This is a genomic window from Enterobacter sp. DVT3837 (assembly GCF_056238685.1).
The window spans coordinates 2,016,350-2,072,383 of record NZ_JBWDLA010000001.1 but is presented as its reverse complement, the minus strand read 5'-3'; the positions used below and the strand labels follow the sequence as shown (position 1 = coordinate 2,072,383).

Annotated in this window: 60 protein-coding genes, 2 tRNA genes, 1 other RNA gene and 1 pseudogene (2 of these 64 only partly in view); 23 read left to right on the top strand and 41 right to left on the bottom strand. The window is 53.6% G+C overall.

Annotated features, from left to right (window positions below; genetic code table 11):
• The 4 genes from rnpB to AC0XWG_RS10150 all read right to left on the bottom strand — a co-directional run.
• Positions 1-51: RNase P RNA component class A (gene rnpB, locus AC0XWG_RS10165), an RNA gene on the bottom strand; it reaches 326 nt to the left of the window's first position.
• Between the two features lie 59 nt (positions 52-110).
• Complete coding sequence (gene garR, locus AC0XWG_RS10160; RefSeq protein WP_108091064.1) at positions 111-1,001, bottom strand: 2-hydroxy-3-oxopropionate reductase; 891 nt, start codon at positions 999-1,001, stop codon at positions 111-113.
• A gap of 21 nt (positions 1,002-1,022) precedes the next feature.
• Positions 1,023-1,793 carry a 2-dehydro-3-deoxyglucarate aldolase gene (gene garL / locus AC0XWG_RS10155; RefSeq protein WP_128348175.1) on the bottom strand — a complete coding sequence of 257 codons (771 nt, stop codon included), beginning with the start codon at positions 1,791-1,793 and terminating at the stop codon, positions 1,023-1,025.
• 21 nt (positions 1,794-1,814) lie between these two features.
• A protein-coding gene (locus tag AC0XWG_RS10150; RefSeq protein ID WP_223216367.1) for an IS1 family transposase occupies positions 1,815-2,512 on the bottom strand; the annotation gives its coding sequence in 2 pieces (ribosomal slippage) (positions 1,815-2,263 and positions 2,263-2,512; 699 coding nt in all).
• A gap of 56 nt (positions 2,513-2,568) precedes the next feature.
• Between AC0XWG_RS10150 and AC0XWG_RS10145 the strand changes: the two are divergent.
• A pseudogene (locus tag AC0XWG_RS10145) lies at positions 2,569-4,041 on the top strand (alpha-galactosidase); the annotation flags it as partial.
• A gap of 19 nt (positions 4,042-4,060) precedes the next feature.
• Here AC0XWG_RS10145 and AC0XWG_RS10140 read toward each other — a convergent pair.
• Complete coding sequence (locus AC0XWG_RS10140; protein WP_108091073.1) at positions 4,061-5,041, bottom strand: Fic family protein; 981 nt, start codon at positions 5,039-5,041, stop codon at positions 4,061-4,063.
• A gap of 4 nt (positions 5,042-5,045) precedes the next feature.
• The gene (rsmI, locus tag AC0XWG_RS10135) at positions 5,046-5,909 is read right to left on the bottom strand and encodes a 16S rRNA (cytidine(1402)-2'-O)-methyltransferase (protein WP_108091074.1); all 864 of its coding nucleotides are present in this window, start codon (positions 5,907-5,909) and stop codon (positions 5,046-5,048) included.
• A gap of 62 nt (positions 5,910-5,971) precedes the next feature.
• Between rsmI and AC0XWG_RS10130 the strand changes: the two genes are divergently transcribed.
• The 4 genes from AC0XWG_RS10130 to dolP are packed head-to-tail and all read left to right on the top strand — an operon-like array spanning position 5,972 to position 9,696.
• Positions 5,972-8,146, top strand: a complete 2,175-nt coding sequence (locus AC0XWG_RS10130) for a penicillin-binding protein activator (RefSeq protein ID WP_475680553.1) — start codon at positions 5,972-5,974, stop codon at positions 8,144-8,146.
• Positions 8,104-8,499, top strand: coding sequence for a YraN family protein (locus AC0XWG_RS10125; protein WP_028017062.1), 396 nt, complete (start codon positions 8,104-8,106; stop codon positions 8,497-8,499). Before AC0XWG_RS10130 ends, AC0XWG_RS10125 begins: the two co-directional genes overlap by 43 nt.
• A 21-nt stretch (positions 8,500-8,520) precedes the next feature.
• Positions 8,521-9,111, top strand: a complete 591-nt coding sequence (gene diaA, locus AC0XWG_RS10120; RefSeq protein WP_003861754.1) for a DnaA initiator-associating protein DiaA — start codon at positions 8,521-8,523, stop codon at positions 9,109-9,111.
• A 9-nt stretch (positions 9,112-9,120) separates the two neighbouring features.
• Positions 9,121-9,696 (top strand): division/outer membrane stress-associated lipid-binding lipoprotein, encoded by a 576-nt coding sequence (dolP, locus tag AC0XWG_RS10115; RefSeq protein WP_028017061.1) that lies wholly within the window; start codon positions 9,121-9,123, stop codon positions 9,694-9,696.
• A 36-nt stretch (positions 9,697-9,732) separates the two neighbouring features.
• Here dolP and AC0XWG_RS10110 read toward each other — a convergent pair whose 3' ends face one another.
• Together AC0XWG_RS10110 and AC0XWG_RS10105 are read right to left on the bottom strand one after the other, a co-directional pair.
• Positions 9,733-10,770 carry a permease gene (locus AC0XWG_RS10110; RefSeq protein ID WP_128348183.1) on the bottom strand — a complete coding sequence of 346 codons (1,038 nt, stop codon included), beginning with the start codon at positions 10,768-10,770 and terminating at the stop codon, positions 9,733-9,735.
• Positions 10,771-10,810: 40 nt separating this feature from the next.
• Positions 10,811-11,455, bottom strand: a complete 645-nt coding sequence (locus tag AC0XWG_RS10105) for an NAD(P)H-binding protein (RefSeq protein WP_049007614.1) — start codon at positions 11,453-11,455, stop codon at positions 10,811-10,813.
• Between the two features lie 103 nt (positions 11,456-11,558).
• Here AC0XWG_RS10105 and AC0XWG_RS10100 point away from each other — a divergent pair, with 103 nt between their 5' ends.
• Entirely contained in the window at positions 11,559-12,101 is a 543-nt protein-coding gene (locus AC0XWG_RS10100) for a type 1 glutamine amidotransferase domain-containing protein (protein ID WP_128348208.1), read from the top strand.
• Here the strand turns inward: AC0XWG_RS10100 and AC0XWG_RS10095 are convergent.
• Complete coding sequence (locus AC0XWG_RS10095; RefSeq protein ID WP_028017058.1) at positions 12,081-12,515, bottom strand: YhbP family protein; 435 nt, start codon at positions 12,513-12,515, stop codon at positions 12,081-12,083. The two genes, AC0XWG_RS10100 and AC0XWG_RS10095, sit on opposite strands and share 21 nt — an antisense overlap.
• Positions 12,516-12,529: 14 nt before the next feature.
• Here AC0XWG_RS10095 and AC0XWG_RS10090 point away from each other — a divergent pair, with 14 nt between their 5' ends.
• Entirely contained in the window at positions 12,530-12,859 is a 330-nt protein-coding gene (locus AC0XWG_RS10090; protein ID WP_475680771.1) for a GIY-YIG nuclease family protein, read from the top strand.
• Here AC0XWG_RS10090 and AC0XWG_RS10085 read toward each other — a convergent pair.
• Both AC0XWG_RS10085 and ubiT read right to left on the bottom strand, forming a co-directional pair.
• Entirely contained in the window at positions 12,846-13,349 is a 504-nt protein-coding gene (locus AC0XWG_RS10085; protein ID WP_028017056.1) for a GNAT family N-acetyltransferase, read from the bottom strand. The genes AC0XWG_RS10090 and AC0XWG_RS10085 overlap by 14 nt on opposite strands.
• Positions 13,343-13,867, bottom strand: a complete 525-nt coding sequence (gene ubiT / locus AC0XWG_RS10080) for a ubiquinone anaerobic biosynthesis accessory factor UbiT (protein WP_028017055.1) — start codon at positions 13,865-13,867, stop codon at positions 13,343-13,345. The genes AC0XWG_RS10085 and ubiT overlap by 7 nt, the downstream gene beginning before the upstream one ends.
• 211 nt (positions 13,868-14,078) lie before the next feature.
• Here ubiT and ubiU point away from each other — a divergent pair, with 211 nt between their 5' ends.
• From ubiU to AC0XWG_RS10065, 3 genes are all read left to right on the top strand, one after another.
• On the top strand, positions 14,079-15,074 hold the full coding sequence (gene ubiU, locus AC0XWG_RS10075) for a ubiquinone anaerobic biosynthesis protein UbiU (protein WP_028017054.1): 996 nt from the start codon (positions 14,079-14,081) through the stop codon (positions 15,072-15,074).
• A 7-nt stretch (positions 15,075-15,081) separates the two neighbouring features.
• Complete coding sequence (locus tag AC0XWG_RS10070) at positions 15,082-15,960, top strand: U32 family peptidase (protein ID WP_108091078.1); 879 nt, start codon at positions 15,082-15,084, stop codon at positions 15,958-15,960.
• A gap of 89 nt (positions 15,961-16,049) precedes the next feature.
• Positions 16,050-17,051: a luciferase-like monooxygenase gene (locus AC0XWG_RS10065; RefSeq protein ID WP_108091079.1), complete on the top strand. Its 1,002-nt coding sequence runs from the start codon at positions 16,050-16,052 to the stop codon at positions 17,049-17,051.
• A gap of 57 nt (positions 17,052-17,108) precedes the next feature.
• On the opposite strand, the gene mtr is transcribed toward AC0XWG_RS10065, so the two are convergent.
• The 12 genes from mtr to AC0XWG_RS10005 form a co-directional block, all read right to left on the bottom strand.
• Positions 17,109-18,353: a tryptophan permease gene (mtr, locus tag AC0XWG_RS10060; protein WP_028014544.1), complete on the bottom strand. Its 1,245-nt coding sequence runs from the start codon at positions 18,351-18,353 to the stop codon at positions 17,109-17,111.
• A gap of 142 nt (positions 18,354-18,495) precedes the next feature.
• On the bottom strand, positions 18,496-20,385 hold the full coding sequence (locus AC0XWG_RS10055) for a DEAD/DEAH family ATP-dependent RNA helicase (protein WP_028017050.1): 1,890 nt from the start codon (positions 20,383-20,385) through the stop codon (positions 18,496-18,498).
• On the bottom strand, positions 20,378-20,458 hold the full coding sequence (gene yrbN / locus AC0XWG_RS10050; protein WP_097533792.1) for a protein YrbN: 81 nt from the start codon (positions 20,456-20,458) through the stop codon (positions 20,378-20,380). Before yrbN ends, AC0XWG_RS10055 begins: the two co-directional genes overlap by 8 nt.
• Positions 20,459-20,565: 107 nt before the next feature.
• The gene (gene nlpI, locus AC0XWG_RS10045; protein WP_008501476.1) at positions 20,566-21,450 is read right to left on the bottom strand and encodes a lipoprotein NlpI; all 885 of its coding nucleotides are present in this window, start codon (positions 21,448-21,450) and stop codon (positions 20,566-20,568) included.
• Between the two features lie 108 nt (positions 21,451-21,558).
• On the bottom strand, positions 21,559-23,697 hold the full coding sequence (gene pnp / locus AC0XWG_RS10040) for a polyribonucleotide nucleotidyltransferase (RefSeq protein WP_028017049.1): 2,139 nt from the start codon (positions 23,695-23,697) through the stop codon (positions 21,559-21,561).
• 242 nt (positions 23,698-23,939) lie between these two features.
• Positions 23,940-24,209, bottom strand: a complete 270-nt coding sequence (gene rpsO / locus AC0XWG_RS10035; RefSeq protein WP_003861789.1) for a 30S ribosomal protein S15 — start codon at positions 24,207-24,209, stop codon at positions 23,940-23,942.
• Positions 24,210-24,363: 154 nt separating this feature from the next.
• Positions 24,364-25,314 (bottom strand): tRNA pseudouridine(55) synthase TruB, encoded by a 951-nt coding sequence (gene truB / locus AC0XWG_RS10030; protein WP_475680552.1) that lies wholly within the window; start codon positions 25,312-25,314, stop codon positions 24,364-24,366.
• On the bottom strand, positions 25,314-25,718 hold the full coding sequence (gene rbfA, locus AC0XWG_RS10025) for a 30S ribosome-binding factor RbfA (RefSeq protein WP_003024988.1): 405 nt from the start codon (positions 25,716-25,718) through the stop codon (positions 25,314-25,316). The genes truB and rbfA overlap by 1 nt, the downstream gene beginning before the upstream one ends.
• 89 nt (positions 25,719-25,807) lie before the next feature.
• Complete coding sequence (gene infB, locus AC0XWG_RS10020) at positions 25,808-28,498, bottom strand: translation initiation factor IF-2 (protein WP_028017047.1); 2,691 nt, start codon at positions 28,496-28,498, stop codon at positions 25,808-25,810.
• A 24-nt stretch (positions 28,499-28,522) separates the two neighbouring features.
• Positions 28,523-30,025, bottom strand: a complete 1,503-nt coding sequence (gene nusA / locus AC0XWG_RS10015) for a transcription termination factor NusA (RefSeq protein ID WP_028017046.1) — start codon at positions 30,023-30,025, stop codon at positions 28,523-28,525.
• 28 nt (positions 30,026-30,053) lie between these two features.
• Positions 30,054-30,506, bottom strand: a complete 453-nt coding sequence (gene rimP, locus AC0XWG_RS10010; RefSeq protein ID WP_475680551.1) for a ribosome maturation factor RimP — start codon at positions 30,504-30,506, stop codon at positions 30,054-30,056.
• Between the two features lie 207 nt (positions 30,507-30,713).
• Positions 30,714-30,790, bottom strand: a tRNA-Met gene (locus tag AC0XWG_RS10005).
• Between the two features lie 286 nt (positions 30,791-31,076).
• Between AC0XWG_RS10005 and argG the strand changes: the two genes are divergently transcribed.
• Positions 31,077-32,423, top strand: a complete 1,347-nt coding sequence (argG, locus tag AC0XWG_RS10000; protein WP_028017045.1) for an argininosuccinate synthase — start codon at positions 31,077-31,079, stop codon at positions 32,421-32,423.
• 116 nt (positions 32,424-32,539) lie between these two features.
• Here the strand turns inward: argG and AC0XWG_RS09995 are convergent.
• The 6 genes from AC0XWG_RS09995 to rlmE form a co-directional block, all read right to left on the bottom strand.
• A tRNA-Leu gene (locus tag AC0XWG_RS09995) sits at positions 32,540-32,626 on the bottom strand.
• Between the two features lie 9 nt (positions 32,627-32,635).
• Positions 32,636-32,968, bottom strand: a complete 333-nt coding sequence (gene secG / locus AC0XWG_RS09990) for a preprotein translocase subunit SecG (protein ID WP_023309338.1) — start codon at positions 32,966-32,968, stop codon at positions 32,636-32,638.
• 223 nt (positions 32,969-33,191) lie between these two features.
• A complete protein-coding gene (gene glmM / locus AC0XWG_RS09985; protein WP_028017044.1) occupies positions 33,192-34,529 on the bottom strand; it encodes a phosphoglucosamine mutase in 1,338 nt (445 codons plus the stop codon).
• Positions 34,522-35,370: a dihydropteroate synthase gene (gene folP / locus AC0XWG_RS09980; RefSeq protein WP_475680550.1), complete on the bottom strand. Its 849-nt coding sequence runs from the start codon at positions 35,368-35,370 to the stop codon at positions 34,522-34,524. The genes glmM and folP overlap by 8 nt, the downstream gene beginning before the upstream one ends.
• A gap of 98 nt (positions 35,371-35,468) precedes the next feature.
• The gene (gene ftsH / locus AC0XWG_RS09975; protein WP_028017042.1) at positions 35,469-37,403 is read right to left on the bottom strand and encodes an ATP-dependent zinc metalloprotease FtsH; all 1,935 of its coding nucleotides are present in this window, start codon (positions 37,401-37,403) and stop codon (positions 35,469-35,471) included.
• A 102-nt stretch (positions 37,404-37,505) separates the two neighbouring features.
• Complete coding sequence (gene rlmE / locus AC0XWG_RS09970) at positions 37,506-38,132, bottom strand: 23S rRNA (uridine(2552)-2'-O)-methyltransferase RlmE (protein WP_003861812.1); 627 nt, start codon at positions 38,130-38,132, stop codon at positions 37,506-37,508.
• A gap of 127 nt (positions 38,133-38,259) precedes the next feature.
• On the opposite strand from rlmE, the gene yhbY reads away from it, so the two are divergent.
• Positions 38,260-38,553: a ribosome assembly RNA-binding protein YhbY gene (gene yhbY, locus AC0XWG_RS09965; protein WP_003861814.1), complete on the top strand. Its 294-nt coding sequence runs from the start codon at positions 38,260-38,262 to the stop codon at positions 38,551-38,553.
• Between the two features lie 151 nt (positions 38,554-38,704).
• Here the strand turns inward: yhbY and greA are convergent, their stop codons facing one another.
• Positions 38,705-39,181 (bottom strand): transcription elongation factor GreA, encoded by a 477-nt coding sequence (greA, locus tag AC0XWG_RS09960; RefSeq protein ID WP_028017041.1) that lies wholly within the window; start codon positions 39,179-39,181, stop codon positions 38,705-38,707.
• A 225-nt stretch (positions 39,182-39,406) separates the two neighbouring features.
• Here greA and dacB point away from each other — a divergent pair, with 225 nt between their 5' ends.
• From dacB to pmrB, 3 genes are read left to right on the top strand one after another with little or no spacing between them, the layout of a single operon-like run.
• A complete protein-coding gene (gene dacB / locus AC0XWG_RS09955) occupies positions 39,407-40,840 on the top strand; it encodes a serine-type D-Ala-D-Ala carboxypeptidase (RefSeq protein WP_475680549.1) in 1,434 nt (477 codons plus the stop codon).
• 2 nt (positions 40,841-40,842) lie between these two features.
• A complete protein-coding gene (gene pmrA, locus AC0XWG_RS09950; RefSeq protein WP_028017039.1) occupies positions 40,843-41,505 on the top strand; it encodes a two-component system response regulator PmrA in 663 nt (220 codons plus the stop codon).
• Positions 41,502-42,545 (top strand): two-component system sensor histidine kinase PmrB, encoded by a 1,044-nt coding sequence (gene pmrB, locus AC0XWG_RS09945; RefSeq protein WP_028017038.1) that lies wholly within the window; start codon positions 41,502-41,504, stop codon positions 42,543-42,545. Before pmrA ends, pmrB begins: the two co-directional genes overlap by 4 nt.
• Positions 42,546-42,580: 35 nt before the next feature.
• On the opposite strand, the gene cgtA is transcribed toward pmrB, so the two are convergent.
• The 4 genes from cgtA to rplU all read right to left on the bottom strand — a co-directional run bounded on the left by cgtA (position 42,581) and on the right by rplU (position 45,419).
• Positions 42,581-43,753, bottom strand: a complete 1,173-nt coding sequence (cgtA, locus tag AC0XWG_RS09940; RefSeq protein ID WP_028017037.1) for an Obg family GTPase CgtA — start codon at positions 43,751-43,753, stop codon at positions 42,581-42,583.
• A gap of 15 nt (positions 43,754-43,768) precedes the next feature.
• Complete coding sequence (locus tag AC0XWG_RS09935; RefSeq protein ID WP_028017036.1) at positions 43,769-44,734, bottom strand: DMT family transporter; 966 nt, start codon at positions 44,732-44,734, stop codon at positions 43,769-43,771.
• Positions 44,735-44,830: 96 nt separating this feature from the next.
• Positions 44,831-45,088 carry a 50S ribosomal protein L27 gene (gene rpmA / locus AC0XWG_RS09930; protein WP_004385076.1) on the bottom strand — a complete coding sequence of 86 codons (258 nt, stop codon included), beginning with the start codon at positions 45,086-45,088 and terminating at the stop codon, positions 44,831-44,833.
• A gap of 19 nt (positions 45,089-45,107) precedes the next feature.
• Positions 45,108-45,419, bottom strand: a complete 312-nt coding sequence (rplU, locus tag AC0XWG_RS09925) for a 50S ribosomal protein L21 (RefSeq protein WP_003025032.1) — start codon at positions 45,417-45,419, stop codon at positions 45,108-45,110.
• A 257-nt stretch (positions 45,420-45,676) separates the two neighbouring features.
• Here rplU and ispB point away from each other — a divergent pair, with 257 nt between their 5' ends.
• Together ispB and sfsB are read left to right on the top strand one after the other, a co-directional pair.
• A complete protein-coding gene (gene ispB, locus AC0XWG_RS09920) occupies positions 45,677-46,648 on the top strand; it encodes an octaprenyl diphosphate synthase (protein ID WP_475680548.1) in 972 nt (323 codons plus the stop codon).
• Positions 46,649-46,878: 230 nt separating this feature from the next.
• Positions 46,879-47,166: a DNA-binding transcriptional regulator SfsB gene (gene sfsB / locus AC0XWG_RS09915; protein ID WP_028017034.1), complete on the top strand. Its 288-nt coding sequence runs from the start codon at positions 46,879-46,881 to the stop codon at positions 47,164-47,166.
• Positions 47,167-47,227: 61 nt separating this feature from the next.
• On the opposite strand, the gene murA is transcribed toward sfsB, so the two are convergent.
• From murA to mlaF, 7 genes are all read right to left on the bottom strand, one after another.
• Positions 47,228-48,487, bottom strand: coding sequence for a UDP-N-acetylglucosamine 1-carboxyvinyltransferase (gene murA, locus AC0XWG_RS09910; RefSeq protein ID WP_028017033.1), 1,260 nt, complete (start codon positions 48,485-48,487; stop codon positions 47,228-47,230).
• Between the two features lie 50 nt (positions 48,488-48,537).
• Positions 48,538-48,792, bottom strand: a complete 255-nt coding sequence (ibaG, locus tag AC0XWG_RS09905) for a BolA family iron metabolism protein IbaG (RefSeq protein WP_008501458.1) — start codon at positions 48,790-48,792, stop codon at positions 48,538-48,540.
• 126 nt (positions 48,793-48,918) lie between these two features.
• A complete protein-coding gene (gene mlaB, locus AC0XWG_RS09900) occupies positions 48,919-49,212 on the bottom strand; it encodes a lipid asymmetry maintenance protein MlaB (protein ID WP_049007565.1) in 294 nt (97 codons plus the stop codon).
• Entirely contained in the window at positions 49,212-49,847 is a 636-nt protein-coding gene (gene mlaC, locus AC0XWG_RS09895; protein WP_028017031.1) for a phospholipid-binding protein MlaC, read from the bottom strand. Before mlaC ends, mlaB begins: the two co-directional genes overlap by 1 nt.
• A gap of 18 nt (positions 49,848-49,865) precedes the next feature.
• Positions 49,866-50,414, bottom strand: a complete 549-nt coding sequence (gene mlaD, locus AC0XWG_RS09890; RefSeq protein WP_049007571.1) for an outer membrane lipid asymmetry maintenance protein MlaD — start codon at positions 50,412-50,414, stop codon at positions 49,866-49,868.
• A 4-nt stretch (positions 50,415-50,418) separates the two neighbouring features.
• On the bottom strand, positions 50,419-51,201 hold the full coding sequence (gene mlaE, locus AC0XWG_RS09885) for a lipid asymmetry maintenance ABC transporter permease subunit MlaE (RefSeq protein WP_010436044.1): 783 nt from the start codon (positions 51,199-51,201) through the stop codon (positions 50,419-50,421).
• A gap of 7 nt (positions 51,202-51,208) precedes the next feature.
• Positions 51,209-52,021, bottom strand: coding sequence for a phospholipid ABC transporter ATP-binding protein MlaF (gene mlaF / locus AC0XWG_RS09880; protein ID WP_024906354.1), 813 nt, complete (start codon positions 52,019-52,021; stop codon positions 51,209-51,211).
• Positions 52,022-52,248: 227 nt separating this feature from the next.
• Between mlaF and AC0XWG_RS09875 the strand changes: the two genes are divergently transcribed.
• The 6 genes in view from AC0XWG_RS09875 to lptB are tightly spaced (at most 14 nt apart) and all read left to right on the top strand, a layout consistent with a single transcriptional unit that may run on beyond the window.
• Positions 52,249-53,226 (top strand): calcium/sodium antiporter, encoded by a 978-nt coding sequence (locus AC0XWG_RS09875; RefSeq protein WP_028017029.1) that lies wholly within the window; start codon positions 52,249-52,251, stop codon positions 53,224-53,226.
• 13 nt (positions 53,227-53,239) lie between these two features.
• Positions 53,240-54,226 (top strand): arabinose-5-phosphate isomerase KdsD, encoded by a 987-nt coding sequence (kdsD, locus tag AC0XWG_RS09870; protein WP_049007564.1) that lies wholly within the window; start codon positions 53,240-53,242, stop codon positions 54,224-54,226.
• Between the two features lie 14 nt (positions 54,227-54,240).
• Positions 54,241-54,807, top strand: a complete 567-nt coding sequence (kdsC, locus tag AC0XWG_RS09865; RefSeq protein WP_475680770.1) for a 3-deoxy-manno-octulosonate-8-phosphatase KdsC — start codon at positions 54,241-54,243, stop codon at positions 54,805-54,807.
• The gene (lptC, locus tag AC0XWG_RS09860; protein ID WP_028017027.1) at positions 54,804-55,379 is read left to right on the top strand and encodes an LPS export ABC transporter periplasmic protein LptC; all 576 of its coding nucleotides are present in this window, start codon (positions 54,804-54,806) and stop codon (positions 55,377-55,379) included. Before kdsC ends, lptC begins: the two co-directional genes overlap by 4 nt.
• Complete coding sequence (gene lptA / locus AC0XWG_RS09855) at positions 55,348-55,902, top strand: lipopolysaccharide ABC transporter substrate-binding protein LptA (RefSeq protein ID WP_024906352.1); 555 nt, start codon at positions 55,348-55,350, stop codon at positions 55,900-55,902. Before lptC ends, lptA begins: the two co-directional genes overlap by 32 nt.
• A 6-nt stretch (positions 55,903-55,908) precedes the next feature.
• Positions 55,909-56,034: the beginning of an LPS export ABC transporter ATP-binding protein gene (gene lptB / locus AC0XWG_RS09850; protein WP_025756692.1), read on the top strand. The gene runs 600 nt beyond the window's last position; the window shows 126 of its 726 coding nt (coding positions 1-126); the start codon lies at positions 55,909-55,911; its stop codon lies off the right edge, out of view.

Here is a 56,034-nt window from a genome sequence, read left to right as displayed (position 1 = left end):
CGTCTCCCCCGAAGGGGACGACGACGAAGCGGCGACTGTCTGGTCAGCTTCGGCGCGCAGTATAGAGGGTTTGCGCGCCGCTGTCACCCTCAGGTGTGGGCAAGATGTTATTAACGGGCGACTTCTACCTTCGCCAGTTTTTCGTAGTAGCAGGCAATGGCACTGTGGTCGGCCGTCCCCATACCATCGGCACGCAGGGCCTGCATCATTTCCATCACGGCGGCGGTCAGCGGCAGTTGCGCCCCAACACCGTGAGACGTATCCAGCGCGTTTGCCAGATCTTTAATATGCAGGTCGATGCGGAAACCAGGTTTGAAGTTACGATCCATCACCATCGGTGCTTTGGCATCCAGCACGGTACTCCCCGCCAGACCGCCACGGATTGCCTGGTAGACCAGGTCCGGGTTGACGCCCGCTTTAGTTGCCAGCGTCAGCGCTTCGGACATCGCAGCGATATTCAGCGCCACAATCACCTGGTTCGCCAGCTTAGTCACGTTACCCGCTCCGATGTCACCGGTGTGCACCACAGAGCCAGCCATCGCTTTCATCAGATCGTAGTATTTATCGAAGATCGCTTTATCGCCGCCGACCATCACCGACAGCGTGCCGTCGATCGCTTTCGGTTCACCGCCGCTGACCGGCGCATCCAGCATATCGACGCCTTTCACTTTCAACGCTTCGCTGATTTCACGGCTTGCGAGGGGGGCAATAGAGCTCATATCAATCAGTACCAGACCTGGCTTCGCACCGTCGATAATGCCATTCTCACCCAGAGCGACCTCTTTTACATGTGGAGAGTTTGGCAGCATGGTGATGATGACATCGCACTGCTCAGCAATGGCTCTGGCTGTGGCGGCCGTTTCGGCACCCGCAGCAATGACCTCAGCCACAGCTTGCGGATTATGGTCTGAAACCACCAGTGAGTAACCCGCTTTGATGAGGTTCTTACTCATTGGTTTACCCATGATCCCCAGGCCAATAAAACCGACTTTCAGCGTCATAAACTGTTTCCTCAATGATGGTTATTTTTTAAAAGCGTCCGCTAATTTCTGCGTGGCTGAGCGGAATACGCCGAGGTCACTGCCGACCGCCACAAAGGTGGCACCCCATTCCAGATAACGACGAGCGTCAGCTTCAACCGGTGCCAGAATGCCGCACGGTTTGCCATGGGCTTTAGCGCGGGCAAAGATGTGTTGAATGGCATGCTGAACGTCCGGGTGACCCGCATTACCCAGGTGTCCCAACGCCGCAGCCAGGTCACTCGGGCCAACAAAGATGCCGTCGACGCCGTGTGTGGCAGCAATGGCGTCGACGTTATCAACACCCTGCTGGCTCTCAATCTGTACCAGGATGCTGATGTTGTTATTGGACTGCGCGAAGTAGTCCGGCACGGTGCCAAACATATTGGCGCGATGCGAAACGGATACACCGCGGATCCCTTCCGGGGGATAGCGCGTTGAGGCCACGGCCCGCGCCGCCTCTTCTTCCGTTTCCACAAACGGGATCAGGAAGTTGTAGAAACCGATATCCAGCAGACGTTTGATGATCACCGGTTCGTTGGTTGGCACACGCACCACCGGCGCGCTCTGGCTACCTTTGAGTGCCATCAACTGCGGAATAAACGTATTGATATCGTTCGGCGCATGCTCACCGTCCAGTACCAGCCAGTCGAAACCGGCCAGGCCCAGCACTTCGGTGCTGATGGGATTTGCCAGCGCGGACCAGCAACCAATCTGGATCTGATGCGCCGCGAGGGACGCTTTAAACTTATTTGGGAAAATATCGTTATTCATCGCGTTGGTAATGACTCCAACTTACTGATAGTGTTTTATGTTCAGATAATGCCCGATGACCTTGTCATGCAGCTCCACCGATTTTGAGAACGACAGTGACTTCCGTCCCAGCCTTGCCAGATGTTGTCTCAGATTCAGGTTATGCCGCTCAATTCGCTGAGTGTAACGCTTGCTGATTACGTGCAGCTTTCCCTTCAGGCGGGATTCATACAGCGGCCAGCCATCCGTCATCCATACCACGACCTCAAAGGCCGACAGCAGGCTCAGAAGACGCTCCAGTGTGGCCAGAGTGCGTTCACCGAAGACGTGCGCCACAACCGTCCTCCGTATCCTGTCATACGCGTAAAACAGCCAGCGCTGACGTGATTTAGCACCGACGTAGCCCCACTGTTCGTCCATTTCCGCGCAGACGATGACGTCACTGCCCGGCTGTATGCGCGAGGTTACCGACTGCGGCCTGAGTTTTTTAAGTGACGTAAAATCGTGTTGAGGCCAACGCCCATAATGCGGGCGGTTGCCCGGCATCCAACACCATTCATGGCCATATCAATGATTTTCTGGTGCGTACCGGGTTGAGAAGCGGTGTAAGTGAACTGCAGTTGCCATGTTTTACGGCAGTGAGAGCAGAGATAGCGCTGATGTCCGGCAGTACTTTTACCGTTACGCACCACGCCTTCAGTAGCTGAGCAGGAGGGACAACTGATGGAGATGGAAGCCACGGGAGCACCTCAAAAACACCATCGTACACTAAATCAGTAAGTTGGCACCATTACCTGTAGACGGGGCAATTAACAGCTCGCCGATTATCGCAGACTCGTTCTTTATCCTGCCGGATAAACCCATCGTTAATACTTACGCCTATGAAGCGACGACCAACCTCAATGTGGAGCTGAAAACGCCCATTCAGCCGGCAACGCCAGTCAGCTATACCACCTGGTTCGGTACCTTCCCGGAAACCAGCCAGCTGCGACGTAGCGTAAACCAGTTTATTGATGCCGTCCGCCCGCGTCCGTATAAGCCTTATCTACACTACAACAGCTGGATGGACATCGGCTTCTTTACCCCTTACTCCGAGCAGGATGTGCTGGGGCGTATGGACGAATGGAACAAAGAATTTATCACCGGGCGGGGCGTAGCGCTGGATGCTTTCCTGCTTGACGATGGCTGGGATGATCTTACAGGGCGCTGGCTGTTTGGCCCGGCATTCAGTAACGGTTTTGGCAAGGTACGGGAGAAAGCTGACAGCCTGCACAGCTCCGTTGGCCTGTGGCTTTCGCCGTGGGGCGGATATAACAAACCGCGCGATACTCGCGTCTCACATGCAAAAGAGTATGGTTTCGAAACGGTCGACGGGAAGCTGGCGCTGTCAGGCCCGAACTACTTTAAAAACTTTAATGAGCAGATTAGTAAGCTGATAAAAAACGAGCATATTACCTCGTTTAAGCTGGACGGAATGGGTAACGCCAACTCGCACATTAAAGGCAGCCCGTTCGCCTCGGATTTTGACGCCTCTATTGCACTGCTGCATAACATGCGCAGCGCCAATCCGAACCTGTTTATCAACCTGACGACCGGAACCAATGCCAGTCCATCCTGGCTGTTCTACGCTGACTCCATCTGGCGTCAGGGTGATGACATAAACCTTTATGGCCCTGGTACGCCGGTACAGCAGTGGATGACTTACCGCGACGCTGAAACGTACCGTTCCATTGTGCGCAAAGGCCCTCTGTTCCCACTAAACTCGCTGATGTATCACGGGATCGTCAGTGCAGAAAACGCCTATTACGGGCTGGAGAAAGTGCAAACGGACAGCGATTTTGCCGACCAGGTCTGGAGTTACTTCGCCACCGGCACGCAGTTGCAGGAGCTATACATCACCCCTTCAATGCTGAATAAGGCGAAGTGGGATACCCTGGCGCAGGCGGCGAAATGGTCGCGGGATAACGCCAGCGTGCTGGTGGATACGCACTGGATTGGCGGTGACCCAACTGCGCTTCAGGTTTACGGCTGGGCATCCTGGAGCAAGGACAAAGCAATTCTCGGCTTACGTAACCCGTCGGATAAGCCGCAAAGCTACTACCTGGATTTGACGAGAGATTTCGAAGTCCCGACAGGAAACGCGTCGCAGTTTAGTCTGAAGGCAGTGTATGGACGTAATTCAACCGTACCGGAGGCGTACAAAAACGCAGTGGTGATTACGCTGCAGCCGCTGGAAACGCTGGTGTTTGAAGCATTCCCAGAAAAATAAAAAGTGTTCAGTTGGCAGGTTAAACCATGACCTGCCAGCTTCCCCCTTTCCTTGCCCCCACGCGTTTTAATTTACCTTTTGATTGCAAAGAACGGAGATAACGTTCCGCAGTGCGGGAAGTTACGCCCAAAACAGATGCCAACATTACCGCAGTCATTTGCGGTTGAACGGTAAGAAGCTCAAGGATAGTATTTTCCTTTTCCGACAATTCTTCCGACATTTTTTCCGACAATACTGACGACATACCTATGCCTTCCCGCAAAGCTTCAGCCATATTTTGCAGCATAAACTCCACGAATGCCGTGCAATCACTGGCCCGATCGCATTGTCCTAATATCTGGTAATAGCGCGCCTGCTGAAAATGGATGAGTGTCTCGACGGGTAGCCATGCCAGTTCCGCACGCCACTGGCTTAAGATCAACGTTTGCCACAGCCGCCCCATGCGGCCATTTCCATCTGAAAAGGGATGAATAAACTCAAACTCGTAATGAAATACCGAACTGGCAATAAGCGGGTGGAGATCAGTTTGCTTAAGCCAGGACAGAAGATCGTCGATCAGACGGTTCATCTGGGAGGCAGGAGGAGCCATGTGGACTAACTGGTTTCCACGGTATACCCCTACATCTCCATTCCTGAGCTTTCCAGGGAGATCGACCAGACCAGTCATTAATAACCGGTGTGCATTGAGTAAGTCATTGAGCTTCCATGGCTTCCATTCAGACAATTTCTCATATGCCAGGATAGCATTGCGGACTTCCTGAATATCTTTTTCAGGCGCGAGCACGCGCTTGCCATCCATGATTGCCGTCACTTGCCCGGTAGTCAGCGAGTTGTGTTCAATGGCCAGCGATGCCTGGATAGTGCGGATACGGTTCTCTTTACGCAGTAAAGGAGATGTCCTTCCGGAATGAGCCGCCCAATGCCCCAGCAACTCACCAATCTCAACAACCTGATTGAGAATTGATGGCGTGATAGCGAATGGAGGCAGGTAGCGGCTCATACGTTTACTCCCCCTGCTGCTCCAGCGCATACTTATACAGCGCATTTTTCTTCACGCCGTGAATTTCCGCCGCTAGCGCCGCAGCTTTCTTCAGCGGCAGTTCCGCCTGCAGCAGCGCCAGCGTGCGCAGCGCGTCTGCTGGCAGCGCGTCTTCCTGCGCTTTATGTCCTTCGACAATCAGCACCATTTCACCTTTACGGCGGTTTTCATCTTCCTTCACCCACGCCAGCAGTTCACCCACCGGTGCACCGTGGATCGTTTCCCAGGTTTTGGTCAGTTCGCGCGCCAGCACCACGTAGCGGGCTTCTCCCCACACGGTCACCATATCTTCCAGGCTCTCAAGCAGGCGGTGCGTGGATTCGTAGAAAATCAGGGTGCGCGGTTCCGCTTCCAGGTCTTTTAACACGTCGCGGCGGCCTTTGGATTTGGCAGGCAGGAAACCTTCATAGCAGAAACGGTCAGACGGCAACCCCGCAGCGCTCAGCGCAGCAATTGCGGCGCAGGGGCCCGGCAAAGGTACAACCCGAATCCCTGCTTCGCGGCAGGTACGCACCAGATGGTAACCAGGGTCGTTAATCAGCGGGGTTCCTGCATCGGAAACTAACGCAATGTTCTGCCCCTCTTTCAGCTTCGCCACCAGCGTTTCGGCTTTTTGTTGCTCATTGTGATCGTGCAGGGCAAACAATCGGGCGGTGATCGCGAAATGTTGAAGCAGTAAACCGGTGTGCCGGGTATCTTCAGCAGCAATCAAATCAACAGCTTGCAACACGGTAAGCGCACGTTGGGTAATATCAGATAAATTCCCGATAGGAGTAGGTACAATATAGAGCTGGCCTTGAGAATTATCCGCCGTTTCGTGTTGTTTCATTGTTTAGTCCGTATTGCCGATTTAATATTGAGCATTGCGTAAAAAAAATCACTGGATACAGTATGGTACCGTTAACGTTTCTTCGAAAAAAAGCCACTCGCAGCGTGCCGCTTCTGCTGGCAGCGCTGATCTTTGCAGGCTGTGGCACCCAGGCACCTGACCAGAGCACTGCACATCTGCAGGGTTCCGCTCAGGCTGATTCTGGTTTTTATCTGCAACAAATGTCGCAGAGTTCAAATGATACCAAGACCAACTGGCAATTACTCGCCATTCGTGCACTGTTGAAAGAGGGGAAAACCCAGCAGGCCGCCGAACTGTTCAATCAGTTACCGAAGGATCTTAACGACACCCAACGTCGTGAGCAGAGCTTGCTTTCCGCTGAGCTGAAAGTCGCACTGAAAGATTATGATGGCGCGAAAAAGATCCTGGGTAATATCGACGTCAGCGCGCTGGATAAAAATCAGCAGGCTCGCTTCTGGCAGGCAGGTATTGCCGCTGAGCAGGGTCGTCCTTCCCTGACACTGCTCCGTGCACTGATTGCCCAGGAACCGCTGCTCGGCGGTGCCGACAAGCAGAAAAATATTGATGCCACCTGGCAGGCGCTTGCCTCCATGACCCAGGAACAGGCGCAGGCACTGGTCATCAATGCCGATGAGAACGTACTGCAGGGCTGGCTGGATCTGCAGCAGATGTGGTTTAACAACCGCAACGATCCGAAGATGCTGAAAGCCGGTATTACTGACTGGCAAACCCGCTACCCGCAGAATCCGGGCGCGAAAATGCTGCCAACACAGCTGGTAAACGTGCAGAACTTTAAGCCCGCATCGACCAGCAAAATCGCCCTGCTTCTGCCGCTAAACGGTCAGGCGGCGGTATTTGGTCGCACTATTCAGCAGGGTTTTGAAGCGGCGAAAAACGGTACCACGCCGGTGACAGGCAGTGCCGTTCCAGCACAAGCAGCACAAGCAGCACAAGCAGCACAGGCAGCAAATGTGAACGATGTTGTCAGCCCGTCCGCAGCCGAGACCAGTGACCTGACCACCGCCCAAACCCCGGCGCAGGGCACGATGCAAAACCCGGTTACCGCACCAACGACACCTCCGGCAGCCGCAACTGCGCCTGCGCCTGCAACACAGGCTCCGGCTGAGACACAAGCGGCGCCGGCACCTGCTGCCACAGCACAACCGTCTGAACGGCAACCTGCGCAACCCGCAGCCCAACCTGCTGCGCAGCCGCAAACCGTGGCAGCCTCCAGCGCCAACCCGGGCGCTGAGCTAAAAATCTACGACACCAGCTCACAGCCGCTTGACCAGGTTCTGGCGCAGGTTCAACAGGACGGAGCAAGCATCGTTGTCGGCCCGTTGTTGAAAAACAACGTGGAAGAGCTGATGAAGAGCAATACCACGCTGAACGTGCTGGCGCTCAATCAGCCTGAGCAGGTTCAGAACCGCGCCAATATCTGCTACTTCGCACTTTCCCCTGAAGATGAAGCCCGCGATGCCGCACGACATATCCACGAGCAGGGTAAACAGGCTCCTCTGTTGCTCATCCCACGCAGTACGCTGGGCGATCGCGTCGCGAATGCCTTTGCCAATGAATGGCAGAAGCTCGGTGGCGGTATGGTACTGCAGCAGAAATTCGGTTCAGTCTCTGAACTGCGCGCTGGCGTAAATGGCGGAGCAGGCATCGCGCTGAACGGTAGCCCGGTAACCGCAAGCCTGCCGCAGCAGCAGGGCGTGACAATTGGCGGTCTGACAATCCCGGCCCCACCTACCGACGCACAAATCAGCGGTGGCGGTAAAGTGGATGCCGCCTATATTGTCGCCACGCCGCAAGAGATCGCCTTTATCAAACCGATGATTGCAATGCGTAACGGCAGCCAGAGCGGTGCAACGCTGTACGCGAGTTCACGCAGCGCGCAGGGCACTGCAGGCCCGGATTTCCGTCTGGAAATGGACGGTCTGCAGTACAGCGAAATCCCTATGCTGGCAGGCAGCAATCCGGCACTGATGCAGCAGGCGCTGGGGGCAGTACGTAACGACTACTCTCTGGCGCGTTTGTATGCGATGGGTGTCGATGCGTGGGCGCTGGCGAACCACTTTACCCAGATGCGTCAGGTGCCAGGCTTTGAGCTTAACGGCAACACCGGCGATCTGACCGCTACTCAGGATTGCGTGATCAACAGGAAGTTATCATGGCTCAAATACCAGCAGGGGCAAATCGTCCCGGCCAGTTAAGCCGTAAAGAGACCGGCGATGCGTGGGAGTTAAAGGCGCGTCGCTGGCTTGAAGGCAAAGGACTGCGCTTTATCGCCGCTAACGTCCGTGGGCGCGGCGGCGAGATTGACCTGATCATGAAAGAGGCTCAGGTCATTGTGTTTGTAGAAGTCCGTTTTCGACAGTCCTCCCGTTTTGGCGGCGCTGCCGCCAGCGTGACGCTCGCCAAACAACATAAATTATTACAGACTGCCCACTTGTGGCTTGCCCGCCATAATGGGAGCTTTGATACTGTGGATTGCCGGTTCGATGTGATAGCCTTCACCGGAAATGAGATCGAATGGCTTAAAAACGCTTTTGGCGAAGACGCATAATTAAGATTTAAAAGGGATAACGTGCTCGAAAGAATTAAAGTGTGCTTCACAGAAAGCATCCAGACTCAGATTGCCGCGGCGGAAGCGCTACCGGATGCGATCTCCCGTGCCGCGATGACGCTGGTGCAATCCCTGCTTAATGGCAACAAAATCCTCTGTTGTGGCAACGGAACGTCAGCCGCCAACGCACAGCATTTTGCTGCCAGCATGATCAATCGTTTTGAAACAGAACGTCCGAGTTTACCTGCCATTGCACTTAATACCGATAATGTGGTCTTAACAGCGATTGCTAACGATCGTCTGCATGACGAAATTTACGCTAAGCAGGTGCGAGCCCTCGGCCATGCCGGAGATGTACTGCTGGCAATATCCACACGCGGCAACAGCCGGGACATTGTTAAAGCCGTTGAAGCCGCCGTAACCCGGGACATGACTATCGTAGCTTTAACCGGCTATGACGGTGGTGAGCTGGCGGGTCTGCTGGGGCCGCAGGATGTGGAAATCCGCATTCCTTCTCACCGTAGCGCGCGTATTCAGGAAATGCATATGCTGACGGTAAATTGCTTATGCGACCTGATCGATAACACGCTTTTCCCTCACCAGGATGATTAAGGAGTTCTTATGAAGGCTTTATCGACCCTCGCAGTCCTTATGTCTGCATTACTGCTTCAGGGATGTATCGCTGCGGCTGTCGTGGGTACTGCTGCTGTAGGCACCAAAGCGGCAACCGATCCGCGTTCTGTCGGGACGCAGGTGGATGACGGTACGCTTGAGCTGCGCGTCAACAGTGCGCTGTCGAAAGACGAACAGATTAAGAAAGAAGCGCGCATCAATGTGACGGCTTATCAGGGCAAAGTGCTGCTTGCAGGCCAGGCCCCTAACATGGAACTCGCCTCCCGCGCCAAACAGATTGCGATGGGTGTAGAAGGTACGACAGAAGTCTTCAACGAAGTGCGCCAGGGACAGCCTGTCAGCCTGGGCACCGCATCGTCTGACACCTGGATCACCACCAAAGTGCGTTCCCAACTGCTGGGTTCTGATCAGGTGAAATCTTCCAACGTGAAAGTGACGACGGAAAACGGTGAAGTGTTCCTGCTGGGTCTGGTAACCGACCGTGAAGGGAAAGCCGCGGCTGATATCGCCAGCCGGGTGAGCGGCGTGAAACACGTCACCACCGCGTTTACTTATATCAAGTAACAAACAATACCCGGCAATGCCGGGTATTTTTTTGCCTTAAACCAATGCAAAACTTCCCACAATCACCCCACTCAACGCCACCAGCCCCGCAGTCAGCCACAGCGCTTTGGCCGGGAATGATTTACGCAGCATGATAAGCGACGGCAGGCTAATTGCAGGCAGTGTGATGAGCAGCGCCAGCGCCGGTGCGGTGCCCATGCCAGCCAGCATCATGGTCTGCACAATCGGGATCTCCGCCGCCGTTGGGATCACAAACAGGCAGCCTGCAACGGCCATCGCAATGACCCACATCAGCGTGTTGTCGATAGCGCCATCCGCATGTGGGAAAAGCCAGACGCGCGCAGCCCCCAGAACCAGTACAGCAAGGATATAGACCGGGATGGTGCTCCAGAAAAGCTGCCATAACGCCTGACCCCAGCGCATGAAGAAACTCCCCTGAGGCTCGCTGACGTTCAGCTCAACTGACGCCGGTTCAACGGCATTATCTTTCACCCATTTTTGTACCAGCGTCGCGACCACCAGCACCGTCAGCAATCCAGCCACCAGACGGATGAACGCAAAATGCCAGCCCAGAACAAATCCCATAAACACCAGCGTCGCCGGGTTTAACAGCGGGTTACCCATCCAGAAAGCCAGCGCGCCGCCCATCGAGACTCGCTGGCGACGCATCCCCGCGGTAACAGGAGCCGCACAGCAGGAGCACATCATGCCCGGCAGAGAAAAAATTGTCCCCAGCAGCGTGCCCTGAAATCGCGACTGCCCAAGCGTTTTCACCAGCCAGTTCCGCGGAATAAGTACCTGAATCAGTGACCCCAGAATGACGCCTAAAACGGCGGCTTTCCATACGGCAAGGAAGTAGACCATGGCGTAATCCCACGCCGCCCGCAGCGGGCTGGCATCAGCCTGAGCGAGAATAGATTTACCGATACTGTGCGTTTCGGCGGCGGTGAAGGCTTTGCCGTAGTAGGGCTGCCATTTCACATACCAGAGGCCGATAATGACCACAAGAAAGAAGAGCGCGGGCTTCCACCATTGAACAGGTGTTGCCGCCTGAGATGAAGACTGACCAGTCATAGCATTCCCCGGAGAGTAGTAGGTAATTAGCCGGGGGAGTTTACGCCTCGCCCTGCGCGATTTCACGCAGTTTTGCCGAAGGGATAATGTTCACCCCTTCCTTCGAAGGTGAAAGCGCCTCTTTTAGCATCGCGCGTGCGACATCCTGCGCCTCAATGGATTTCCAGTTCCCCGGAAGAATGCGGAATAGCGGTGCAAAAATAGATTCATTAAAACGCCGTTCGTCGCGGTGTCCCAGTAGCATGGAGGGGCGAACAATCGTCAGGTAATCCCATCTCTGCGCAATCAGCGCGTCCTCCATTTTGCCCTTCACGTTGTTGTAGAAAAAAGGCGATCCGGCACTGGCACCCAGCGCGCTGACCACCAGGAAATGTTTCGCCCCAAGCCTTTTGGCCGTGAGTGCAGTATCTACCACCAGTGTGTAGTCCGCATGCACAAACGCCTCTTTACTGCCCGCCTCACGCCGGGTCGTGCCGAGACAACAAAATGCGATATCAATGGGGTCCTGCACCTGTGCCAGCGCGTCCGTCAGCTGCGGATCATGTGGGTTGAAGACGCCGGAGATATCTGCGAGCGGTCGCCGCGTCGGGGCGGCAATATAATTCACTTTGCGCTCCTGAATCAGCAGACGCAGTAAATGCCCGCCCACCAACCCGGTTGCGCCTGTAAGCAGTACCTGGCTCATCTTTTCCCCTTTACAGAATTGTCCGTTTGCGAACTTAGCGTGGTTGACCACACTTAGAAGTCTGTTACAGGTAAGTATTTACCACAAGCGGAGAAAAATCAGTCTGAAGCCAAAACAACGGAGGAAGCATGGGCAAAAAATCGCAGTCTTGATTACCGACGAGTTTGAAGATTCAGAATTCACCTCTCCAGCCGAGGCGTTCCGCAAGGCGGGACATGAGGTCATCACCATTGAGAAAGAAGCGGGCAAAACGGTGAAAGGCCATAAGGGCGAGGCCAGCGTGACCATCGACGAGACTATCGATAACGTTAGCCCGTCAGATTTTGACGCCTTGCTGTTACCTGGCGGCCATTCACCGGATTCCCTGCGCGGCGACGAACGCTTCGTGACCTTTACACGGGACTTTGTCTCTACCGGCAAACCGGTCTTTGCCATCTGCCACGGCCCGCAACTGCTCATCAGCGCTGAGGTTGTACGCGGGCGTAAGCTCACGGCTGTGAAACCGATCGTTATCGATCTGAAAAATGCGGGAGCCGAGTTTTACGATCAGGAAGTGGTCAACGACAAAGACCAGCTGATCACCAGCCGAACCCCAGACGATCTTCCGGCATTTAACCGCGAAGCGCTACGCCTGCTCGGCGCGTAGCCAGTGCAGCTTCTTGCCAAAGCCCAGCGTGTTGTCGGTAAATTTCAGCTCATCAAGGCGGATTTCCCATACCGGGGCTTTTAGCGCAGCGGCAACCGGAAAGCGGCGCGTGTAAAGCTTACGACGCGCGTCGCTCTCTTCTCCGTCCAGACGACGGATTTCCCCTTTAAACTGCACCCCACGGATCAATGCGACCGTTTTAGGCTGGCCATTCACCGTGCCCGCGACCTCCGCCTGCTGGCCAGTCATCTGCGCATGACGTGTCTTATCTTCACTCATGATATAAAAGGCCACACGCTCCGGATCGTAGTAGTAAAACGCGTTTGCGCACCACATCTCACCCTCGCTGTACACGCACCAGGTGACGACATGCTGTTTCGCCAGCCAGCGGTTAATGGTGGCCAGTGTTTCCATTTTCATTCTCTCTCATGCTATGGTGCGTTCACTTTAACATACTGAATCTGTTTACCGTGTGCTGGTTTCTCTATCTTGTCCGAACCGCTGATAACGCACTCTACACCGGGATCACTACCGATGTGGCGCGGCGTTTTTTACAACATCAAACGGGAAAAGGGGCAAAAGCACTGCGGGGGAAAGGAGAACTACAACTCGCCTTTTCAGCACCTGTTGGTGACAGATCGCTGGCGCTAAGACTGGAATACCGTATTAAGCAGTTGACGAAGCGCCAGAAAGAGCGCCTCGTGAGCGGAGACGGCTCGTTTGAGGCGCTACGCGAGCACCTGATTAAAAGCGATTGAAATGGTCGTGGTACTCGACCAGGCCATTGACCCCGTTGAGCGCGTCGTCCGCCAGACGATGGACCTGGAAAGCAGATTCCGTACCCGGCCAGCGGCAGCGCAGATCGTAATGCGCGGCCTGCTCAAAGCCCAATCGTCCATAGAACGCCGGATCGCCCAGCGTGACAACGGCTGCATAACCGAACTCATTGAGCGAATCCAGCCCTTCATAGACCAGCTGACGTGCCAGCCCTTGCCCGCGATAGTTTTCATCTACCGCCAGCGGTGCCATTCCCACCCACTGAAGATCTTCGCCCTGAACGATGACCGGACTGAAGGCCACATAGCCGACCACCTGACCTTCGTCATCGGTAGCAACCAGCCCCAGCGTAATCAGGCCATCTTCACGGAGATCGTGGACCAGTTGGGCCTCGGCATCGCTCTCAAAAGAGCGGCGTAGCAACGCATCAATTCCCGGTGCATCAATCCCAATTTCAACTCGAATCAGCATGGCTCACCTACTGAAGTGTGTTTGCTTTCCGGCGGGCTTTTCAGCCCAGCCTCAACGAAATCTGCCATTTGCATCAACATGACACGCAGCGCTTTTGGCATCTGCTCCAGCTCAATGGCATCCATTAAATTCTTAACGTACAGGCCCAGCTCCGTATCGCCTTCAATGACCAGACGACGCTGGAAGAAGAGCGTATCCGGATCTTGCTTACGCGCGGCAATCATCAGCAGATCGCTGGCGTTGGCGCTAAAGCTCACATCCGCGTCAGCGGATTCACGTACGATCAGCTGATCATTCTCAACGGAGGTAAACCAGCGTAGCCCGATGTCACGCACTTCAATGCTTAGCCAGCGGCCTTCCAGGAACTCCAGCTCGCCGTCCTGCAGCGCCTGGCGGAACTGCCAGCTCAGGACCTGCTCCAGCACCTGGCGTTTAAGCGCGAACGGTGCCAGCTTGACCGGCACGCTCAGCATTGATGGACCAAATTGTACGAGACGTGAACGCAGTTTATCCAGCACGAGCTTTACTCCCTGATATCTATAGTCCTGCTATTTTGCCATATCCGAAGCGCAACATAGCGGCGTAAATCAACAAACCGTCGTCCGCCGTACCTCATTATTGGTGCCATCAATACGCCATTAGCTGCCTTAAATCAAAAATTGTCGCGTATGGGTTAATTAAAATCCCAGCTCGTTAACAATTTTGCGATCGACTACATCAGGATAAATTATGGAGCTGCTCTGCCCAGCCGGAAACCTTCCGGCGCTTAAGGCGGCCATCGAAAATGGGGCCGATGCGGTCTATATCGGGCTGAAAGATGACACCAACGCCCGCCATTTTGCTGGCCTCAACTTTACGGAGAAAAAGCTTCAGGAAGCCGTTAACTTCGTTCACCAGCACCGCCGCAAACTGCATATCGCCATCAATACTTTTGCCCATCCTGATGGCTATGCCCGCTGGCAGCGTGCGGTGGATATGGCGGCACAACTGGGTGCGGATGCGCTAATCCTGGCCGACCTCGCTATGCTTGAGTATGCGGCAGAACGCTATCCCCATATTGAGCGCCACGTCTCTGTTCAGGCATCTGCCACTAACGAAGAGGCCGTGCGTTTTTACCATCAACACTTTGACGTGGCCCGCGTGGTGTTGCCGCGCGTGCTCTCTATTCATCAGGTTAAGCAACTCGCGCGCGTCACGCCAGTGCCGCTTGAAGTTTTTGCTTTTGGTAGCCTGTGCATCATGGCTGAAGGCCGTTGCTATCTTTCCTCTTATTTAACCGGTGAATCGCCGAATACCGTCGGGGCCTGCTCCCCTGCCCGATTTGTTCGCTGGCAGCAGACGCCGCAGGGGCTGGAGTCTCGTCTGAATGAAGTACTGATCGATCGCTATCAGGACGGTGAAAACGCTGGCTATCCGACGCTGTGTAAAGGTCGCTATCTGGTCGATGGCGAGCGTTACCACGCGCTGGAAGAACCCACCAGCCTCAACACGCTGGAACTGCTGCCGGAACTGCTGGCGGCCAATATTGCCTCGGTAAAAATCGAAGGTCGCCAGCGCAGCCCGGCGTACGTGAGCCAGGTGGCGAAAGTCTGGCGTCAGGCCATCGACCGCTGCATGGCCGATCCGCAGAACTACGCCCCACAACCGGCCTGGATGGAGACGCTCGGCTCGATGTCCGAAGGCACGCAAACCACGCTTGGCGCGTATCACCGTAAATGGCAGTGAGATAACCATGAAATATTCATTAGGGCCGGTGCTCTACTACTGGTCAAAAGAGACGCTGGAAGATTTTTACCAACAGGCCGCCACCAGCAGCGCCGATGTGATTTATCTCGGTGAAGCCGTGTGCAGCAAACGCCGCGCCACTAAGGTCGGCGACTGGCTGGATATGGCAAAAAACCTGGCCGGAAGCGGCAAACAGGTGGTGCTTTCAACGCTCGCACTGGTACAAGCCTCTTCCGAACTGGGAGAACTGAAGCGTTACGTTGAGAACGGCGAGTTCCTGCTGGAAGCGAGCGATCTGGGCGTGGTGAACATGTGCGCTGAACGCAAGTTGCCGTTTGTCGCGGGTCATGCGCTGAACTGCTATAACGCCGTCACCCTGCGTCTGCTGCTCAAACAGGGGATGACGCGCTGGTGCATGCCGGTAGAACTCTCCCGCGACTGGCTGGTAAACCTGCTGACTCAGTGCGAAGAGTTAGGCATTCGCAATCAGTTTGAAGTGGAAGTGCTCAGTTACGGCCACCTGCCGCTGGCCTACTCTGCCCGTTGCTTTACCGCGCGCTCGGAAGATCGCCCGAAAGACGAGTGCGAAACCTGCTGCATCAAGTACCCGAACGGGCGCAGCATGCTGTCTCAGGAGAATCAGCAGGTATTTGTTCTGAACGGTATTCAGACCATGAGCGGTTATGTCTATAACCTGGGCAATGAGCTGGCATCGATGAACGGGCTGGTAGACATGGTGCGTCTGTCGCCGCTGGATACCAGCGTGTTCGCAATGCTGGACGCCTTCCGCGCCAATGAAAACGGGACATCTCCGCTGCCGCTGACCGCTAACAGCGACTGCAACGGTTACTGGAAGCGCCTCGCCGGGCTGGAACTGCAGGCATAGCGATAAAGTGTAAAGGCTCACTTTGTTAACAACGGTTATTAATTTTTAATGCACTATTAAAAGATTCACCGTCGACAAAGTGAGCTGTTATGACTGATAAAACCATTCCGTTTTCGGTGCTGGATCTGGCGCCGATCCCACAAGGCTCCTCAGCGGGCGAGGCCTTTTCCCACTCTCTGGATCTTGCTCTTCTTGCCGAAAAACGTGGCTATCACCGCTACTGGCTGGCGGAACACCACAATATGGTGGGTATCGCCAGTGCCGCGACATCAGTACTGATTGGCTATCTGGCGGCGAACACCACCACGCTGCATCTGGGATCCGGTGGCGTCATGTTGCCGAACCATGCGCCCCTGGTGATTGCCGAGCAGTTTGGTACGCTCAATACCCTCTATCCAGGGCGCATTGATTTAGGGCTTGGCCGTGCGCCGGGCAGCGATCAACCGACCATGCGCGCGCTACGTCGCCATATGAGTGGGGATATCGACAACTTCCCACGCGATGTGGCGGAACTGGTGGACTGGTTCGATGCGCGGGACCCGAACCCACACGTGCGCCCGGTTCCGGGCTACGGCGAGAAGATCCCGGTGTGGTTGCTGGGCTCAAGCCTCTACAGCGCACAGCTTGCCGCACAGCTGGGGCTGCCATTTGCGTTTGCCTCACACTTCGCGCCGGATATGCTGCATCAGGCGCTGCATCTCTACCGCACGAACTTCAAACCATCTGAACGTCTGGAAAAACCGTACGCGATGGTGTGTATCAACATCATTGCCGCCGACAGCAATCGCGACGCGGAATTCCTGTTCACCTCCATGCAGCAGGCGTTTGTGAAGCTGCGCCGCGGCGAGACGGGTCAACTCCCGCCGCCGGTGGAGAATATGCATCAGCTGTGGTCCGCTTCCGAGCAGTATGGCGTGCAGCAGGCGCTGAGCATGTCTCTGGTGGGCGATAAGGCGAAAGTGCGTCACGGGCTTGAAGCGGTGCTGCGTGAAACGCAGGCGGATGAGATTATGGTTAATGGCCAGATTTTCGATCACCAGGCACGTTTGCATTCGTTTGAGCTGGCGATGCAGGTGAAAGAAGAAATGTAGGGAAGTGTGTTTTGTTACTCCGGCCCTCTCCCGTTGGGAGAGGGTGAAAAGAAGCGTTTACTGATACACAGGCAACAGGTTAAAGCTCGACAGCACGTGCACCAGCGCGTTACCAACACCAAACACCAGAATCAGTGCAATCATCGGCTTGCCGCCCCAGACGCGGAATTTAGGGCTACCGAAGCGTTTACGTGATTTGCGCGCCAGCAGCGCCGGCACAATTGCCGCCCAGATGGTTGCCGCCAGTCCGGCATAGCCGATGGCGTACAGGAAGCCGTTCGGCCACAGCAGGCCACCCACAATCGGTGGCAGGAAGGTCAGCAGCGCAGTTTTGAAGCGCCCCATAGCAGAATCATCAAAGCCAAACAGATCCGCCAGGTAGTCAAACAGGCCCAGCGTTACGCCGAGGAAAGAGCTCGCCACGGCAAAGTTGGAGAACACCACTAGCAAGAGATCCAGACTACGGCTGTTCAGCACACCACTCAGCGCCTGCACCAGCACATCGATGTTACCGCCCTTCTGCGCAATGCCGATAAATTCCGGACGAGGGATGTTACCCATCGTCCCCAGCAGCCAAATCACATACAGACCCAACGCCAGCAGCGTGCCGTAGACCAGGCATTTCACAATCGTACGCGGATCTTTGCCGTAGTACTTCATCAGGCTCGGCACATTGCCGTGGTAGCCGAACGACGCCAGACAAAATGGTAGCGTCATCAGCAGGTACGGCGTGTAGGAGGTATTCACTTCGGCGACGTTAAACAGTGTAGCGGGAGTGACGTGCCCCAGCAGGCTGCCGAAGGTCAGGAAGAAGGTGATGACCTTAGCACCCAGCACAATCGCCGTCATGCGGCTCACCGCTTTGGTACTCATCCAGACGATAAACGCCACGCCAAGGGCAAAACACAGCCCCGCCAGACGCGCCGGAACGTTCAGCGACATCTCCGAAAAGGTGTGGTGCAGAATAGAACCGCTCGCTGAAATATACGCGTAGGTCAGGATGTAAAGCACAAACGCGATGGAGAGGCCGTTCACCAGGTTCCAGCCTTTACCTAAAAGATCTTTGGTAATGGTGTCGAAGCTCGAACCAATACGGTAGTTCAGGTTCGCTTCGAGGATCATCAGCCCGGAATGGAGCATACAGAACCAGGTAAAAACCAGCGCCGCCAGCGACCAGAAGAACCACGCACCGGACATGACCACGGGCAGGGAGAACATCCCGGCCCCAATAATGGTTCCGCCGATGATCACCACGCCGCCAAGCAGCGAAGGTGACGTTTGGGTGGTGGTTAGTGTCGCCATACAGCCATTTCTCCAGTCAATAATGCGGTGATGCATTTTAATGTGCAGCACTGTACCAGTACAGGAGTACAAAAGAAATAAAAAAAGCCCCGATAGCGTTTATCGGGGCTGTATATTTTACTTTACGTCAGTGGCGTAAGGCTTACGCGTCACGACGACGGCTTGAACCTTCGTCACGACGTGGGCCACGGTTTTCACGGCGCTCGCCGGAGAAACGACGACCTTCACCGCCACGACCTTCGCTGCGACCGCCTTCACGACGCTCACCACCGAAACCGCGACCACCGCCACGACGTTCGCCGCCACGGTCAGGACGTGGCTGTGCATCGCCCAGCAGCTGCATGTTCATCGGCTTGTTCAGGATGCGGGTGCGAGTAAAGTGCTGCAGTACTTCGCCCGGCATGCCTTTTGGCAGCTCAATGGTAGAGTGGGATGCGAACAGCTTGATGTTACCAATGTAACGGCTGCTGATGTCGCCTTCGTTAGCGATCGCGCCAACGATATGACGAACTTCAACACCATCATCACGGCCCACTTCAATGCGGTACAGCTCCATGTCGCCCGCGTCACGACGCTCACGACGTGGACGGTCTTCACCACCGCGCTCTGGACGGTCACCACGTGGGCCACGATCGTTACGGTCGCCACGACGTTCGAAGCGATCGTCACGGTCACGGAATTCACGCTTAGGACGCATTGGTGCATCTGGTGGCACGATCAGGCTACGTTCGCCTTGCGCCATTTTCAGCAGTGCTGCAGCCAGAGTTTCCATATCCAGCTCTTCGCCTTCAGCGGTTGGCTGAATCTGCGACAGCAGTGCACGGTACTGATCCAGATCGCTGCTTTCCAGCTGCTGCTGAACTTTCGCGGCGAATTTCTCCAGACGGCGTTTGCCCAGCAGTTCTGCGTTTGGCAGGTCAGCTTCTGGAATGGTCAGCTTCATGGTGCGTTCGATGTTACGCAGCAGACGACGCTCACGGTTCTCAACAAACAGCAGAGCACGACCCGCACGACCCGCACGACCGGTACGGCCGATACGGTGAACGTAAGACTCGGAGTCCATCGGGATGTCGTAGTTAACAACCAGGCTGATACGTTCAACGTCCAGACCACGTGCTGCCACGTCGGTTGCAATCAGGATATCCAGACGGCCGTCTTTCAGACGCTCCAGAGTCTGCTCACGCAGAGCCTGGTTCATGTCGCCGTTCAGCGCTGCGCTGTTGTAGCCGCTACGCTCAAGCGCTTCAGCCACTTCCAGGGTCGCGTTTTTGGTACGAACGAAGATAATCGCCGCATCAAAATCTTCCGCTTCCAGGAAACGTACCAGCGCTTCGTTTTTGCGCATGCCGTATACAGACCAGTAGCTCTGGCTGATGTCCGGGCGAGTGGTGACGCTGGACTGAATACGCACTTCCTGCGGCTCTTTCATGAAGCGGCGGGTAATGCGACGAATCGCTTCTGGCATGGTTGCAGAGAACAGCGCGGTCTGATGACCGTCCGGGATCTGCGCCATGATAGTTTCTACGTCTTCGATGAAGCCCATACGCAGCATTTCATCTGCTTCATCCAGTACCAGGCCGCTCAGTTTAGAGAGGTCCAGAGTACCGCGCTTCAGGTGATCCAGCAGACGGCCAGGCGTACCGACAACAATCTGTGGGCCCTGGCGCAGGGCGCGTAACTGCACGTCATAACGCTGGCCGCCGTACAGGGCAACCACGTTTACGCCGCGCATATGTTTAGAGAATTCCGTCATTGCTTCAGCAACCTGAACAGCCAGTTCACGGGTTGGAGCCAGGACGAGGATCTGCGGTGCACGCAGGTCCGGATCAATGTTGTTCAGCAGCGGCAGCGAGAACGCCGCAGTTTTACCGCTACCAGTCTGGGCCATGCCCAGCACGTCACGACCAGAGAGCAGATGTGGGATACATTCTGCCTGGATCGGAGATGGTTTTTCGTAACCCAGATCGTTAAGGGCTTCAAGGATAGGAGCCTTCAGGCCCAGATCTGCAAAAGTGGTTTCGAATTCAGCCATGTAGTACGAGTGCCTCAATGTCAATGGCGGCCAGTCTACTTAGCTCATCGTGAAAATGATCTGCAATTTTCATTGAAAAGTGTGAACCGGCTCAAATTAGATGTATTGACGAACAACAACGCCCTCACCAGTTAAGGTGATGGCAATCAAAAGATTACGGGCTGATGTTTATGTCGTCAGCTATTGCTGGTCCGATTCTGCCAGGTCGTCTTGCTCCTGGCCCAAGAGCGATAATTCCAACAATGCATAACGGTGCTCAACGAAGTTGTGTACGTTGTTAGCAACCGCTAATTTGAACAGTGCCGTAGCGCTGTCCTTATCCCCCAGACTTAGGTAGTACTTACCTAAATAGAAGTTGGTTTCACTGAGATGCTCAGCGAGCGAGGTGTTATCCGTTGCGTCCGCCTTGAGGCGTTCCATCAGCGTTGCTTCGCTAATGTTGCCCAGGTAGAACTCGACAATGTTCCATCCCCACTGTTCCTTGTCCGATTTATCGAAGCGCTGTTTCAGTGCCTCTTTTGCCTGCTTCTCATCGAGCTTCCGCTCAACGATGTAAAGCCACAGGCTACGGAAAGGATCATTAGGATCGTCTTGATAAAACGCCAGCAGATCATCTTGCGCTAACTTGTCACGACCGCCGTAATATAATGCGATACCGCGATTCAAGTGCGCGTAGTTGTAAGTTGGATCAAGCTCAAGTACAGAATCAAACGCTTCATAGGCAGCATCAAAATTGCCTGCCTGCGTTAAATAAATGCCTAAGTAATTGAATACTTCAGGCATATCAGGTCGGATTGCCAGCGCTTGTGAAAAATCATTTCGCGCCAATGCCCTCAGACCGAGACTATCATACAACACTCCGCGCTCATATAAAAGCTGTGCGCGTTCGTCATCGGTTAAAGCCCGACTGGCAAGAATTTGTTCCATGCGTGCCAGAATCACTTCCTGCTGCAAAGTCGGTTGCAATGGCACTGCGAGGACTTCGCTCTTACGCCAGGCAGAGTTGCTGCATCCTGCCAGCGTTAGAGCTGTCGCAACGAAACACCAGCGCAAAAAAGGCTTCATTTCCCACTCCCGAAGACAACTATTGGATGAACGTCCTGTCCCCCGGCGGCTTAACAAGGCGTCCTGCCTGATAATAGGCCCTCCGCAAAGCGGAGGGCAAATGGCAACTTACTCGCCTTGCTGTTCTGCTGCCTGTGCTTCTGGCGCAGCAGCTGGCTGAGACTGCTCGGTTGCTTCTTTAATGCTCAGACGGATACGGCCCTGGCGGTCAACTTCCAGAACTTTAACCGGTACTTCCTGGCCCATCTGCAGGTAATCGGTCACTTTCTCAACGCGCTTGTCAGCGATCTGAGAGATGTGAACCAGACCTTCTTTACCGCCACCGATGGCAACGAACGCGCCAAAGTCAACGATACGGGTCACTTTACCAGCGTAGATACGGCCCACTTCGATTTCTGCGGTGATTTCTTCGATACGACGGATAGCGAATTTCGCTTTCTCGCCATCGGTTGCAGCAATCTTCACTGTACCGTCATCTTCGATTTCGATGGTGGTGCCAGTTTCTTCGGTCAGAGCACGGATAACAGAACCGCCCTTACCGATAACATCTTTGATCTTGTCTGGATTGATCTTGATGGTGTGAATACGTGGAGCGAACTGAGAAATATCGCCACGCGGTGCGTTAATCGCCTGTTCCATCACGCCCAGGATGTGCAGACGCGCACCTTTAGCCTGGTTCAGAGCAACCTGCATGATCTCTTTGGTGATACCTTCAATTTTGATATCCATCTGCAGTGCAGAGATACCGTCGCGGGAACCCGCTACTTTGAAGTCCATATCGCCCAGGTGATCTTCGTCGCCCAGAATGTCAGACAGAACAACAAAGTTGTCGCCTTCTTTCACCAGACCCATTGCGATACCCGCAACAGCGGCTTTGATTGGCACGCCTGCATCCATCAGCGCCAGAGAGGCACCACACACGGAAGCCATAGAAGAAGAACCGTTAGATTCGGTGATTTCAGAAACCACACGAACGGTGTACGGGAATTTGTCTGCGTCTGGCATCACTGCCAGCACACCGCGCTTCGCCAGACGACCGTGACCAATTTCACGACGCTTCGGTGAACCCACCATACCGGTTTCACCTACGGAGTACGGAGGGAAGTTATAGTGGAACAGGAAGCTGTCAGTACGCTCGCCCATCAGTTCGTCGATGATCTGTGCATCACGGGCAGTACCCAGAGTTGCCGTCACCAGCGCCTGAGTTTCACCACGGGTGAACAGTGCAGAACCGTGAGTGCGTGGCAGTACGCCAGTACGAACGTCCAGACCACGGATCATGTCTTTTTCGCGGCCATCGATACGCGGCTCACCAGCCAGAACGCGGCTACGAACAACGTTTTTCTCGATTGCGTGCAGGATTTCGCCAATTTCGTTAGCGTCCAGCGTTTCGTCTTCAGCAACCAGGGCAGCGGTAACGTCAGATTTGATCACGTCAACCTGAGCGTAACGCTCCTGTTTGTCAGTGATACGGTACGCATCGCTCAGACGAGATTCTGCCAGTGCAGCAACGCGTGCATTCAGTGCGTCGTTTGCCGCTTCTGGCTGCCAGTCCCAACGTGGTTTACCCGCTTCTTTCACCAGGTCGTTGATGTTCTGGATAACAACCTGCTGCTGATCGTGACCGAAGACCACGGCGCCCAGCATCTGGTCTTCGCTCAGCAGTTCAGCTTCGGATTCAACCATCAGGACAGCCGCTTCAGTACCTGCAACCACCAGGTCCAGCTTACTTTCTTTCAGCTCTTCCTGAGTTGGGTTCAGTACGTACTGGTCGTTGATGTAACCTACGCGCGCGGCACCGATTGGGCCATTGAATGGAATACCAGACAGTGACAGGGCAGCAGATGCACCGATCATCGCTACGATGTCCGGGTTAACCTGTGGGTTAACGGAAACAACGGTCGCGATAACCTGAACTTCGTTCACGAAACCTTCCGGGAACAGCGGGCGAACGGGACGGTCAATCAGACGCGCGATCAGGGTTTCGCCTTCGCTTGGACGGCCTTCACGACGGAAGAAACCACCTGGGATTTTACCGGCAGCGTAAGTACGCTCCTGGTAGTTAACGGTCAGCGGGAAGAAGTCCTGACCTGGTTTTGCTTTTTTCTGGCCCACTACGGTCACGAATACCGCGGTGTCATCCATGCTTACCATAACGGCAGCAGTAGCCTGACGTGCCATCATGCCGGTTTCCAGCGTGACGGTATGTTGACCATACTGGAATTTACGAACGATCGGATTCAGCAAAGTTCTGTCCTTTCTTAAATGTTTGACAGCACACCCACGGCGTGCTGTCGATTTAACCCGACCTTCTTCGCATCCTCGCGACTAATGACAACCGACACCCTCATGGGTGAAGCCTCTCATTAGCCGCGCGAACCTCTGCAATGAAGATCATTTATAGCAACAATACAATAGTTTCCAGTGAATTGCTGCCGTCTGGTTGAAAAAAGGGGCCATCAGGCCCCCTTTTCTGAAACTCGCAAGACTTAGCGACGCAGACCCAGACGCTCGATCAGCGCGGTGTAGCGTGCAACATCTTTACGTTTCAGGTAGTCGAGCAGTTTACGACGCTGAGAAACCATGCGCAGCAGACCACGACGGCTGTGGTGATCTTTTTTGTGCTCTGCAAAGTGACCCTGCAGGTGGTTAATCTGTGCAGTCAGCAGTGCAACCTGAACTTCGGTAGAACCGCTGTCGTTAGTACCACGACCAAACTCAGAAACGATTTTAGCTTTAGCTTCAACGCTTAGAGACATTTTCAAACTCCAAAGTATAAAGAATGTAAGGATGCCGATCTCTAATTCAGCAATCCAATGTACGCCCCGCAAATTGTTAAACAATTTACCAGACGTTAAGCGGCAATATTCTACTCGCCTCCCCAGCTTATCGCAAGGTGAGCCGTTATCGCCGTCACGCTTCTACCGGGTATTCGACGACCAGACGGCGCGGCGCAACGCGCCCTTCACCATCCATTTCGCCCATCCCAATAAACTTGCCTTCATCACCTTCAGTCACGCGTACCAGACCTTCCAGCGGCGCATCAGCCGTACGAACGGGGTTTCCGTTCTTAAAGTAAACGGACGATGTTAAAGGAAGATTAACAACAGGGAAGCCCGCTGCCGGACTGTCCATCGGCATCAGCAATGGATCCAGTAAATCTGCCGGAGCAATCCCCTGGGCTTCAGCCTGTTCAACCAACGCGCGAAGATGTTCAAGGGTCACCATCCGCTCTACTGGATACTTACTCACCGCAAGGCGGCGCAGGTAGATAACATGCGCGCCACAGCCCAGTTTTTCACCGAGATCGTCGATGATGGTACGAATATAGGTGCCTTTCGAACAGTGTACTTCCAGCTCCAGCTCATCCCCTTCGTGGCGAATAAACAGCAGTTCATACACAGTTATGGGACGGGCTTCACGCGGGACTTCAATGCCCTGGCGTGCATATTCGTAGAGTTTTTTTCCCTGATATTTCAGCGCCGAATACATCGACGGCACCTGCATCGTGTCCCCACGGAAGCTTTCCAGCGCAGTATCAAGCTGTTCCGCGCTGAATGTCACCGGACGCTCTTCTACCACCTGACCATCCGCGTCGGAGGTATCCGTACGCTGTCCTAGTTTGGCAATAACGCGGTAACGCTTATCGGAGTCGAGCAGATACTGGGAAAACTTTGTCGCCTCCCCCAGACAAACCGGCAGCATACCGGTTGCCAGAGGGTCCAGCGCACCCGTGTGGCCCGCACGGTTGGCGTTAAAAATACGCTTAACTTTTTGCAGCACGTCGTTGCTGGAAGCGCCCTGGGGTTTATCCAGCAGCAGCACACCATGCACGTCGCGACCACGACGACGAGGACGACTCATTAGTCCTCCTTGCTGTCGTCCGCTGGGTTAACACGACGTTCGTCGTCATGTTTCACCACGCTGGTTACCAGGTTAGACATACGCATACCTTCGACCAGCGAGTTGTCGTAGAAGAAGGTCAGCTCAGGCACGATACGCAGACGCATCGCTTTACCAAGCAGAGAGCGGATGAAACCAGAGGCTTCCTGAAGGGCTTTGATACCGTTTTTAACTGCGGCTTCATCCTGATCGTTCAGGAAAGTCACGAACACTTTGGCATACGCCAGGTCACGGGACATTTCTACGCCAGACACGGTGGTCATCATACCCACGCGAGGGTCTTTAATTTCACGTTGCAGAATGAGGGCGATCTCTTTCTGCATTTCCTGCGCTACGCGCTGAGGGCGACCAAATTCTTTCGCCATAATAAATTCTCCAGACAAAAAAGGGGCTAAAGCCCCTTTTTTAAATTATTGCCGGGTGGCGCGAGGCGATCCCGGCCTACAATCGGTCATTAAGCGATGGTACGCTGAATTTCGATGATCTCGAACACTTCGATCATATCGCCAACGCGAACGTCGTTGTAGTTCTTCACGCCGATACCACATTCCATACCGTTACGGACTTCGTTCACGTCATCTTTGAAGCGGCGCAGAGATTCCAGCTCGCCTTCATAGATAACCACGTTGTCGCGCAGCACACGGATTGGGTTGTGACGCTTGATGATACCTTCGGTAACCATACAGCCCGCGATCGCACCGAATTTCGGTGATTTGAACACGTCACGTACTTCAGCCAGACCGATGATCTGCTGTTTCAGCTCAGGAGACAGCATACCGCTCATCGCAGCTTTCACTTCGTCGATCAGGTTATAGATGACGGAGTAGTAACGCAGATCCAGGCTTTCCGCTTCGATCACGCGGCGAGCAGAAGCATCAGCACGCACGTTGAAGCCAACCAGGATGGCGTTGGACGCTGCAGCCAGGGTTGCGTCAGTTTCGGTGATACCACCTACACCAGAACCGATGATCTTCACTTTAACTTCGTCGGTGGACAGTTTCAGCAAGGAGTCGGAGATCGCTTCCACAGAACCCTGAACGTCGGCTTTCAGAACAACGTTCACTTCGTGAACTTCGCCCTCGGTCATGTTGGCAAACATGTTCTCGAGTTTAGATTTCTGCTGACGAGCCAGTTTAACTTCACGGAATTTGCCCTGACGATACAGTGCAACTTCACGCGCTTTCTTCTCGTCACGCACAACGGTCACTTCATCACCGGCAGCCGGAACACCGGACAGACCCAGGATTTCCACTGGAATGGACGGACCTGCTTCCAGGACTTCCTGACCCAGTTCGTTACGCATCGCACGAACACGACCGTATTCGAAACCACACAGGACGATATCGCCTTTATGCAGCGTACCTTCGCGAACCAGAACGGTAGCTACAGGGCCACGGCCTTTATCCAGGAAGGATTCGATAACAGCGCCGCTCGCCATACCGTTACGGATCGCTTTCAGTTCCAGAACTTCAGCCTGCAGCAGGATCGCGTCCAGCAGCTCGTCGATACCGGTACCTGCTTTCGCAGACACGTGTACGAACTGGCTTTCACCGCCCCACTCTTCTGGCATGATGCCGTACTGGGACAGTTCGTTTTTAACACGATCCGGATCCGCTTCTGGCTTATCGATCTTGTTCACTGCAACCACGACCGGCACACCCGCCGCTTTCGCGTGCTGGATAGCTTCGATAGTCTGTGGCATAACGCCATCGTCAGCAGCAACAACCAGAACAACGATATCTGTCGCCTGAGCACCACGAGCACGCATTGAGGTAAACGCGGCGTGGCCTGGGGTATCCAGGAAGGTGATCATACCGTTGTCAGTTTCTACGTGGTAAGCACCGATGTGCTGGGTAATACCACCCGCTTCACCGGAGGCCACTTTCGTAGAACGAATGTAGTCGAGCAGAGAGGTTTTACCGTGGTCAACGTGACCCATGATGGTCACCACTGGCGCACGCGGTTCAGCCGCTGCACCGGTGTCACGGTCGCTCATTACCGCTTCTTCCAGCTCGTTTTCACGACGCAGGATAACTTTGTGGCCCATCTCTTCGGCAACCAGCTGTGCGGTTTCCTGGTCGATAACCTGGTTGATGGTCGCCATTGCGCCCAGCTTCATCATCGCTTTGATGACCTGAGAGCCTTTAACTGCCATCTTGTTCGCCAGATCGCCAACGGTGATGGTTTCGCCAATCACAACGTCACGGTTAACTGCCTGAGCTGGCTTCTGGAAGCCCTGCTGCAGAGAAGAACCTTTACGCTGTTTGCCACCTTTACCACCACGTACCGCTGCACGCGCTTCTTCACGGTCAGCTTTAGACTCGGCGTGTTTATTGCCTTTTTTCGCCGGACGCGCTGCTTTCGCATTGCGACCACGACCACGACCGCCTTCAACTTCACGGTCGTTATCATCTTCAGCCTGACGTGCGTGCTGAGAAGTGGTCACGTGATAGTCGCTGGTATCTTCAGACTGCTCAGCGGTATCAACACCGTTCTTCTCGTTTTCTTCTGCCATACGACGTGCTTCTTCAGCCACACGACGTGCTTCTTCTTCCAGCTTACGACGGGCTTCTTCTTCCGCTTTACGCTTCAGCTCGGCAGCTTCATTTTCACGGCGGGCTTTTTCAGCCTGGGCGGTTTTGGTCATTTCGTCTGTCTGTTGATTGCTCACTTTGTCTTTTTCCGCAGCGTCACGCTTCACTTTATCACTTGCGTCGCGTTTCGCTTTTTCTGCGGCCTCACGTTCAGCTTTTAATTCTGCTTCACGTTTAGCGGTTGCTTCCGCCTCACGCTGAGCTTGTTCTTCCGCTTCACGCTGTGCCTGCTCTTCCGCGGCAAGGCGTTCTGCCTCTTGCGGATCACGTTTTACAAAGGTGCGCGTCTTGCGGACTTCAATTTGTACCGATTTGCTTTTGCCGCCGGTACCTGGGATGTTTAACGTGCTACGCGTTTTGCGTTGCAGCGTTAACTTGTCAGGCGTCGAACCGTGTTCACGGTTCAGATGCGTTAACAAGGTTTGTTTTTCTTGCGCGGTCACCGAGTCATCAGCGGACTTCGGGATCCCTGCATCAGCAAATTGCTGTACCAGGCGGTCCACGGAGGTCTGAATCTCAGCAGCCAGCGATTTTACAGTTACATCAGTCATGCTGTTCCTTCCTGCTACAGTTTATTACGCTTCGTCGCCGAACCAGCAAATATTACGTGCGGCCATGATGAGCTCGCCGGCTTTCTCGTCGGTTAAACCTTCGATATCAGCCAGGTCATCAACGCCTTGCTCAGCGAGATCTTCCAGCGTACAAACACCACGGGCAGCCAGCTTGAACGCAATCGCACGATCAAGACCTTCCAGATTCAGCAGGTCATCAGCCGGCTTCTTATCGCCAAGGCTTTCTTCCTGAGCCAGTGCCAGGGTGGTCAGTGCGTTTTTAGCGCGTTCACGCAGGGCTTCAACGGTTGGCTCATCCAGACCGTCAATTTCCAGCAGCTCTTTCATTGGCACATAGGCCAGTTCTTCCAGCGTAGAGAAACCTTCTTCAACCAGAACAGTGGCGAAATCTTCGTCAATATCCAGGTACTTCGTGAAGGTATCGATCGCCGCGTGGGCTTCAGCCTGATGCTTAGCCTGCAGGTCATCAACGGTCATGACGTTGAGTTCCCAGCCGCTCAGCTGTGACGCCAGGCGAACGTTCTGACCATTACGGCCGATTGCCTGAGCCAGGTTGCCCGCTTCAACTGCGATATCCATGGTGTGTTTGTCTTCGTCAACAACGATAGACGCCACATCAGCTGGAGCCATTGCGTTGATCACGAACTGCGCCGGGTTATCGTCCCACAGAACGATATCAATACGCTCGCCGCCAAGCTCAGTAGAGACAGCCTGAACACGCGCACCACGCATACCGACGCAAGCACCGACTGGGTCGATACGTTTGTCGTTGGTTTTCACCGCAATTTTCGCACGAGAGCCCGGATCGCGAGCCGCTGCTTTAATCTCGATAACTTCTTCGCCGATTTCCGGTACTTCGATACGGAACAGTTCAACCAGCATTTCTGGTTTAGAACGGGTCACGAACAGCTGTGCACCACGCGCTTCAGGACGCACGGCATACAGAACACCGCGAATACGGTCACCTGGACGGAAGTTTTCACGCGGCAGCATGTCTTCACGCAGAATTACCGCTTCAGCGTTACCCGGCATCCCTTCGGATTTGATTTCCAGAGAGATATTGTCGCGGTTCACTTTCTTCACCACGCCAGTAATGATTTCGCCTTCCTGATCGCGGAACTGGTCAACAACCAGCGCGCGCTCGGCTTCACGCACTTTCTGCACGATAACCTGTTTCGCGGTTTGGGTCGTGATACGGTCGAAAGTCACAGATTCAATCTGATCTTCAACGTATTCACCCACGTTCAGACTTTCGTCTTCAAAACGTGCCGCTTCCAGGGTGATCTCTTTGGTCGGCTGGGTCACTTCTTCAACGATTACCCAACGACGGAATGTATCGAAGTCACCGCTTTTACGATCGATTTCTACGCGAACATCGATCTCTTGCTCGTATTTTTTCTTGGTTGCTGTAGCCAGTGCACTTTCCAGCGCTTCGAAAATCTTCTCACGCGGCAGTGATTTCTCATTGGAGACGGCTTCAACAACAGCCAAAATTTCTTTGTTCATCGCGGGCTTTTCACCTCAATCCAGACTGTTAAAAGTGGGGAACCAGGTTCGCCTTCTGGATATTACTCAGCGCGAACACTTCATCTTTGCCTTGGACTGTTACCGTGATCATTTCACCATCAACGGCTTTGATAATTCCCTGCCATTTACGGCGGTTCTGTACGGCCATACGCAGAACGAGAGCCACTTCTTCACCGGTAAAACGCACATAGTGTTCGGCCGTGAACATCGGGCGATCGAGGCCAGGTGAGGAAACTTCCAGGTTGTACGCAACGGTAATCGGGTCTTCAACATCAAGAACCGCACTCACCTGGTGGCTAACATCAGCACAATCATCAACATTGATGCCATCTTCACTATCAATATAGATGCGCAGCGTCGATGTACGGCCGCGAACGAATTCGATGCCGACCAGTTCGTAGCCCAGTGCTTCGACCGGTGCAGTAATCATCTCTGTTAATTTTTGCTCTAATGTGGACAAGCCCACCCCCAAGACATAAAAAAAGGGCGTAAAGCCCAGTTATTCTGTAGTCAGATAACAAAAAACCCCGATAAATCGGGGCTTTAGATAACTGAACCCTATAGCCACAACTGTGGCCTGGAGCACTTTCCGAAAGAATTTTTTCAAATCCAGCTACGAAGGCTCTAAGTCTTCACAGTATATTTGAAAAAGAACTTTATGGGAAAGTGGTTGCGGGGGCCGGATTTGAACCGACGACCTTCGGGTTATGAGCCCGACGAGCTACCAGGCTGCTCCACCCCGCGCCTGAAACGTGGCAAATTCTACGCGTTTTGGACAGAATTTGCAAATAATGCTGGGATTTGGTACCGAAGACGGGACGTAAAATCGGCGTTCAGTATATTGATAGTTGACCCCACCTGTCAAGGCGACTTCCGTCAGAGCAATCAGACCAAAATTTTTACAAAAAACGCAGGAGTCTCTTTCGGTCATCGACAAAAGATGATTAAATGAATACTCACTTATTTTGCATAAAAATGCACAGATAGCGAAAGCGGTCTCTAATCAGTCAATCAAGCAGGGTTTTATTATATGACGACGATTCTCAAGCATCTTCCGGTAGGACAACGTATTGGCATCGCTTTCTCAGGCGGCCTGGATACCAGCGCTGCACTGCTGTGGATGCGCCAGAAGGGAGCGGTTCCGTATGCATATACTGCGAACCTCGGTCAGCCAGATGAGGAAGATTATGATGCGATCCCTCGTCGTGCCATGGAATATGGTGCAGAGAACGCACGTCTGATTGACTGCCGTAAGCAACTGGTCGCTGAAGGTATCGCGGCTATTCAGTGTGGTGCGTTCCATAATACCACCGGCGGCCTGACCTATTTCAACACCACCCCACTGGGCCGTGCCGTGACCGGAACGATGCTGGTTGCGGCCATGAAAGAAGATGGCGTGAACATCTGGGGTGACGGCAGCACCTATAAAGGCAACGATATCGAACGTTTCTATCGTTATGGTCTGCTGACGAACGCTGAACTGCAAATCTACAAACCGTGGCTGGATACTGACTTCATCGACGAGCTGGGTGGCCGTCATGAGATGTCCGAATTCATGATCGCCTGTGGTTTTGACTACAAGATGTCAGTCGAGAAAGCCTATTCCACCGACTCAAACATGCTGGGTGCGACGCACGAAGCGAAAGACCTGGAGTTCCTGAATTCCAGCGTGAAGATCGTTAACCCAATCATGGGTGTGAAGTTCTGGGACGAAAACGTCAAAATCCAGGCGGAAGAAGTGACCGTGCGTTTCGAACGTGGTCATCCGGTTGCGCTGAACGGCAAAACCTTCTCTGACGATGTTGAGCTGATGCTGGAAGCAAACCGTATCGGTGGTCGTCACGGTCTGGGCATGAGTGACCAGATTGAAAACCGTATCATTGAAGCGAAAAGCCGTGGCATCTATGAAGCCCCGGGGATGGCGCTGCTGCATATCGCATACGAGCGTCTGCTGACCGGTATTCACAACGAAGATACCATTGAGCAGTATCACTCTCATGGTCGTCAACTGGGTAAACTGCTGTATCAGGGCCGCTGGTTTGATCCGCAGGCACTGATGCTGCGTGACTCCCTGCAACGTTGGGTTGCAAGTGCAATCACTGGTGAAGTTACGCTGGAACTGCGTCGCGGTAACGACTACTCCATCCTGAATACCGTGTCTGACAATCTGACTTACAAAGCAGAACGTCTGACCATGGAGAAAGGGGAATCTGTGTTCTCTCCGGACGATCGTATTGGCCAGTTAACCATGCGTAACCTGGACATCACCGATACCCGTGCGAAGCTGTTTAACTATGTTGAGAATGGCCTGCTCTCTGCCAGTTCCGGTAATGGACTGCCACAGGTTGAAAACCTGGAGCACAGCGATAAGAAGTAATCGCTGACAAGAAATGCAAAAGGCGTCCGATGGACGCCTTTTTTATGCCTGTTAATCCACAGATTAATCCACAGACGAAAAAAAAGACGTCTTTCGACGTCTTTTTTCTGGAATATTGGTACCGAGGATGGGACTCGAACCCACAAGCCCGTTAGGGCACTACCACCTCAAGGTAGCGTGTCTACCAATTCCACCACCTCGGTACAGAATACTTAGTGCGGGATATCGCTGGTCGGCTTAGCCGGAGCAGCTGGTTGAGTTTGCTCAGTTTTTGCTGGCGCGCTCAGATTTTCCCACTCGCTTCCTTTGCTGGTCTTGTTGCTGTTGATATTGCCAAGCACCAGACTGATGATGAAGAACAGCGTAGCCAGAATCGCCGTTGTGCGGGTCATGAAGTTCGCAGAACCACTTGAACCGAACAGCGTACCGGAAGCGCCTGCTCCGAAGGAGGCTCCCATATCAGCGCCTTTACCTTGCTGCAGCATAATCAGCGCTACGAGAGCGATGGCTACAATAAGGAAAACAACTAAAAGAGCTTCGTACATAATCAACCTGTTCCTTGCGGATTTGCCGCATACCAATGCTTCGACCAATTAGCAGGATTTTTGTTTCCCACTGAAGCGGGTGTGAATACTAACCAAAGCGAATGACCTTCGCAAGGGCATTTTTGACGCATTGTATCAACTGCGGAAAAAAACAGCAAAAAGCCATTAATTGCTCAAAACAAAGGCGACAAAAGCCGCCTTTTTAAACATTTAGCGTGCAAGATTATGCAGCTTTTACGGCATCCGCGATACGGTGCGCAAATTCATTAACCTGCGCTTCGTCTTCACCTTCCACCATGACGCGAATCAGTGGTTCAGTACCAGACTTACGCAACAGTACGCGTCCACGGTTGCCCAGGGCAGCTTCAACATCAGCCATCACCGCTTTCACGTTATCATTTTCCAACGGATCGCCTTTACCGGCGGTAAACCGCACGTTCACCAGGATCTGTGGGAACATTTTCATACCGCTGCAGAGATCGTGCAGGCTCATATGGTTGCGCGCCATGGCAGCAACCACCTGCAGTGCGGCGACAATACCGTCACCGGTGGTGGTTTTGTCGAGCAGAATCACGTGACCGGAGTTCTCTGCGCCAATTCGCCAGCCCTTCTCCTGCAGTTTTTCCAGCACATAGCGGTCGCCAACTTTCGCACGAACAAACGGAATACCAAGCTGTTTAAGTGCCAGTTCCAGGCCCATGTTACTCATTAAGGTACCGACTGCGCCGCCGCGCAACTGACCCTGACGCAAACCTTCACGCGCGATGATATACAGGATCTGGTCACCATCGACCTTATTGCCTTCGTGGTCGACCATGATCACACGGTCACCGTCGCCGTCCAGCGCAATACCCAGATCGGCTTTTTCCGCCAGCACACGCGCCTGCAGGGCACGAACGTCTGTCGCTCCGACCTGCTCGTTAATGTTCAGACCATCCGGCTCACACCCAATGGTAATCACTTTTGCGCCCAATTCACGGAAGACATTCGGGGCAATGTGGTAGGTCGCACCGTTTGCACAGTCCACCACAATTTTGAGATGCGCCAGACTCAGCTCGTTCGGGAATGTCCCTTTGCAGAATTCGATATAACGACCCGCCGCATCGACGATACGGTTGGCTTTACCCAGTTCTGCGGAATCGACACAGGTGATCTCTTTTTCCATTTCGGCTTCGATGGCCTCTTCCACTTCATCCGGCAACTTGGTGCCATCAATGGAGAAGAACTTGATACCGTTGTCATAGAACGGGTTGTGTGACGCCGAAATAACAATCCCCGCTTCTGCACGGAAAGTACGCGTCAGGTACGCGACTGCAGGTGTTGGCATTGGGCCCGTAAAGGAGGCGGATAGCCCGGCAGCCGCAAGACCAGCTTCCAGCGCGGATTCCAGCATATAGCCCGAAATACGGGTGTCTTTACCGATAATGATCTTACGGGAGCCATGACGCGCCAGTACCTTGCCAGCAGCCCAGCCAAGCTTCAGGACAAAATCAGGAGTGATTGGAGCATCGCCTACACGCCCACGGATACCATCGGTACCAAAATATTTACGATTACTCATAGCGTTTGTTTTCCTTCGCTGCCAGTGTGGCTTCCACCACACGCATGGCTTCTACTGTTTCTTTGACGTCATGGACACGGATAATGTGCGCACCTTGCATCGCCGCAATCACCGCGCAGGCCAGACTACCACTCAGGCGTTCCCCTGGCCCCACATTCAGTAACTGACCAATCATCGACTTTCTCGACATCCCCACCAGCAGCGGCAGGTTAAAGTGATGAAATTCCGATAAGCGCGCAAGCAATGCATAATTGTGGGAGAGATTTTTACCGAAACCGAACCCCGGGTCGAGCAGCAATTTCTCTTTTGCGATACCTGCACGTTCGCAGCGCGCAATATGCTCAATAAAGAAGCGATTCACATCGGTATACACATCATCATACTTTGGCGCTTCCTGCATGGTTTTCGGTTGCCCTTGCATATGCATCAGGCAAACCGGCAAGCCGGTTTCCGCAGCGGCTTCAAGTGCGCCAGGTTCGGTAAGCGAACGGATATCATTGATAATGTGAGCACCTACTCTCGCCACTTCACGAATCACTTCTGGCTTGGATGTATCAACAGAGATCCAGACCTCAAATCGCTGTGCTATCGCTTCCACCACCGGTACTACGCGCGCCAGCTCTTCTTCCACAGAAACGTCCGCCGCACCAGGACGCGTCGATTCGCCGCCAACGTCAATGATCGTTGCACCTGCATTGATCATTAAATTTGCGTGCTTAACCGCCTCGATGAGCGTGTTATGCGTACCACCGTCGGAGAAGGAATCAGGGGTAACATTCAGGATCCCCATCACATGGGGATGTGAGAGGTCGAGATGCGAGTCCTGAGCGAATAGTTTCATGGCAAAATCCCTGGTATTTTCAAGGTTAAACAGAAAAGAAAAACCCCGGAGCAAGCTCCAGGGTTTGAGGTACAGACAAACGCTTCAACAGCAGTGACTTACTTATCGCCCAACTGTTCTGACATGGTGTTGCCCGGGTTTGGCGTACGCGGTTCATCAACCGGACGCGGCGCACGCGGGGTGCCATTGTTGTCAGAATTGTTGGAAGCACCTGGGTCTTCCCAGCCTGCTGGCGGACGCACTTCGCGGCGGGCCATCAGGTCGTCAATCTGCGGAGCATCAATGGTCTCATATTTCATGAGCGCATCTTTCATCGAATGCAGAATGTCCATATTGTCGTTCAGGATCTGACGTGCGCGACCGTAGTTACGTTCAATCAGCGCTTTCACTTCCTGGTCGATGATACGTGCAGTCTCATCGGACATATGTTTCGCTTTTGCCACAGAACGACCCAGGAATACTTCACCCTCTTCCTCTGCATACAGCAGTGGACCGAGTTTGTCAGAGAAGCCCCACTGAGTCACCATGTTACGCGCCAGGTTTGTCGCGACTTTAATGTCGTTAGACGCACCGGTAGAAACATGTTCCGCACCGTAGATAATCTCTTCCGCCAGACGACCGCCGTACAGGGTAGAAATCTGACTTTCCAGTTTCTGACGGCTGGCACTGATCGCGTCACCTTCAGGCAGGAAGAAGGTCACACCCAGCGCTCGACCGCGCGGAATAATCGTTACTTTATGCACCGGATCGTGTTCCGGTACCAGGCGGCCGATAATCGCGTGACCCGCTTCGTGATACGCAGTGGACTCCTTCTGCGCTTCGGTCATCACCATGGAGCGACGTTCCGCACCCATCATGATTTTGTCTTTCGCTTTCTCGAACTCCACCATCGACACAACACGCTTGTTACCGCGAGCGGCAAACAGTGCTGCTTCGTTGACCAGGTTAGCCAGGTCCGCCCCGGAGAAGCCTGGGGTACCGCGCGCAATGATTGCTGCGTCAACATCTGGCGCCAGCGGTACGCGACGCATGTGGACTTTCAGAATCTGTTCACGACCGCGAACATCTGGCAGACCCACCACAACCTGACGGTCGAAACGGCCTGGACGCAGCAGCGCAGGGTCAAGTACGTCAGGACGGTTAGTCGCCGCGATAACGATGATACCTTCGTTACCTTCGAAACCGTCCATCTCAACCAGCATCTGGTTCAGCGTTTGTTCACGTTCATCGTGACCGCCACCCAGACCCGCGCCACGCTGGCGGCCTACGGCGTCGATTTCATCGATGAAGATAATGCACGGTGCCGCCTTCTTAGCCTGCTCGAACATGTCACGCACACGAGATGCACCGACACCCACGAACATTTCTACGAAGTCAGAACCCGAAATGGTAAAGAACGGCACCTTCGCTTCACCCGCGATGGCTTTCGCCAGCAGGGTTTTACCGGTACCCGGAGGGCCGACCATCAGGACGCCTTTCGGGATCTTACCACCCAGTTTCTGGAAACGGCTTGGCTCGCGCAGGTATTCAACCAGTTCACCGACCTCTTCTTTCGCTTCGTCACACCCGGCAACGTCAGCGAACGTGGTCTTGATCTGGTCTTCCGTCAGCATACGCGCTTTGCTCTTACCGAACGACATGGCACCTTTGCCACCGCCGCCCTGCATCTGGCGCATAAAGAAGATCCAAACGCCGATAAGAAGCAGCATCGGGAACCAGGAAATGAAGATAGAAGCCAGCAGGCTCGGCTCTTCTGGTGGCTCGCCAACGACTTTGACGTTTTTGGTCAGAAGGTTATCAAGCAGCTTAGGATCGTTCACCGGGATGTAGGTCGTGTAACGGTTACTATCTTTCTTGGTAACGTTGATCTCACGTCCGTTGATACGCGCTTCGCGAACCTGGTCCTGATTGACCTCCTGCAGGAAGGTAGAATAATCCACCTTGCGGCCATTCGACTCGCTGGGCCCAAAGCTCTGGAATACTGACATCAGCACAACGGCAATGACCAGCCAGAGAATTAGGTTTTTCGCCATGTCACTCAAGGGATTAACCTCACATTACAACTGTGTTAAAAACAGCGTCAGGATACTCTATATCCAGTTTCATTCAAACTTTCGCCTGAAATCCACCGGTTATCATTTTCGCCCGGTCGCTACAATATACACTTCACGGGAACGCGCCCGGGAAGAGTCCGGTTTACGAACTTTGACCTTCGCAAACAGGGAGCGAATTTCCTTAAGATACTCCTCGAAACCTTCGCCCTGAAACACCTTCACAACAAAACTACCACCAGGCGCTAGTACATCACGACACATTTCTAACGCTAGCTCCACCAGATACATGGCGCGGGGGATATCCACCGCCGGTGTTCCACACATATTTGGTGCCATATCCGACATGACAACCTGGACCTTACTATCACCAACACGATCAAGTAACGCTTTCAGCACTAATTCATCACGAAAATCGCCCTGAAGGAAGTCGACACCGACGATGGGATCCATTGGTAAAAGATCGCACGCGATGATTCGGCCGGTTCCGCCGATCTGCGTTACCGCATACTGGGACCATCCGCCAGGTGCCGCACCGAGGTCAACAACCGTCATCCCCGGCTTAAAAAGTTTGTCACTTTGCTGTATTTCATCAAGTTTAAACCAGGCGCGGGATCGCAACCCCTTTTTCTGCGCCTGTTGAACATATTTATCGCTAAAGTGTTCCTGAAGCCAGCGGCTGGAGCTGGCAGAACGCTTTTTACCTGTCATTTAACATTTCCGTCCTGGTTCATCGTTGCTTGCCTGTGACGTAAATTTCTACGCAGCTATTTGGCGATATAAGGGAGATGGCGGTAGAATGAACCGTTTTCAATCCCAACGTAAGCAAAAATATACGATGAATCTGAGTACTAAACAAAAACAGCACCTTAAAGGTCTGGCACATCCGCTCAAGCCTGTAGTCATGCTTGGCAACAATGGTTTGACCGAAGGGGTGCTTGCCGAGATTGAACAAGCGCTGGAACACCACGAGCTGATCAAGGTGAAAATCGCCTCTGAAGACAGAGACACTAAAAACCTGATCGTGGAAGCCATCGTGCGCGAAACCGGCGCCTGTAATGTACAGGTCATCGGTAAAACGCTGGTGCTCTACCGCCCATCTAAAGAGCGTAAAATCTCGCTGCCACGCTAAGGATATCCTGAATCGAACACATTTACTGTGTAAAACGAGGGATTTCTGTCAGCAGGTGAGCAAAATGCCACGCTCCTTGAGTTGATAAAAGGCCGCTACGCGGCCTTTTTCTTTTCTTTACAATGTATCAACATCTTAGCAGAGAGGCGAATTACAGGTACTCGACCTTGATAATTTCGTACTCCACTTCACCACCTGGGGTGCGGATAGTCACAACATCATCCTGCTCTTTGCCAATCAGGCCGCGAGCAATTGGCGAGTTCACCGAAATCAGGTTCTGTTTAAAATCGGCTTCATCATCGCCCACGATGCGGTAAGTCTGCTCTTCGTCGCTGTCCAGGTTCAGCACAGTAACGCTTGAGCCGAAGATCACGCGGCCATTATTTGGCATTTTTGTGATGTCGATAACCTGCGCATTAGACAGCTTGGCTTCGATATCTTTAATACGCCCTTCGCAAAAGCCCTGCTGTTCACGCGCCGCATGATATTCAGCATTCTCCTTCAGGTCGCCATGCTCACGCGCTTCCGCGATAGCGGCGATAATTTCAGGGCGGCGAACGGATTTCAGGAAATCCAGCTCTTCGCGCAGTTTTTCGGCACCACGTAAGGTCATCGGAATAGCTTGCATTTGTTATACCTCTTAAACATTCCTGTTGGGAGCAGTGTTCCCTGCCCCAGCCGCATTAGCAGGCCAGAAGCAAAAAGAAAACCGACCCGGGGTCAGGCCCCAGGTCAGCAGCAATTTTCAATTTGATACGCATTTTACCCCGAAGTTCACTATGGGTCATCGTTTACTTTGCAGTGCTATGCACCGTAGTATGACGGTTTGTTTTCGGGTTGTTAGCGCGAGATTATGCGATTTTCCAGTTTTATCATCGGATTGACTACCAGTATAACGTTCAGCGTTCAGGCTGCGAATGTTGATGAGTATATTAATCAACTGCCCGCAGGTGCCAACCTTGCATTGATGGTGCAGAAGGTCGGAGCGCCGACGCCAGAAATTGACTACCACAGTCAACAAATGGCGCTGCCCGCCAGTACCCAGAAGGTGATCACTGCGCTCGCCGCCCTGCTTCAGCTCGGGCCTGATTTTCGTTTTACCACCACCCTTGAGACCAAAGGCAACGTCGTGGGCGGTGAACTGAAAGGCGATCTTATCGCCCGTTTCGGGGGGGACCCGACATTTAAACGCCAGGATATCCGCAATATGGTTGCGGTGCTGAAAAAATCGGGTGTGCAGAAGATTGATGGCAATGTGCTGATCGACACCTCCATTTTTGCCAGCCACGATAAGGCTCCAGGTTGGCCGTGGAACGACATGACGCAGTGCTTTAGCGCCCCGCCCGCTGCCGCGATTGTTGACCGTAACTGTTTCTCTGTTTCGCTTTACAGCGCACCAAAGCCAGATGATTTAGCGTTTATCCGCGTGGCGTCCTACTACCCGGTCACCATGTTTAGTCAGGTACGCACGCTGGCCAAGGGCTCACCGGATGCGCAGTATTGCGAACTGGACGTGGTACCAGGCGATCTTAACCGCTTCACGCTGACGGGCTGCCTCACGCAGCGCGCCGATCCGCTGCCGCTGGCCTTTGCGATACAGGATGGGGCAAGCTATGCGGGTGCCATTCTGAAAGATGAGCTGAAACAAGCGGGAATAGCATACTCCGGCACGCTGCTTCGTCAGACGCAGGTCAATCAACCCGGCACGGTCATCGCCAGCAAACAGTCGCCACCGCTGCACGATTTGCTGCGAATTATGCTGAAAAAGTCTGACAACATGATTGCCGACACCGTGTTCCGCATGATTGGTCACGCGCGCTTTGGCGTGCCAGGTACCTGGCGCGCGGGTTCAGATGCTGTTCGTCAGATCCTGCGACAACAGGCAGGGATCGACCTGGGTAATACCATCGCCGTCGATGGCTCCGGGTTATCACGCCATAATTTGATCTCCCCGGCCAGCATGATGCAAGTGCTTCAGTACATTGCACAACATGACACTGAGCTAAACTTTATTTCTATGCTGCCACTTGCCGGGCAGGACGGCACGCTGCAGTACCGCGCCGGGCTTCACGCAGCCGGTGTGGATGGTAAAGTATCCGCTAAGACAGGTTCATTGCAGGGGGTTTACAACCTTGCAGGCTTCATCACCACCGCCAGCGGACAACGCATGGCATTCGTGCAGTATCTTTCCGGCTATGCCGTCGAACCAACCGACCAGCGCAATCGTCGTATTCCGCTTGTTCGATTCGAAAGCAGGCTTTATAAGGACATCTACCAGAATAACTAGCGATGAAACTACTTATAGTTGAAGACGATCTGTTATTACAAGAAGGGCTGGCGCTGGGGCTGGCCAATGAAGGGTATGCCCTCGACTGTGCTGGCACAGCGGCAGAGGCGGATGCTCTGATCCAGAGCGGCGAATACAGTCTGGTGATCCTCGATTTGGGCTTACCTGATAAAGACGGTGCCACGCTGCTCAGTCAGTGGCGACGCCGCGGGATCGCTAATCCAGTGTTGATCCTGACAGCACGCGATGCCATTGAAGATCGTATCACTGGCCTCGATGCTGGCGCAGATGATTACCTGGTGAAACCTTTTGCACTGGCCGAGCTTCAGGCTCGCGTGCGAGCGTTAATACGCCGTTATCAGGGTCATAGCGATAACTTACTGACTGATGGCGATATTACGCTGAATCTGCAAACCCAGCAGGTACTACGTCAGTCCCAGCCGATTGAGGTGACACCAAAAGAGTTTGCTTTGCTGACGCGCCTGATTATGCGCAGCGGGCAAACGGTACACAGAGAAACCCTGCAACAGGATATCTACTCCTGGCAGGACGATCCTGGGTCCAATACCCTTGAAGTCCACATTCACAACCTGCGTCGTAAGCTTGGCAAAGACCGGATCAAAACCGTCCGTGGCGTTGGCTACCGCCTGGAGAGTCAGAAATGAACAGCATGCGTCGGCGATTGATGGTGCTGCTGGCGGTCATTCTGTTATTTTTCCAACTGATAAGCGTGATCTGGCTGTGGCATGAAAGCCGTGAACAGATTGGTTTTCTGGTCAGTGAGACGTTGTCGGCAAAAGCGCGGAATAATCACGTTGAAAAAGAGATCCGTGAAGCGATTGCCTCTCTGCTGGTCCCTTCTCTGGTGATGGTTGGCTTTACGCTGCTTTTCTCTTTCTGGGCAGTGACCTGGATAACCCAACCCTTGAATAAACTGCGTGCCAGCCTGGCTAACCGTTCGGCAGATAACTTAACGCCGCTTCCAATGTATTCCGACATGGAAGAAATTGGTGCCGTCACCACCTCGCTGAATCAGTTGCTCGCCCGGCTGGATAATACCATCCAACAGGAGCGTCTTTTCACCGCAGACGCCGCACACGAACTGCGGACGCCCCTTGCCGGTATCAGACTCCATCTGGAACTCATGGCGCAATCTGGTTCTCCTCAGGCCGCGACGTTAATTAGCCGTATTGACCAACTCATGCACACCGTTGAGCAACTGCTGATGCTGGCCCGAGCCGGGCAAGCAATGGCCAGCGGCCATTACGAAACGGTGAACTGGACAGACAATATCATCACCCCACTCAGCCTTGAGCATGAAGCCAAAGAACATACCGTGATATGGCCTGCTAAAAGTGCGCTCACGGTTCAGGGAGACGCCGTGCTTCTGCGTCTGATGCTGCGTAACCTGCTGGAGAATGCCGGTCGTTACAGCCCGTCAGGAACAACCATTAAAGTGTCATTAAACGAGGTCGAGGGGGGTACCCAGGTCAGCGTTATCGATCAGGGACCGGGTATTGCTGAAGCGCACCGACAATCAATCACTGAACCGTTCCGTCGTCTTGATCAGCGTTTCGGTGGTAGCGGCCTGGGGCTGAGTATTGTTCAACGCATCGTGCAACTCCACCGCGGTAAGCTGACGCTTGATAACGGTGCTGAGGGCGGTTTAATCGCCAGCTGTTGGTTGCCCTCAACGCTGGAATAAAAAAAGCCCCTCGAACGAGGGGCTTTGAACTGATATTAGTGCTTGTAGATGAACTCGACGCCTTCTTCGTCGTCTTCATCCCAGTCATCATCCCAGTCTTCTTCCTCTTCCGCTTCCAGCTCTTCGAGCTGTTGACGGTGGTAGTCATCCCACATGAATTCGACTTTTTCAGGCTGTTTCGCTTCTTCGGCCTGAACAATTGGGTTCTCGATGATAAAGGTCATCACATCCCAGCAGAGGTCTTTCACACCAACCTGGCTTGCTGCAGAGATCAGGTAGTATTTCTCTTCCCAACCCATCGCTTCAGCAATCGCTTTAGCTTTCGCTTCCGCTTCGGCTTTGTCCATCAGGTCAATTTTGTTGAAGACCAACCAGCGTGGTTTATTCGCCAGTTTTTCGCTGTATTTTTCCAGCTCGCCGATGATGATTCGGGCGTTTTCAACCGGATCGGAACCGTCGATAGGATCGATATCAATGAGGTGCAGCAATACGCGGCAGCGCTCAAGGTGTTTCAGGAAGCGGATACCCAGACCGGCACCTTCAGCAGCACCTTCAATCAGGCCCGGAATATCGGCAACCACAAAGCTCTTCTCGTTATCCATGCGGACAACGCCCAGGCTTGGTACCAGTGTGGTAAACGGATAGTCCGCCACTTTAGGTTTCGCGGCAGACACGGCGCGAATAAACGTCGATTTACCGGCATTTGGCATACCCAGCATGCCCACGTCTGCCAGAAGCATCAGCTCCAGTTGCAGATCGCGCTTATCGCCAGGCGTCCCCATCGTTTTCTGACGTGGAGTACGGTTAACGGAAGATTTAAAACGGCTGTTACCCAGACCGTGCCAGCCACCTTTTGCGACCATCAGACGCTGACCGTGTTTGGTCATGTCACCCATGGTCTCACCGGTACCCTGGTCGATAACACGCGTACCGACAGGAACCTTAATGGTGACATCTTTACCGCGTTTACCGGTACAGTCACGGCTCTGGCCATTCTGGCCACGTTCAGCGCGGAAGGATTTTTCGAAACGGTAGTCGATCAGCGTGTTGAGGTTCTCATCCGCCTCCAGCCAAACGTCACCACCATCCCCGCCGTCACCGCCATCAGGGCCACCACGTGGGATATATTTTTCACGGCGGAAGCTCACGCAACCGTTGCCGCCATCACCAGCCACGACCAGGATCGTCGCTTCATCAACAAACTTCATTTTACTCTCCGTAACTCATTCGCCTGAGCGGGGGACTACTACAACCGCTTCATTTTTGCGCCAACGTCCCCAAAGACGATGACCAATGGCGGAATACATCGCGCCCGCAACCACGACAAACGCACCGAGATAACCCAACAAGTTGAGCATCGGTCTGACGAAGACATCGGGCCAGGCCATTGATAACAAATCTGAAAATAACAGCGTAAACAGCGGAGTCAGCGTGATTAACGCGCTCACCTGTGCTGCCTGCCAGCGCGCCATCGCTTCGGCCAGCGCGCCATAACCGACCAGCGTATTCAGTCCACAAAAAATGAGACACGCCAGTTGCCAGTCGCTAAGCTGGGCAATCACACCCGGCTTTGCTAATGGCAGCAATGCTATTGTACACAAAGTGTACAGCAAAAAGAGGATCTGCTGTGAGGCCAGACGTCGCAATAACACCTTTTGCGCGACGCCATAACTCACCCAGACCGCTGCTGCTCCTACGCCGAAGATCACACCCCAGGTGTAATCCGTCAGCCGGGTAAAAATCTCTATCAGACTGGTGTTGAAGAACATCACCAGACCGCATAGCAGCATGCTCGCCCCGACAATCTGCGTACCGCGCATCTTCTCCTTGAGGATAAAGACGCTGGCGACCATCATGCCCACCGGTGAAAGCTGACCAATCACCTGCGACGCCGTGGGACTGAGATATTGCAGGGAAGAGCTGAACAGGATGAAGTTACCGAACAGACCGCCCGTCGCGATAGCCAGCAACACCAGCCAGCGCGGTTTACGGAAGAGCCGCAAGGGAGGAAGCTTACCTTTGACAGCCAGGATGGCCCCGAGGCCGATGCTTGCCATCAGAAAGCGATAAAAGACCACCGTAGGCGGCTCCATCACCTCCAGTACCTGCTTCATTGCAATTGGCAGGGCACCCCAGCACATTGCGGTGGTGAGCGCCAAAAGAATACCGATGCCGGCCTGCTGCTTCATGCCCGTTTTCCCTACAGAAAAAATTACCGGGTTTCCAATGTAAAAAGCCCCGCAACTGGGTGCGGGGCTTTAATCCGTTACCGGACCGAGAAAACCTTACTCAGCAACGATGCTGATGTATTTACGGTTGTTCGGGCCTTTAACTTCAAATTTCACTTTACCGTCTGCTTTAGCAAACAGAGTGTGGTCACGACCGCAACCTACGTTGTTGCCAGCGTGGAATTTGGTACCACGTTGACGAACGATGATGCTACCCGCCAGAACGGATTCGCCACCGAAACGCTTAACGCCCAGGCGTTTAGCTTCTGAATCGCGACCGTTACGTGTGGAGCCGCCAGCCTTTTTATGTGCCATTTAAATCTCTCCTCAGGTCTTAGGCGCTGATGCCAGTAATTTTCACATCAGTGAACCACTGACGGTGGCCCTGCTGCTTACGGTAGTGCTTACGACGACGAAACTTAACGATTTTAACTTTCTCGCCACGACCGTGTGCAACAACTTCAGCTTTGATAACGCCGCCATCAACGAAAGGAACGCCGATTTTGACTTCTTCACCGTTTGCGATCATCAGAACTTCAGCGAATTCAACAGATTCGCCAGTTGCGATGTCCAGCTTTTCCAGGCGAACGGTCTGACCTTCGCTTACTCGGTGTTGTTTACCACCACTTTGGAAAACCGCGTACATATAAACTCCGCTTCCGCGCACGTCCTCGTATGAATCAGAGTGCGCTATAAATATTCACAATAGGGCGCGAATATTACGCAAAACGCGAGCCTTTGACAAGTGCTACCGTCAATACATGAAGAAAAAAAACACAACACGTACGGTAACGTTTATCTGAGCCGTTTTTTCAGTACAATCAGCACTACTATTGATAAACCGAAACCCTTCGTTACCCCATTGAAGATGGGATCAACAGGATAAAAAGCCCGGCTTTTGCGATGAATTTAGAAAAAATCAACGAGTTAACCGCGCAAGATATGGCGGGTGTGAATGCAGCAATCCTGGAGCAACTCAACTCTGATGTTCAACTGATCAATCAGTTGGGCTATTACATCGTCAGCGGCGGCGGTAAACGCATTCGCCCGATGATTGCTATTCTGGCTGCCAGAGCCGTTGGCTATCAGGGAAATGCCCACGTGACTATCGCAGCACTTATCGAATTTATTCACACGGCGACGCTTCTGCATGACGACGTTGTGGATGAATCGGATATGCGTCGTGGTAAAGCCACGGCAAACGCTGCTTTCGGGAACGCAGCCAGCGTTCTGGTGGGGGATTTTATCTATACCCGCGCCTTCCAGATGATGACCAGCCTGGGCTCTCTGAAAGTACTGGAAGTGATGTCTGAGGCCGTTAACGTGATCGCTGAAGGCGAAGTGCTGCAGCTGATGAACGTCAACGACCCTGACATCACCGAAGAAAACTACATGCGCGTGATTTACAGCAAAACCGCGCGCCTGTTTGAAGCAGCTGCCCAGTGCTCCGGTATTCTGGCGGACTGTACCGAAGCACAGGAAAAAGGCCTGCAGGATTACGGTCGTTATCTGGGGACCGCATTCCAGTTAATTGATGATTTGCTGGACTACAGTGCTGACGGCGAAACGCTCGGCAAAAACGTGGGTGATGACCTGAACGAAGGCAAACCCACCCTGCCACTGCTTCATGCTATGCGTAACGGTTCAGCCGAACAGGCAAAAATGATCCGTGAAGCGATTGAGCAGGGAAATGGCCGTCATCTGCTGGAACCTGTGCTGGAAACCATGGCAGTCTGCGGATCGCTGGAATGGACGCGCCAACGTGCGGAAGAAGAAGCCGACAAAGCCATCGAAGCTCTTCAGGTCATTCCCGACAGCCCATGGCGCGATGCACTGATTGCGCTGGCCCACATCGCCGTTCAGCGAGACCGTTAATCCCTCCTGCATCTCCCTGCGGCCATCGCGGGGAGATTCCAGCACACACCTGTAAATTCCGTGTTCATGTAAATTCATCGGTTTAAAGGCCGCATGAATAAAGCCATGCCTTATTCTGAATATCCCTTCCAGTAACGCGAACTTTTTAGAACAAGAGTTTGAAATGGGTATAGTAAGCCTGTCGTTTCAGAAGAAACGGCGTGAGTAAATCCGAACTTAAGGACAGCGTTATGGATACGAAATTTATCGACTGGCACACGGCAGATATCATTGCGGCACTGCGCAAAAAAGGCACTTCACTGGCAGCTGAATCTCGCCGCAATGGCCTGAGTTCTTCTACCCTGGCAAACGCCCTGACTCGTCCCTGGCCAAAGGGAGAATTAATTATCGCAACGGCGCTGGATACGCATCCGTGGGTGATCTGGCCCTCGCGTTACCACGATCCCATTACCCATGAATTTATCGACAGATCGCGCATGATTCGCCAGAAAAAAGCAAAGAAAAAACCGCAGGAATAATGCGATTTTTGACAGGAACAGCAACCCCCCGGTCATTGCTGGCAGGGGGCTGCCGGAACGATTACTCGCCCTTTACACGCTCGATATTGGCACCCAGCGCGCGCAGTTTATCTTCGATACGCTCATAGCCACGATCGATGTGGTAAATACGATCCACAACCGTCGTACCTTCCGCGATACACCCCGCCAGCACCAGGCTTGCGGACGCACGCAAATCGGTTGCCATCACCTGAGCACCGGACAGCTTCTCAACGCCATGGCAAATCACGGTATTACTTTCGATCTCAGCACGTGCACCCATACGGATCAGCTCCGGTACGTGCATAAAGCGGTTCTCGAAAATGGTTTCAGTGATGAAGCCAGTACCTTCAGCCACCAGGTTTAGCAACGTGAACTGAGCCTGCATGTCCGTCGGGAACGCCGGATGTGGCGCCGTACGTACATTGACCGCTTTTGGACGCTGGCCGTGCATATCGAGGCTGATCCAGTCTTCACCGATTTCGATATCCGCACCCGCATCGCGCAGTTTCGCCAGCACCGCATCCAGCGTATCCGGCTGAGCGTTACGACAAACAATCTTACCGCCAGAGATCGCCGCAGCGACCAGGAAGGTACCGGTTTCGATACGGTCCGGCAGAACGCGATAGACACCGCCACCCAGACGCTCAACGCCTTCGATGGTGATACGGTCGGTACCCTGACCGGAGATCTTCGCACCCAGCGCGACGAGGAAGTTTGCGGTATCCACAATTTCCGGTTCGCGCGCGGCATTTTCAATAATGGTGGTCCCTTCTGCCAGCGTTGCCGCAGACATAATGGTGACCGTTGCGCCTACGCTCACTTTGTCCATGACAATGTGCGCACCTTTCAGGCGACCATTAACGGACGCTTTAACGTAACCTTCTTCCAGTTTGATCTCTGCGCCCAGTTTCTCCAGACCAAAGATATGCAGGTCAACCGGGCGTGCGCCGATTGCACAGCCGCCCGGCAGTGAAACCTGCCCCTGTCCAAAACGCGCCACCAGCGGGCCAAGCGCCCAGATGGACGCACGCATGGTTTTCACCAGATCGTACGGCGCAGAGAAGTTGTTCACATTGCTGGCATCGATCCAGACGGAACCATTACGCTCAACTTTGGTTCCCAACTGGGTGAGCAGCTTCATGGTGGTGTCGATATCTTTCAGCTTTGGTACGTTCTGAATTTCTACCGGCTCTTCCGCGAGCAGCGCAGCAAAGAGGATTGGCAGCGCGGCGTTTTTCGCGCCAGAAATTGTGACTTCGCCCTGGAGACGCGTTGGCCCCTGTACACGAAATTTATCCATTGTGTGTTCTCTTATAAATTCAACCGTGCTGCGGGCCTGTCGCCCTCAGCTCAAAAACCGTTTAATTTGCGATCGCGTGCCCACTCTTGCGGGGTGAACGCTTTAATCGACAGGGCGTGGATGCGGTTATCCGCAATATATTCCATCAGCGGCGCGTACACAGCCTGCTGCTTCTTCACACGGCTCATACCGTCGAACATCTCACCCACAGCAATAACCTGGAAGTGACTGCCATCGCCAGTGACGTGGGCTTCCTGAAGGGAGAGTGCATTCATCAGCACTGTCTGGATTTCATGATTTTCCATGGGCTCTTAATCATCTGATAGTGAAAACAAGCCCAACATCTTAGAGCAAAGTGACGTCGTCTTAAACAAGCAAAAAGCCCCGACGATGAAACTGTCAGGGCTTTCAGAAGTAACGCACTGAAAATACTAACGAGGCAGCACGTCGTGAGGGAGATTGTAGAGCTGCGCAAGGGTAACGACATTATCACTCGCGCCGTGAAGCTTGACGCTTTGTCCCTGTTTTTTCCCCACGGCAACCAGATGGGCGAGCAGCGCAATACCTGCTGTATCCACCCGTGTGACCTCGGTTAAGTCGATGAGCGTCACACCCTGCATCGCTTCATGACGTTTGTCCCACAATGGGTTCAGCAGATCCTGATCAAGTTCACCGGACAGCTTTAATGTCTCGCCTTCACGCGACCAGCTGAGTTGCTGAGACATTACTTCTTCTCATCCAGGGTAATTTTCTGACGAGAAATAGACTGCAGCTGCGCGGTAAGGCCATCAATGCCTTTGGTACGCAGCAGGTCGCTCCACTCGTTCTGTTTGGTGGTGATCATGCTTACCCCTTCGGCAATCATGTCATATGCCTGCCAGTGCCCCGTCTGGCTGTTTTTACGCCACTGGAAATCCAGACGAACCGGCGGACGGCCGTTAGGATCGTTGATGGTCACGCGGATAGGTACGATGGTCGCATCGCCCAGCGGCTGCTCAGGCGCAATCTGATAGGTCTGACCATGGTACATCGCCAGCGCCTGACCATAAGCCTGTTTCAGGTATTCACGGAACGCGGCAAAGTAAGCATCACGCTGCGCGGGGGTCGCGTCTTTGTAATAACGTCCCAGCACCAGCGCACCTGCATATTTGATCTGCACATACGGCAGCAGTTCCTGATCGACGACATCACGCAGATAATCAGGATTAGCACGAATTTTAGGTTGCTCGTTTTTAAGACGGTCGAAAGTCTTCTTGGCCGCTTCGTCCATCTGTTTGTACGGGTTACTCTGATCCGCAGCGTGGGCTGCGGTGAGAGGGGCAATGACCAGCATGGCAACCATTAACAGTCGTTTAAACATGAATGACTTCTCCTGAAATTAATTCGTCGTGCCAGATGTCGGTGCGACGTTGGTGTGATCTTCAGTCTGCGCAGGGGCAGCATCGGATTTTTTCTCATCCCCTTTACTGTTGTAAAGGAACTGACCAATCATATCCTCCAGCACCATTGCGGACTTCGTATCCTGGATAACACTGCCGTCTTTAAGGATAGTCGTTCCGAGCTCTGGGTCTTCAAAACCGACGTTAAGCGCCAGATATTGTTCACCCAGCAGGCCGGAAGTCCGGATGGAAAGAGAACTGGTGTCCGGAATATGGTTATAACGCTCTTCGATATCCATCGCGACGCGTGGGAGATAGGTTTTCTCATCAAGCGTAATGTCCGACACACGGCCGATCACCACGCCACCAATACGTACCGGTGAACGCGCCTTCAGCCCGCCGATATTATCGAAGGTGGCATAAATACGATATGTCGGCTCGGTGCGGACAGATGTGATATCCGCCGCTCGCAGGCAGATAAACAGCGCCGCCAGCAGTGCCAGTAACAGGAACACGCCGACCCAAATTTCATTTTTTCTCGTTTGCATGAACTCAATTCCCAAACATCAGTGCGGTGAGCACAAAATCCAGACCCAGTACGGCCAGCGACGAATGTACGACTGTACGCGTTGTTGCACGGCTAATGCCCGCCGACGTCGGGATGGCATCGTAACCATTGAACAATGCAATCCAGGTGACCGTAATAGCAAAGACCACGCTTTTAATCAGACAGTTGACCAGATCCATTCGCAGATCAATGGCGTCCTGCATGGCAGACCAGAAGAAACCGGCATCAATGCCTTTCCAGTGGACGCCAACCAGCGAGCCGCCCCAGATACCCACGGCGACAAACAGAATAGTCAGTAACGGTAACGAAATCACCCCAGCCCAGAAACGCGGCGAGATCACGCGACGCAGCGGATCAACCGCCATCATCTCCATGCTGGAAAGCTGCTCGGTCGCACGCATCAGGCCAATTTCAGCCGTTAATGCCGACCCCGCGCGCCCGGCGAACAACAGTGCCGCCACAACAGGCCCCAGTTCACGCAGCAGTGAGAGCGCCACCAGCATCCCGAGGCTGGTTTCTGCACTGTAGGTTGTCAGAACAAGGTAGCCCTGAAGCCCAAGCACCATACCGATAAACAGCCCGGAAACAATGATGATGAGCATCGACAGCACACCGACATTATAGAGCTGACGCACCAGCAACGGTGCGTGCTTGCGGAATTCCGGCTTGCCGACCAGCGCGTTGAATAACATCAATCCGGCGCGCCCGAACGTCCTGATGGTTTTTATGCCACGGTGTCCGAGAGCGGCCAACGCATTTAACAGCATGAGTGGCTTAACTCCCTATTCCCAGTAAATCGTCACGATAGTCGCCCGCCGGGTAGCGGAACGGCACAGGGCCATCTGCAATACCGTCAAGGAACTGCCGCACGCGCGGATCGCAATTTTCCTGCAGCGCCTGAGCGCTACCGTGTGCGACGATCTTTTTGTCCGCCACGATATAGGCGTAATCGGCAATGCTCAATACTTCCGGTACATCGTGAGAAACCACGATACAGGTAACGCCGAGCGCGCTGTTCAGCTCAGAGATGAGCTTCACCAGCACACCCATCGTGATAGGATCCTGTCCGACAAACGGTTCGTCGAACATGATTAAATCAGGTTCTAGTGCAATGGCTCGCGCCAGTGCAGCGCGTCGCGCCATCCCACCGGACAGTTCCGAAGGCATCAGTTTTGCAGCCCCTCGCAGACCGACGGCTTCAAGCTTCATCATCACCGTGCTTTTCAGCAGCTCAGGCGGCAGGCTGGTATGCTCGCGCAGCGGATAGGCCACGTTATCAAAGACGTTCATGTCGGTGAACAGAGCCCCCGACTGAAAGAGCATGCTCATGCGTTTACGGACAGTATACAGGCGCGAGCGCGACATCTCCGGGATGTTTTCGCCATCAAAGAGGATTTCACCGCTATCCGGTGGGATCTGCCCACCAATGAGGCGCAGCAGGGTCGTTTTACCGATCCCGGACGGCCCCATGATGGCAGTGATCTTGCCACGCGGTACGGTCAACGAAATATCATCAAATATCAATCGGTTGGCGCGAGAAAAACTCACACCGCGAACATCGACTAAATTCGCCATCGTTTGGCTCATTTATTGTTCCTTTCTTACCCTGCTCACATTAAGGCATGCAGCCTGAATCAGCCCCAAACTCAGCATTTTTACAGAATAATAGCCGTTGAGGTTAGCGAAAGCTGGCATTTGTTTTACTTTTCCGGCGCATAAAGTCAAAATTAGGAATTCGTTACGCCTCAGACAGTATGCAGTCCAGCCATTCCCGCGCGATGGACCGACGAGTATACCTGAAGAAAGGACTTTTGATGCTTTTAGCAACAGCACTGTTAATAATTGGTTTACTTTTGGTGGTCTACAGTGCTGACCGTTTAGTGTTTGCTGCATCTATCCTGTGTCGTCTGACTGGCGTACCGCCTGTTGTCATCGGGATGACCGTTGTCAGTGTTGGAACGTCGCTTCCTGAAATCATCGTCTCTGTTTCAGCATCGCTGCATGGTCAGGTAGACCTGGCTATTGGCACCGCGATTGGCTCGAACATCGTCAATATATTACTGATTTTAGGCCTGGCGGCACTGCTCCACCCATTTCGCGTACATTCCGATGTTCTGCGCCGTGAATTGCCGCTAATGTTAATCGTAAGCCTGCTGGCAGGGTGCGTATTTTATGATGGCGTACTGAGCTACAGCGACGGCATTTTCTTGCTGGCGCTGGCCGTCATCTGGCTGCTGTATAGTGTTAAAATCGCCCGCCAGGCTGAAAAGCTGGGTCAGGATAGCCTGACTCGGGAGCAGGTTGCCGAACTCCCGCGGGAGGGCACGCTGCCTGTAGCACTACTTTGGCTTGGCGTCGCGCTGATCATCATGCCAATGGCAACGCGCATGGTCGTCGACAACGCGACAGTACTGGCGAACTATTTTGCCATCAGTGAACTGACCATTGGCCTGACGGTCATTGCCATCGGCACCAGCCTGCCGGAGCTGGCCACGGCCATTGCGGGAGCACGTAAAGGTGAAGATGACATTGCCATTGGCAATATCATCGGTTCCAACATTTTTAATATCGCGATTGTGATGGGCCTGCCAGCCCTGATAACGCCCGGGCCTTTTAACCCCCTGGCGTTTTCACGCGATTACGGTGTGATGTTGCTGGTCAGCGTGATATTTGCCCTGCTCTGCTGGCGGCGGCAACGCCAGATCGGCAAAGGCGCAGGCGCGCTGTTGACGGGTGGATTTATCGTATGGATGGCGATGCTGTACTGGCTCTCGCCTCTTCTCTCTGGGTAAACGGAAACGCATTATGTCGCAAATAGAATTGCAGCCGGGTTTTGACTTTCAGAAAGCAGGCAAAGACGTTCTGGAGATTGAACGTGAAGGTCTGGCGCAGTTAGATCAGTACATTAATCAGGATTTTAGTCTGGCATGTGAGAAGATATTCTACTGTGCCGGTAAAGTCGTGGTAATGGGGATGGGCAAGTCCGGTCATATTGGCCGCAAAATGGCCGCGACGTTTGCCAGCACCGGAACCTCTTCTTTCTTTGTACACCCGGGGGAAGCCGCACACGGCGACCTGGGGATGGTCACGCCGCAAGATATCGTCATCGCACTGTCAAATTCCGGTGAATCCAATGAGATCCTGGCGCTGATCCCGGTACTGAAGCGACTGCATGTCCCCCTCATTTGCATGACCAGTCGCCCGGAAAGTAGCATGGCGCGGGCGGCCGATATTCACCTGTGCGTTAAGGTTCCCAAAGAAGCCTGCCCTCTGGGCCTGGCTCCGACCTCCAGCACCACCGCGGCACTGGTCATGGGTGATGCGCTTGCCGTAGCGCTGCTGGAAGCCCGCGGTTTTACCCCTGAAGATTTCGCACTTTCTCATCCCGGCGGTGCGCTTGGGCGCAAGCTGCTTCTGCGGGTCAACGATATTATGCACACCGGGGATGAAATCCCTCACGTCAGTAAAGCGGCCTCCCTGCGCGATGCGCTGCTGGAAATCACCCGCAAGAATCTGGGTATGACAGTCGTGTGCGATGATCTGATGAAAATTCAGGGGATCTTCACCGATGGGGACCTGCGTCGCGTGTTTGATATGGGTGTAGATGTCCGCACGCTTGGCATTGCCGATGTGATGACACCTGGCGGCATCCGCGTTCGCCCGGGTACGCTGGCAGTGGATGTGCTGAACCTGATGCAGTCCCGTCATATCACCTCCGTTATGGTTGCCGATGGCGACCAGTTGCTGGGTGTGGTACATATGCATGATCTGCTACGCGCAGGCGTAGTGTAATGAAGGATAAGACAATGAGTAATGCGGGTGCATTCCTTGCAACCTGTTATGGTCCGGTCAGTACCCATATGATGGCGAAGGCAGAAAAGATTCGCCTGCTCATCCTGGATGTGGATGGGGTCCTCTCCGATGGCCTGATTTACATGGGCAATAATGGTGAAGAGCTGAAAGCGTTTAACGTTCGCGACGGTTACGGTATCCGCTGTGCCCTCACCTCGGGTATCGAGGTAGCGATAATCACCGGGCGAAAAGCTAAACTGGTAGAAGATCGCTGTGAAACGCTGGGCATTACCCATCTGTATCAGGGACAATCCGATAAGATGGCGGCGTTCAATGATTTAGTGGGTAAACTGGCAATTGCACCGGAAAACGTGGCTTATGTCGGGGATGACCTGATTGACTGGCCAGTAATGGCTGAGGTCGGCCTGAGTATCGCCGTTGCCGATGCGCATCCGCTGTTGCTCCCACGCGCTGACTACGTTACCCACATCAATGGCGGCCGCGGTGCCGTACGTGAAGTCTGCGATCTGCTTCTGCTGGCGCAAGGCAAGCTTGATGAGGCCAAAGGGCAATCAATATGAGTAAAACCAGACGTTGGGTTATCATTCTGCTTTCGCTTGTCGCACTGGTATTGATTGGCGTGAATATTGCCGATCGCGACGATACGCAAACGGAAGTGATCAACAATAACGATCCAACCTATAAAAGCGATCACAGCGACACCGTGGTCTACAGCCCGGAAGGGGCACTGAACTATCGCCTGATTGCCCAGCATGTTGAATATTTTTCAGATGACGGTATTTCGTGGTTTACCCAACCTGTCATGACGACGTTTGATAAGGACAAAGTCCCGACGTGGTCAATCAAGTCAGACCGGGCAAAACTGACAAATGACCGTATGCTTTATCTATATGGCCACGTTGAAGTCAACGCTCTGACGCCTGACTCGCAACTGCGAAAAATTACGACGGATAATGCCCAGATCAACCTGGTGACCCAGGATGTGACGTCGCAGGATCTGGTCACTCTGTATGGCACAACATTTAATTCCAGCGGTTTAAGAATGCGCGGGAACTTACGCAGCAAAAACGCCGAGCTGATTGAAAAGGTTAGAACCTCCTATGAAATTCAAAACAAACAAACTCAGCCTTAAAGTAATTATCGCTAGTGCGATGCTGGCGACCAGTCTCCCCGCGCTTGCTGTAACGGGCGATACCGACCAGCCGATCCATATCGAGTCAGACACGCAGTCTCTTGATATGCAGGGTAACGTCGTCACCTTTACGGGTAATGTCGTCATGACCCAGGGCACCATCAAAATCAACGCCGACAAAGTGGTCGTTACCCGTCCGGGTGGTGAGCAGGGCAAAGAGATTATTGATGGCTACGGCAACCCGGCAACCTTCTACCAGATGCAGGACAACGGCAAGCCGGTGAAGGGCCACGCCACGCACATGCACTATGAGCTGGCGAAGGATCTGGTCATCCTGACGGGTAATGCCTATCTGGAACAGCTGGACAGCAATATTACCGGCGACCAGATCACCTATCTGGTGAAAGAGCAAAAAATGCAGGCCTCCAGCGAGAAAGGCAAACGCGTAACCACCGTGCTGGTTCCGTCGCAGCTGCAGGACAAAGGTAAAGGCCAGGCCCCGGCACAGAAGAAGAGTAACTAATTCGTTATGGCAACATTAACTGCAAAAAATCTCGCGAAGGCCTATAAGGGCCGCCGTGTCGTAGAAGATGTCAGTCTGACCGTCAACTCCGGCGAAATTGTGGGCCTGCTTGGCCCTAACGGTGCGGGTAAA

Coding starts and splice junctions, on each gene's coding strand:
- secG (WP_023309338.1), bottom strand. CDS start 32,968: ATGTACGAAGCTCTTTTAGTTGTTTTCCTTATTGTAGCCATCGCTCTC.
- AC0XWG_RS09875 (WP_028017029.1), top strand. CDS start 52,249: ATGCTTTTAGCAACAGCACTGTTAATAATTGGTTTACTTTTGGTGGTC.
- glmM (WP_028017044.1), bottom strand. CDS start 34,529: ATGAGTAATCGTAAATATTTTGGTACCGATGGTATCCGTGGGCGTGTA.
- dacB (WP_475680549.1), top strand. CDS start 39,407: ATGCGATTTTCCAGTTTTATCATCGGATTGACTACCAGTATAACGTTC.
- AC0XWG_RS10140 (WP_108091073.1), bottom strand. CDS start 5,041: ATGAGCCGCTACCTGCCTCCATTCGCTATCACGCCATCAATTCTCAAT.
- AC0XWG_RS10055 (WP_028017050.1), bottom strand. CDS start 20,385: ATGGCTGAATTCGAAACCACTTTTGCAGATCTGGGCCTGAAGGCTCCT.
- argG (WP_028017045.1), top strand. CDS start 31,077: ATGACGACGATTCTCAAGCATCTTCCGGTAGGACAACGTATTGGCATC.
- AC0XWG_RS10095 (WP_028017058.1), bottom strand. CDS start 12,515: ATGGAAACACTGGCCACCATTAACCGCTGGCTGGCGAAACAGCATGTC.
- AC0XWG_RS10110 (WP_128348183.1), bottom strand. CDS start 10,770: ATGACTGGTCAGTCTTCATCTCAGGCGGCAACACCTGTTCAATGGTGG.
- rplU (WP_003025032.1), bottom strand. CDS start 45,419: ATGTACGCGGTTTTCCAAAGTGGTGGTAAACAACACCGAGTAAGCGAA.
- mlaD (WP_049007571.1), bottom strand. CDS start 50,414: ATGCAAACGAGAAAAAATGAAATTTGGGTCGGCGTGTTCCTGTTACTG.
- greA (WP_028017041.1), bottom strand. CDS start 39,181: ATGCAAGCTATTCCGATGACCTTACGTGGTGCCGAAAAACTGCGCGAA.
- ubiU (WP_028017054.1), top strand. CDS start 14,079: ATGGAGCTGCTCTGCCCAGCCGGAAACCTTCCGGCGCTTAAGGCGGCC.
- yrbN (WP_097533792.1), bottom strand. CDS start 20,458: ATGAAAATTGCAGATCATTTTCACGATGAGCTAAGTAGACTGGCCGCC.
- mlaE (WP_010436044.1), bottom strand. CDS start 51,201: ATGCTGTTAAATGCGTTGGCCGCTCTCGGACACCGTGGCATAAAAACC.
- rbfA (WP_003024988.1), bottom strand. CDS start 25,718: ATGGCGAAAGAATTTGGTCGCCCTCAGCGCGTAGCGCAGGAAATGCAG.
- mlaF (WP_024906354.1), bottom strand. CDS start 52,021: ATGAGCCAAACGATGGCGAATTTAGTCGATGTTCGCGGTGTGAGTTTT.
- rsmI (WP_108091074.1), bottom strand. CDS start 5,909: ATGAAACAACACGAAACGGCGGATAATTCTCAAGGCCAGCTCTATATT.
- yhbY (WP_003861814.1), top strand. CDS start 38,260: ATGAATCTGAGTACTAAACAAAAACAGCACCTTAAAGGTCTGGCACAT.
- truB (WP_475680552.1), bottom strand. CDS start 25,314: ATGAGTCGTCCTCGTCGTCGTGGTCGCGACGTGCATGGTGTGCTGCTG.
- AC0XWG_RS10070 (WP_108091078.1), top strand. CDS start 15,082: ATGAAATATTCATTAGGGCCGGTGCTCTACTACTGGTCAAAAGAGACG.
- sfsB (WP_028017034.1), top strand. CDS start 46,879: ATGGATACGAAATTTATCGACTGGCACACGGCAGATATCATTGCGGCA.
- pmrA (WP_028017039.1), top strand. CDS start 40,843: ATGAAACTACTTATAGTTGAAGACGATCTGTTATTACAAGAAGGGCTG.
- ftsH (WP_028017042.1), bottom strand. CDS start 37,403: ATGGCGAAAAACCTAATTCTCTGGCTGGTCATTGCCGTTGTGCTGATG.
- rpmA (WP_004385076.1), bottom strand. CDS start 45,088: ATGGCACATAAAAAGGCTGGCGGCTCCACACGTAACGGTCGCGATTCA.
- garR (WP_108091064.1), bottom strand. CDS start 1,001: ATGACGCTGAAAGTCGGTTTTATTGGCCTGGGGATCATGGGTAAACCA.
- lptC (WP_028017027.1), top strand. CDS start 54,804: ATGAGTAAAACCAGACGTTGGGTTATCATTCTGCTTTCGCTTGTCGCA.
- ibaG (WP_008501458.1), bottom strand. CDS start 48,792: ATGGAAAATCATGAAATCCAGACAGTGCTGATGAATGCACTCTCCCTT.
- rpsO (WP_003861789.1), bottom strand. CDS start 24,209: ATGTCTCTAAGCGTTGAAGCTAAAGCTAAAATCGTTTCTGAGTTTGGT.
- AC0XWG_RS09935 (WP_028017036.1), bottom strand. CDS start 44,734: ATGAAGCAGCAGGCCGGCATCGGTATTCTTTTGGCGCTCACCACCGCA.
- AC0XWG_RS10105 (WP_049007614.1), bottom strand. CDS start 11,455: ATGAGCCAGGTACTGCTTACAGGCGCAACCGGGTTGGTGGGCGGGCAT.
- mtr (WP_028014544.1), bottom strand. CDS start 18,353: ATGGCGACACTAACCACCACCCAAACGTCACCTTCGCTGCTTGGCGGC.
- murA (WP_028017033.1), bottom strand. CDS start 48,487: ATGGATAAATTTCGTGTACAGGGGCCAACGCGTCTCCAGGGCGAAGTC.
- kdsD (WP_049007564.1), top strand. CDS start 53,240: ATGTCGCAAATAGAATTGCAGCCGGGTTTTGACTTTCAGAAAGCAGGC.
- lptA (WP_024906352.1), top strand. CDS start 55,348: ATGAAATTCAAAACAAACAAACTCAGCCTTAAAGTAATTATCGCTAGT.
- infB (WP_028017047.1), bottom strand. CDS start 28,498: ATGACTGATGTAACTGTAAAATCGCTGGCTGCTGAGATTCAGACCTCC.
- nusA (WP_028017046.1), bottom strand. CDS start 30,025: ATGAACAAAGAAATTTTGGCTGTTGTTGAAGCCGTCTCCAATGAGAAA.
- mlaC (WP_028017031.1), bottom strand. CDS start 49,847: ATGTTTAAACGACTGTTAATGGTTGCCATGCTGGTCATTGCCCCTCTC.
- rlmE (WP_003861812.1), bottom strand. CDS start 38,132: ATGACAGGTAAAAAGCGTTCTGCCAGCTCCAGCCGCTGGCTTCAGGAA.
- nlpI (WP_008501476.1), bottom strand. CDS start 21,450: ATGAAGCCTTTTTTGCGCTGGTGTTTCGTTGCGACAGCTCTAACGCTG.
- ispB (WP_475680548.1), top strand. CDS start 45,677: ATGAATTTAGAAAAAATCAACGAGTTAACCGCGCAAGATATGGCGGGT.
- mlaB (WP_049007565.1), bottom strand. CDS start 49,212: ATGTCTCAGCAACTCAGCTGGTCGCGTGAAGGCGAGACATTAAAGCTG.
- kdsC (WP_475680770.1), top strand. CDS start 54,241: ATGAGTAATGCGGGTGCATTCCTTGCAACCTGTTATGGTCCGGTCAGT.
- dolP (WP_028017061.1), top strand. CDS start 9,121: ATGAAGGCTTTATCGACCCTCGCAGTCCTTATGTCTGCATTACTGCTT.
- AC0XWG_RS10090 (WP_475680771.1), top strand. CDS start 12,530: ATGCTATGGTGCGTTCACTTTAACATACTGAATCTGTTTACCGTGTGC.
- AC0XWG_RS10130 (WP_475680553.1), top strand. CDS start 5,972: ATGGTACCGTTAACGTTTCTTCGAAAAAAAGCCACTCGCAGCGTGCCG.
- AC0XWG_RS10125 (WP_028017062.1), top strand. CDS start 8,104: ATGGCTCAAATACCAGCAGGGGCAAATCGTCCCGGCCAGTTAAGCCGT.
- AC0XWG_RS10085 (WP_028017056.1), bottom strand. CDS start 13,349: ATGCTGATTCGAGTTGAAATTGGGATTGATGCACCGGGAATTGATGCG.
- AC0XWG_RS10065 (WP_108091079.1), top strand. CDS start 16,050: ATGACTGATAAAACCATTCCGTTTTCGGTGCTGGATCTGGCGCCGATC.
- pmrB (WP_028017038.1), top strand. CDS start 41,502: ATGAACAGCATGCGTCGGCGATTGATGGTGCTGCTGGCGGTCATTCTG.
- cgtA (WP_028017037.1), bottom strand. CDS start 43,753: ATGAAGTTTGTTGATGAAGCGACGATCCTGGTCGTGGCTGGTGATGGC.
- folP (WP_475680550.1), bottom strand. CDS start 35,370: ATGAAACTATTCGCTCAGGACTCGCATCTCGACCTCTCACATCCCCAT.
- garL (WP_128348175.1), bottom strand. CDS start 1,793: ATGAATAACGATATTTTCCCAAATAAGTTTAAAGCGTCCCTCGCGGCG.